General features: G+C 64.4%; 42 protein-coding genes and 1 other RNA gene (1 of these 43 running past the window's edge). 26 read left to right on the top strand and 17 right to left on the bottom strand.

All coding sequences use genetic code 11. The features are described 5' to 3' along the window. On the top strand, positions 1 to 64 hold the 3' end of the coding sequence (locus CRD59_RS05285) for a LysM peptidoglycan-binding domain-containing protein (RefSeq protein ID WP_236632742.1). 293 nt of this gene lie to the left of the window's left edge; the window shows 64 of its 357 coding nt (coding positions 294-357); its start codon lies beyond the left edge, outside the window; it ends in the stop codon at positions 62 to 64. Between the two features lie 59 nt (positions 65 to 123). Then, on the top strand, positions 124 to 591 hold the full coding sequence (gene nrdR / locus CRD59_RS05280) for a transcriptional regulator NrdR (protein WP_113853642.1): 468 nt from the start codon (positions 124 to 126) through the stop codon (positions 589 to 591). A 32-nt stretch (positions 592 to 623) separates the two neighbouring features. Here nrdR and CRD59_RS05275 read toward each other — a convergent pair whose 3' ends face one another. Next, the gene (locus CRD59_RS05275; protein ID WP_113853641.1) at positions 624 to 2,891 is read right to left on the bottom strand and encodes a HelD family protein; all 2,268 of its coding nucleotides are present in this window, start codon (positions 2,889 to 2,891) and stop codon (positions 624 to 626) included. 302 nt (positions 2,892 to 3,193) lie between these two features. Between CRD59_RS05275 and mraZ the strand changes: the two genes are divergently transcribed. From mraZ to CRD59_RS05215, 12 genes are all read left to right on the top strand, one after another. Next, complete coding sequence (gene mraZ, locus CRD59_RS05270; protein ID WP_113853667.1) at positions 3,194 to 3,709, top strand: division/cell wall cluster transcriptional repressor MraZ; 516 nt, start codon at positions 3,194 to 3,196, stop codon at positions 3,707 to 3,709. Next, on the top strand, positions 3,709 to 4,785 hold the full coding sequence (gene rsmH, locus CRD59_RS05265) for a 16S rRNA (cytosine(1402)-N(4))-methyltransferase RsmH (RefSeq protein ID WP_236632741.1): 1,077 nt from the start codon (positions 3,709 to 3,711) through the stop codon (positions 4,783 to 4,785). Before mraZ ends, rsmH begins: the two co-directional genes overlap by 1 nt. A 2-nt stretch (positions 4,786 to 4,787) precedes the next feature. Beyond that, positions 4,788 to 5,288, top strand: coding sequence for a hypothetical protein (locus CRD59_RS05260; protein WP_236632740.1), 501 nt, complete (start codon positions 4,788 to 4,790; stop codon positions 5,286 to 5,288). 77 nt (positions 5,289 to 5,365) lie between these two features. Further along, positions 5,366 to 7,138, top strand: coding sequence for a peptidoglycan D,D-transpeptidase FtsI family protein (locus tag CRD59_RS05255; RefSeq protein ID WP_236632739.1), 1,773 nt, complete (start codon positions 5,366 to 5,368; stop codon positions 7,136 to 7,138). Between the two features lie 76 nt (positions 7,139 to 7,214). Then, complete coding sequence (locus tag CRD59_RS05250) at positions 7,215 to 8,288, top strand: hypothetical protein (protein WP_113853639.1); 1,074 nt, start codon at positions 7,215 to 7,217, stop codon at positions 8,286 to 8,288. A gap of 135 nt (positions 8,289 to 8,423) precedes the next feature. Beyond that, entirely contained in the window at positions 8,424 to 9,938 is a 1,515-nt protein-coding gene (locus CRD59_RS05245) for a UDP-N-acetylmuramoyl-tripeptide--D-alanyl-D-alanine ligase (RefSeq protein WP_113853664.1), read from the top strand. Beyond that, positions 9,935 to 11,038 carry a phospho-N-acetylmuramoyl-pentapeptide-transferase gene (gene mraY / locus CRD59_RS05240; protein ID WP_113853638.1) on the top strand — a complete coding sequence of 368 codons (1,104 nt, stop codon included), beginning with the start codon at positions 9,935 to 9,937 and terminating at the stop codon, positions 11,036 to 11,038. Before CRD59_RS05245 ends, mraY begins: the two co-directional genes overlap by 4 nt. 59 nt (positions 11,039 to 11,097) lie before the next feature. After that, complete coding sequence (murD, locus tag CRD59_RS05235; protein ID WP_113853637.1) at positions 11,098 to 12,528, top strand: UDP-N-acetylmuramoyl-L-alanine--D-glutamate ligase; 1,431 nt, start codon at positions 11,098 to 11,100, stop codon at positions 12,526 to 12,528. Next, positions 12,515 to 13,933 carry an FtsW/RodA/SpoVE family cell cycle protein gene (locus CRD59_RS05230; RefSeq protein WP_113853663.1) on the top strand — a complete coding sequence of 473 codons (1,419 nt, stop codon included), beginning with the start codon at positions 12,515 to 12,517 and terminating at the stop codon, positions 13,931 to 13,933. The genes murD and CRD59_RS05230 overlap by 14 nt, the downstream gene beginning before the upstream one ends. An 81-nt stretch (positions 13,934 to 14,014) precedes the next feature. Continuing rightward, positions 14,015 to 15,199 carry an undecaprenyldiphospho-muramoylpentapeptide beta-N-acetylglucosaminyltransferase gene (gene murG, locus CRD59_RS05225; RefSeq protein ID WP_113853636.1) on the top strand — a complete coding sequence of 395 codons (1,185 nt, stop codon included), beginning with the start codon at positions 14,015 to 14,017 and terminating at the stop codon, positions 15,197 to 15,199. A 130-nt stretch (positions 15,200 to 15,329) separates the two neighbouring features. Beyond that, positions 15,330 to 16,952, top strand: a complete 1,623-nt coding sequence (gene murC / locus CRD59_RS05220) for a UDP-N-acetylmuramate--L-alanine ligase (protein WP_113853662.1) — start codon at positions 15,330 to 15,332, stop codon at positions 16,950 to 16,952. Next, positions 16,949 to 18,220 (top strand): cell division protein FtsQ/DivIB, encoded by a 1,272-nt coding sequence (locus tag CRD59_RS05215; RefSeq protein WP_236632737.1) that lies wholly within the window; start codon positions 16,949 to 16,951, stop codon positions 18,218 to 18,220. Before murC ends, CRD59_RS05215 begins: the two co-directional genes overlap by 4 nt. Before the next feature lie 58 nt (positions 18,221 to 18,278). Here CRD59_RS05215 and dtd read toward each other — a convergent pair whose 3' ends face one another. After that, positions 18,279 to 18,764 (bottom strand): D-aminoacyl-tRNA deacylase, encoded by a 486-nt coding sequence (gene dtd / locus CRD59_RS05210; protein ID WP_113853635.1) that lies wholly within the window; start codon positions 18,762 to 18,764, stop codon positions 18,279 to 18,281. 228 nt (positions 18,765 to 18,992) lie between these two features. Here dtd and ssrA point away from each other — a divergent pair. After that, positions 18,993 to 19,390: a transfer-messenger RNA gene (ssrA, locus tag CRD59_RS05205) on the top strand. 487 nt (positions 19,391 to 19,877) lie between these two features. Here the strand turns inward: ssrA and CRD59_RS05200 are convergent. Further along, positions 19,878 to 21,458, bottom strand: coding sequence for an oligopeptide:H+ symporter (locus CRD59_RS05200; protein WP_113853634.1), 1,581 nt, complete (start codon positions 21,456 to 21,458; stop codon positions 19,878 to 19,880). A 519-nt stretch (positions 21,459 to 21,977) separates the two neighbouring features. On the opposite strand from CRD59_RS05200, the gene CRD59_RS05195 reads away from it, so the two are divergent. Together CRD59_RS05195 and CRD59_RS05190 are read left to right on the top strand one after the other, a co-directional pair. Beyond that, entirely contained in the window at positions 21,978 to 24,284 is a 2,307-nt protein-coding gene (locus CRD59_RS05195) for a beta-L-arabinofuranosidase domain-containing protein (RefSeq protein ID WP_113853633.1), read from the top strand. A gap of 91 nt (positions 24,285 to 24,375) precedes the next feature. Beyond that, the gene (locus CRD59_RS05190) at positions 24,376 to 25,245 is read left to right on the top strand and encodes a helix-turn-helix transcriptional regulator (RefSeq protein ID WP_113853632.1); all 870 of its coding nucleotides are present in this window, start codon (positions 24,376 to 24,378) and stop codon (positions 25,243 to 25,245) included. A 79-nt stretch (positions 25,246 to 25,324) separates the two neighbouring features. Here the strand turns inward: CRD59_RS05190 and CRD59_RS05185 are convergent, their stop codons facing one another. Further along, a complete protein-coding gene (locus CRD59_RS05185; RefSeq protein ID WP_113853631.1) occupies positions 25,325 to 26,275 on the bottom strand; it encodes a LysR family transcriptional regulator in 951 nt (316 codons plus the stop codon). 284 nt (positions 26,276 to 26,559) lie between these two features. Continuing rightward, positions 26,560 to 28,182 carry an NAD-dependent malic enzyme gene (locus CRD59_RS05180; protein WP_113853630.1) on the bottom strand — a complete coding sequence of 541 codons (1,623 nt, stop codon included), beginning with the start codon at positions 28,180 to 28,182 and terminating at the stop codon, positions 26,560 to 26,562. A gap of 304 nt (positions 28,183 to 28,486) precedes the next feature. On the opposite strand from CRD59_RS05180, the gene CRD59_RS05175 reads away from it, so the two are divergent. The 3 genes from CRD59_RS05175 (at position 28,487) to xylA (ending at position 32,413) form a co-directional block, all read left to right on the top strand. Next, a complete protein-coding gene (locus tag CRD59_RS05175; RefSeq protein ID WP_113853629.1) occupies positions 28,487 to 29,959 on the top strand; it encodes a DASS family sodium-coupled anion symporter in 1,473 nt (490 codons plus the stop codon). Between the two features lie 161 nt (positions 29,960 to 30,120). Next, the gene (locus CRD59_RS05170; RefSeq protein ID WP_236632736.1) at positions 30,121 to 30,891 is read left to right on the top strand and encodes a copper homeostasis protein CutC; all 771 of its coding nucleotides are present in this window, start codon (positions 30,121 to 30,123) and stop codon (positions 30,889 to 30,891) included. Between the two features lie 175 nt (positions 30,892 to 31,066). Then, positions 31,067 to 32,413: a xylose isomerase gene (gene xylA / locus CRD59_RS05165; RefSeq protein WP_113853628.1), complete on the top strand. Its 1,347-nt coding sequence runs from the start codon at positions 31,067 to 31,069 to the stop codon at positions 32,411 to 32,413. A gap of 128 nt (positions 32,414 to 32,541) precedes the next feature. On the opposite strand, the gene CRD59_RS05160 is transcribed toward xylA, so the two are convergent. Next, on the bottom strand, positions 32,542 to 34,050 hold the full coding sequence (locus tag CRD59_RS05160) for a xylulokinase (RefSeq protein WP_113853627.1): 1,509 nt from the start codon (positions 34,048 to 34,050) through the stop codon (positions 32,542 to 32,544). Positions 34,051 to 34,257: 207 nt separating this feature from the next. Here CRD59_RS05160 and CRD59_RS05155 point away from each other — a divergent pair, with 207 nt between their 5' ends. Beyond that, complete coding sequence (locus tag CRD59_RS05155) at positions 34,258 to 35,514, top strand: ROK family transcriptional regulator (protein ID WP_113853659.1); 1,257 nt, start codon at positions 34,258 to 34,260, stop codon at positions 35,512 to 35,514. 102 nt (positions 35,515 to 35,616) lie between these two features. Here CRD59_RS05155 and CRD59_RS05150 read toward each other — a convergent pair whose 3' ends face one another. Both CRD59_RS05150 and CRD59_RS05145 read right to left on the bottom strand, forming a co-directional pair. Next, the gene (locus tag CRD59_RS05150) at positions 35,617 to 36,516 is read right to left on the bottom strand and encodes a carbohydrate kinase family protein (protein ID WP_113853626.1); all 900 of its coding nucleotides are present in this window, start codon (positions 36,514 to 36,516) and stop codon (positions 35,617 to 35,619) included. A 102-nt stretch (positions 36,517 to 36,618) separates the two neighbouring features. Next, on the bottom strand, positions 36,619 to 37,992 hold the full coding sequence (locus CRD59_RS05145) for an ROK family transcriptional regulator (RefSeq protein WP_113853625.1): 1,374 nt from the start codon (positions 37,990 to 37,992) through the stop codon (positions 36,619 to 36,621). Positions 37,993 to 38,195: 203 nt separating this feature from the next. On the opposite strand from CRD59_RS05145, the gene CRD59_RS05140 reads away from it, so the two are divergent. After that, positions 38,196 to 41,627, top strand: coding sequence for a glycoside hydrolase family 2 TIM barrel-domain containing protein (locus tag CRD59_RS05140; RefSeq protein ID WP_113853624.1), 3,432 nt, complete (start codon positions 38,196 to 38,198; stop codon positions 41,625 to 41,627). A 170-nt stretch (positions 41,628 to 41,797) separates the two neighbouring features. Here the strand turns inward: CRD59_RS05140 and CRD59_RS05135 are convergent, their stop codons facing one another. Continuing rightward, positions 41,798 to 42,340: an NUDIX hydrolase gene (locus CRD59_RS05135; protein WP_113853623.1), complete on the bottom strand. Its 543-nt coding sequence runs from the start codon at positions 42,338 to 42,340 to the stop codon at positions 41,798 to 41,800. A gap of 15 nt (positions 42,341 to 42,355) precedes the next feature. Then, on the bottom strand, positions 42,356 to 43,951 hold the full coding sequence (locus CRD59_RS05130; protein ID WP_113853622.1) for an aminopeptidase P family protein: 1,596 nt from the start codon (positions 43,949 to 43,951) through the stop codon (positions 42,356 to 42,358). Positions 43,952 to 44,173: 222 nt separating this feature from the next. Here CRD59_RS05130 and CRD59_RS05125 point away from each other — a divergent pair, with 222 nt between their 5' ends. After that, positions 44,174 to 45,595, top strand: coding sequence for a bifunctional folylpolyglutamate synthase/dihydrofolate synthase (locus CRD59_RS05125; RefSeq protein WP_113853621.1), 1,422 nt, complete (start codon positions 44,174 to 44,176; stop codon positions 45,593 to 45,595). Continuing rightward, on the top strand, positions 45,595 to 49,299 hold the full coding sequence (gene smc, locus CRD59_RS05120) for a chromosome segregation protein SMC (protein WP_113853620.1): 3,705 nt from the start codon (positions 45,595 to 45,597) through the stop codon (positions 49,297 to 49,299). Before CRD59_RS05125 ends, smc begins: the two co-directional genes overlap by 1 nt. 63 nt (positions 49,300 to 49,362) lie before the next feature. Here the strand turns inward: smc and CRD59_RS05115 are convergent, their stop codons facing one another. The 4 genes from CRD59_RS05115 to CRD59_RS05100 form a co-directional block, all read right to left on the bottom strand. Then, complete coding sequence (locus tag CRD59_RS05115) at positions 49,363 to 50,079, bottom strand: aspartate/glutamate racemase family protein (protein ID WP_113853619.1); 717 nt, start codon at positions 50,077 to 50,079, stop codon at positions 49,363 to 49,365. Beyond that, positions 50,076 to 51,317, bottom strand: a complete 1,242-nt coding sequence (locus CRD59_RS05110; protein WP_113853618.1) for a carboxylate--amine ligase — start codon at positions 51,315 to 51,317, stop codon at positions 50,076 to 50,078. The genes CRD59_RS05115 and CRD59_RS05110 overlap by 4 nt, the downstream gene beginning before the upstream one ends. Positions 51,318 to 51,322: 5 nt before the next feature. Then, positions 51,323 to 52,921: a UDP-N-acetylmuramoyl-L-alanyl-D-glutamate--2,6-diaminopimelate ligase gene (locus CRD59_RS05105; protein WP_113853617.1), complete on the bottom strand. Its 1,599-nt coding sequence runs from the start codon at positions 52,919 to 52,921 to the stop codon at positions 51,323 to 51,325. A gap of 118 nt (positions 52,922 to 53,039) precedes the next feature. Continuing rightward, positions 53,040 to 53,795: an exonuclease domain-containing protein gene (locus CRD59_RS05100; RefSeq protein WP_113853616.1), complete on the bottom strand. Its 756-nt coding sequence runs from the start codon at positions 53,793 to 53,795 to the stop codon at positions 53,040 to 53,042. Between the two features lie 77 nt (positions 53,796 to 53,872). Here CRD59_RS05100 and CRD59_RS05095 point away from each other — a divergent pair, with 77 nt between their 5' ends. Next, positions 53,873 to 54,559 carry a sigma-70 family RNA polymerase sigma factor gene (locus CRD59_RS05095; protein ID WP_407923116.1) on the top strand — a complete coding sequence of 229 codons (687 nt, stop codon included), beginning with the start codon at positions 53,873 to 53,875 and terminating at the stop codon, positions 54,557 to 54,559. A 76-nt stretch (positions 54,560 to 54,635) separates the two neighbouring features. Then, a complete protein-coding gene (locus CRD59_RS05090) occupies positions 54,636 to 54,962 on the top strand; it encodes a hypothetical protein (RefSeq protein WP_236632735.1) in 327 nt (108 codons plus the stop codon). 234 nt (positions 54,963 to 55,196) lie between these two features. Here the strand turns inward: CRD59_RS05090 and CRD59_RS08370 are convergent, their stop codons facing one another. From CRD59_RS08370 to ybaK, 3 genes are all read right to left on the bottom strand, one after another. Further along, a complete protein-coding gene (locus CRD59_RS08370; RefSeq protein ID WP_099327425.1) occupies positions 55,197 to 55,271 on the bottom strand; it encodes a 50S ribosomal protein bL37 in 75 nt (24 codons plus the stop codon). A gap of 99 nt (positions 55,272 to 55,370) precedes the next feature. Next, complete coding sequence (locus CRD59_RS05085) at positions 55,371 to 56,342, bottom strand: aldose 1-epimerase family protein (protein ID WP_236632734.1); 972 nt, start codon at positions 56,340 to 56,342, stop codon at positions 55,371 to 55,373. A 197-nt stretch (positions 56,343 to 56,539) separates the two neighbouring features. Further along, positions 56,540 to 57,049, bottom strand: coding sequence for a Cys-tRNA(Pro) deacylase (gene ybaK / locus CRD59_RS05080; protein ID WP_113853615.1), 510 nt, complete (start codon positions 57,047 to 57,049; stop codon positions 56,540 to 56,542). Between the last annotated feature and the right edge of the window lie 622 nt (positions 57,050 to 57,671).

Below are 57,671 nucleotides of genomic sequence, written 5' to 3'. Positions count from 1 at the left end.
TTTGAACGGGCTGACGTCACCGGTCCTGCAAACGGGTCAGCGCATCGTCGTGCCCAAGCGTTGATGGTGCCGCGACCCGTCGGGGCTTCTCTTTCGGCGGATTGCAGGCTAATATCAAGTGGTATGCACTGTCCCTTTTGCCAGAACCCAGACACCAAGGTCGTCGATACACGTATCAGCGACGACGGCTACGCCATACGTCGCAGGCGCGAATGCCCCAGGTGCTCCCGGCGATTCACCACAGTCGAGACGTCGTCCCTGATGGTGAAGAAACACTCCGGCAACAGTGAGCCCTTCAACAGGGACAAGGTCGTTTCTGGTGTGCGCAAGGCCTGCCAGGGTCGGCATATCGAAGAGGACGCCCTGAAGCTTCTGGGGCAACAGGTAGAGGAGGACCTGCGTTCCAGGGGCTTGGCGCAGGTTGATTCTGAGGAGGTCGGCAAAGCCATCCTGGGACCACTGCGAAAGCTTGACGAGGTGGCTTACCTGCGTTTCGCATCGGTCTATCAGAATTTCAATGGGCTGGAGGACTTCCAGAGGGCCATCGACGACCTGCGATCCGAGGATGCGGACGAACGACGATTCGCCTGACCGTGAACGGTCGCATTCGGCATACAGGTACGTCAGCCTAGGCCGGTCCCGGTCTCGACGATGACTAATCGCTGGGTGGGCCGAGTCATGGCCACGTACATGTCGGAAACCGCGACCAGGCGGGAGGGGGCTTCGTCGGCGATCCGTTCGGGGTCCACGAGGACCACCGCATCGTATTCCAAGCCTTTGGCTTCCTGGGCTGAGGTGATCGACAGCTGCTGGTCACGGGGGTCCTGTGCGGCCAGGCGATCGGCGGTTTTGTCGCCGACGGTCTCCCGGTAGACTTTCCTGACGGCGGCCATCAAGGCCGTGACCTGGTCGGCCGAGCTGATGACGGCGACGCGGCCGGCGCCATCAGAGCCTATGAACTCTTGGGCGAGGTCGGCGGCTGCACGCGAGGCCTCTTCAATCGCGGTGCCTGAATCCTGTGCCCTGATCCTGCGCACGGAGCCGGGTACGGTCCGAACGGCCCTGACGGTGGAGACATGCAGGCCTTCGGCACGCGCGTGGTCGGCAGCAAGCTCGGAGACCTCCCTGGGGTTTCGGTAGTCGATGGTCAGCTCATTCAGCTCCCAGCCGTCCTCGCCGAAGAGCCGGTCCATGGTGCGTTGCCAGGAACGGGTGCCTCCCAGGGCCGAAGTCTGTGCCACATCGCCGACAATGGTGAAGGATCGTGAAGGGCAGCGTCGGAGGAGCATACGCCAATCCATCGCCGTCAGCTCCTGGGCTTCGTCGACCACGATGTGCCCGAAGACCCACTCACGGTCCTCCGCGGCCTTTTGTGAGACCGCCTGGGCATCCAAACCGTTGATATTGTCCAGTAGCATTTGGGAGTTGACCAGTCCCGTCCCGATGCCGTTCTGTGCCAGTGTGTCCTGGGCAAAATGACGTTCCTGTGCCTGCGCAGCATCCCTGGCGGCCAACCGAGCCATCTGCCGGGGGTCCGGCCCCAGGAGCTCCATCGCCTCGTCCAGGAGGGGGATGTCGGAGATGGTCAGCGGCGAACCCTTGGGCCGGGTGAGGGTGTCGACCTCCTCTGGTCGCAGCCAGGGGGCCAGTCGGGCAAGAAGCGCGGGGTGGGACCATAGGTTCTCCAGGAGCCATGCCGGTTCCATGGGCAACCAGGCCAGATTGATGGCCTTGCGTACCTGGTCGTTGAGCCTGAGGAGGGAGCGCGCGCGGCCCAGCTCGTCGGCGCCGGGGGTGTAGTCCAGACTGTCCGTATACCGGTTTTCCAAAGACTGGAGCATGGAGCGCGCAAATGTCTCACGCGCCTTGTTGTGAGGCTGGTGGGTCCGTCGCGCATCGGCCAGGGCCTGCTCGACATCCACGGCCAGCATGGGAACGCTGACCCCCTCGACCGAGACCCTGGGGAGGTTCGCGGGCACCCGCTCCCTGCTATGCACGGCTCTGGCGATGACCGAGGCCATTCGCGGGTCGCCCTTGAGCTTGGCAACATGTGGGGTGTCGGTGGCCTTGGCCACAACGCCGGGAATGAGGTCGCCGATCGTGCGGCTCAGGACTCCGGTCTCTCCCAGGGAGGGAAGGACCTGGTCGATGTAGCGCAGAAAGGCCGGGGATGGCCCCACCACCAATACACCCGAGCGTTCCAGGACCGAGCGATGGGTGTAGAGCAGGTAGGCGGCCCGATGGAGGGCCACCGCCGTCTTGCCGGTGCCGGGGCCGCCCTGGACGACCACTGTATGGGCCATGTCGGAACGGATGATGCGGTCCTGCTCCGCCTGGATGGTGGCGACGATGTCCGTCATCCGACCGGTCCGTCGGCTGGAGAGGGTGGCCAGAAGGGCCCCCTCACCGGCCAGGGTACCTTGACTGGCCGCCTGCCCCACCTGGGGCGAATCCAGATCGAGGACTTCATCCTCGATGCCGGTGACGGTCCTGAAGCTAAGGCTGATGTGCCGGCGCATGACGATATCCCCGTGGGCGGAGGGGGTGGCTTCATAGAAGGGGCGTGCGGCCTCGGCGCGCCAATCGGTCAGGATCGGCTCGTGGGATTGGCTGGACAGGCCGATGCGTCCGATATATCGCCGTAGGCCGTCGCGATGGTCCAGGCGGCCGAATACCAACCGGTCCTCAACGGCCCTCAGCTGCGCCAGCCGGTCCTCATACATGGATGCGAAGGAGTCCCGCTCGGTGCGCTGGGTGGGGGAGCCGTGGGAACCGGCGGCACGCACGGCATCCAAACGGGCCCTGTTCCGGGTGCGCAGGTCGTCCAGGCGACCGTATGCGCGGTCGACCGCGTCTTGTTCTTCCTGCAATTGTGAGGAGTAGGTCGACATGTGTGTCCTGTCCGTTCCCGCGAGTGCCCAACGCCACTAAACCAGGCACTCCAGTCTACCGCCAGGCCTCTACCCGGGTCGCCCCCCCCCCCCCCGGCAGGGCGACGCGCCGGCGTCTTCTGCCACGATTGCGCAGAGAGCAGGCGAGCGGCCATGTTGGCGGCATAAGTGGTGGAGGAATCTCCATGGTGTGGTGAAGAATGGTGGGTAGTGGGGTAAAGTGGGGAATGTTGTTGTCGGGGGTGTTCCACATAAGGCGCGTGCGCAGCCATATCGGCATGATTTCCAAGGAGGTGGGAGCGATGACCGGACAGGAGGACCAAGGCCCATCCTCGCTCTCCCGGCCCGACAGCCCCGATGTGGTGGGCGCTTCAGCACCACCCCTGCTGCTGGGCACCTACACCCCGAAGATTGATGCCAAGGGCCGGATGGCCCTGCCAGCGAAATTCCGCTCCCGCCTTGGCGCAGGGCTGGTCATGGCCCGCGGTCAGGAGCGTTGCGTCTACCTGCTGCCGGCTGACGAGTTCCGCCGGATCGCCCTCCGGATTCAACGCACATCCATGGGCAACCGCGCCGCCCGCGAGTACCTCCGCGTTTTCCTGTCGGGGGCCGTCGACCAGGAGCCCGACAAGCAGGGCCGGGTCCTTGTGCCCACCATGCTGCGTGAGTACGCCCGACTCGGTCAATCGGTGGTGGTCATCGGTGTGGGCACCAGGGCCGAGATCTGGGATCAGGAAGCCTGGCAGGCCTATCTGTCCAGCAAGGAACAGGGCTATGCGGACATCGCGGATGATGTGCTGCCGGAGATGGACTTTTGATGACGGGGGACAAAAGGATGCAGGCGGTGTCAGGACTTGGCCCGATTGAGGGTATCCATGATCCGGTACTGCTGGACGAATGCGTGCAACTCGTCGCCCCCTCCCTCGGCCGGGAAGGCGCCTGGATGGTGGACTGCACCCTCGGTTTGGCCGGGCATGCCACCGCCTTCCTCAAGGCGGCTCCCAGCGCCCGTCTGATCGGCATCGACCGTGACGAAGAGGCTCTGGCCCTGGCTGTGGAGCGCATGGACCGGGAGGGACTGTCCAACCGCTTCAGGCCCGTTCACGCGCCCTTCGACCAATTGAATGACATCCTGGAGGACCAGGGCGTGGAGCAGGTGTCCGCGGTCTTCATGGATTTGGGGCTGTCCAGTCTGCAGATCGATGAGCGTTCACGGGGCTTCTCATACAGCCAGGACGCCCCGCTGGACATGCGGATGGATTCTGCCCAGAAACTGACCGCGGCCCGCATCCTGGCCGAATACGACGGTGAGGACCTGGCCCGCATCTTCGCCGAATACGGTGAGGAACGCTACGCCCGCAGGATCGCACGTGCGATCGTCGCCAGCCGGGTCGGTGAGCCTTTGACCACATCCGCCCAACTGGATCGCCTCGTCGATCAGGTCGTGCCCAAGTTCCATCGCGCGCCGGGCAACCCGGCCAAACGGGTTTTTCAGGCCCTCCGGATCGAGGTGAACGGCGAGCTGGACAAACTCGCCCGGACCCTGCCGCAGGCCGCGGCTCGGTTGGCTGTGGGTGGCCGCCTGGTCGTGGAATCGTACCATTCCCTGGAGGACCGCACGGTTAAGCGGTTCATGGCTTCCGGCCTGCAGGTGGATCTGCCTCCGGGGTTGCCGGTCGTGCCCGAGTCGGCCCGGCCCTTCTTCCGCGACCTGACACACGGCGCCCGCAAGGCCGATGCCGGACAGATGGCCGCCAACCCCCGTTCGGCCTCGGTCCGTTTGCGGGCAGTGGAGCTCGTGCGGCCCATTCCCCCAGAACGGGTACGGCAGTGGAGTCGACAGGCGCAGGAACCCATGTATACCGTCCGCAAGCATTCGTCAGGGAGGCGATGACCTTGGCTTCGTCAGCTCGTTCAGTACGCTCGAGGACCGCTCCAGGCAAGCGCCGCCCCGCTTCGCAGGCCGAGCAGCGCAGGGCCAGGCTGGCCTTGGTCGATGGGGGGCGCTCGGCCACCAACCGGAGCCTGGGTGGGCGTGCACGTCGCTTCGTCTCCTGGGCGGGCACGCGCTCAACCCCATTGATCCAGTTCGCTGTGGCCCTGGTCTTCCTGTCGGTCTGCCTGCTGGGTTCCCTCCTGTTGCGCACCCAGATGGTCCAGAATTCCTTTGAGGCCAGTTCGGTTCAGTCCTCGATCAGCAAGCTGACCCAGGATGTCCAGGACGACCAGGACAAGCTGGACCAGCTTCAGGCCTCACTGCCCGACAAGGCCCAGCAGATGGGAATGGTCCCCCAGCGTGGCACAAGCTCGATAGACCTGAATGGCTACCGGCCCAGCGAAAACATGCAACCCCAAAACCAGGGTCAGGCGCCGGGAGCACGGGCGGGGCAGCATTGAGTGCCCGATCCGACGGCGCCGGCGGACGCAGGAACGGTCAACGGCGGCACCAGGTAACAGGAGCGGGGACAAGCGGTGTGGACACCGTATCGTTCGCGCGCCGTTCAATTGTGATCGCGCTGGTTCTGGCCCTGGTGGCGGTCATCGCCCTGGGCAAGCTTGCCTGGATTCAATTGTTCGAGGGGCGACAGACCGCCGAAGCCGCCACCCGCAGCCGTACCGTGCCCCACACGCTCAAGGCCCAGCGCGGACGCATCCTGGATGCCAACGGTATGATTCTGGCCCAGAGTGTGGAACGGTACACCATCGTAGGCAGCCCCAAGGCCGCAGCCGACTTCATTCCGGTGGATTGCACCAAGCAGACCGAAGGCAACTGCCATGCGATCAAGGGCAAACCTGTCGGTGTCACGGGTCCGGCGGCCGTGGCCCGCATCCTGGCGCCGACCTTGGGGATGAACCCCATGGAGCTGGGCGCCAAATTGGATGGAAAAGGCAGTTACGTGGTCCTGAAAAAGGATGTGCCCCCCCAAGTCAAGCGCACGATTGACAAGCTGGGCCTGGCTGGTGTGATCTCCGCCGAGCTCAGCAACCAGCGCAGTTACCCCCATGGGGAGCTTATGGGGTCCCTCCTGGGAGGCGTGGACGCGGAAGGCAAGGGGGTGGCCGGTCTTGAATCCATGGAGGACAGGGTCCTGACCGGCAAGGATGGTTACGAGGTCTATCAGCAGGGCATGTACGGCCAGCAGATACCCGGCACGGAGTCCAGGTCCCAGCGGCCTGAGGACGGCAAGGATGTGCACCTGACCATAGATGGGGACGTGCAGTGGTACGTGCAGAAGGCGCTGTCGGACGGCAAGTCCAAGTACCAGGCAGGCTGGGCCATGGCCGTGGTCCAGGAGTCGACGACCGGGCGCATCATCGCCCTGGCCGACACCGAGAACAAGGCCGCAGGCTCTGCCGAAGCCAAGATGAACCCCCCACTGGTGGTCAGCCAGACCTTCGAACCGGGTTCGATCGGCAAGACCATCACCCTGTCCGGCATGCTCCAGGAGGGCACCCACCAGATGACCGACAAATTCACGGTTCCCGACCGGATCAAGGTGGACGGCCAGGAGTACCACGACGCGGTCGACCATGCTGCCGAGCATTGGACCATGGCCGGCATCCTGCAGAATTCCTCGAACGTGGGCATGGTCATGGCCGGGGAGAAATACCCTGACCAGAAGCGCTATGAATATTTGACGAAGTTCGGTATCGGACAGCCTTCCGGCCTGGGATTGCAGGGCGAATCCAAGGGCTTGCTGACCTCTCCGAACACTTGGGACCGGCGTACCCGCAACACGGTCCTGTTCGGTCAGGGCTATGCCACCAACGCCATCCAGTTGACCAACGCGATCGCCACGATCGCGAACAAGGGCGTACGCAATCAGCAGAGCCTGATCGCCTCGGTCTCCGACGAGGACGGCAAATCCGAGAGGGCCGCGACAGGTCAGTCCACCCGGGTTGTGGACGAGCAGGTGGCGGGGCAGGTCATGAACGGCATGGAATCCGTGGCCGACAAATTCAAGAACGTCGCCTCCGTTGATGGCTACCGGGTTGCTTCCAAGACAGGTACCGCCGAAGTGCCCGGCAAGGATGGCAGGCTCAGCTCCATCATCAGCGACTGGACGGGTATCATACCGGCGGACAATCCCCGATTCGTAATTACCGTCGTCATGAGGGATCCCCAGGGGACATTCGGCGGTCTGACAGCAGGCCCGGTATTCGCACAAATTGGTGAATTCCTTATGCAGAAATACGAGCTGCCGCCCTCATCCCCGCGCACTGATGCTATCCCTGTTCAATGGTGATGAGCATGAGCTGGAGTGGGCAGGCCGGGAGGTCGGCCATGGGTTGGCTGAGGCCTGCGGGCGGAGAGGCGGCGGTATGAGCGCGCTGAGCGAGTCGATCTCCCAGCGGATGACCTTGGGCTACCTGCGCACTCATTATGGCCTGCGCCTGATTCCCCCTTCCGCCGAAGGCGTGACCGTCACGTCCCTGAGCGAGGATCTGGCTTCGGTCAGGCCCGGTTCCCTGTACCTGGCACACGTGCGCGCAGGCGATGGGGACCCGGACTGGTCCAAGGCGCAGGATGCTTCGGCGGCTTCCGGGCCCGCCGGGGACGGGGCCGATGCCATCGACGATGACACCGAGTCCGGAGCCGAAAGGCCCGCCGGAGCCGGGCGGTCATATACCCGGACATTTGAAGCATCCGACCAGGATCTCGTCGCCCAAGCCGAGGCACGCGGTGCCTACGCTGTTCTTCTGCCGGAACAGGCGGGGGGACAGGATCCGGCCGAGTCCGACATCCCCTTGCTGGTCGGGAACCTCAAACCTGAGCAACTGGGTCGTATCCTATCCAATGCGGCCGGCGACCCCACGGCCTCGCTGGCCGTCTTCGTCCTTGTCGGGCATGACGTGGGCGAGTGGGCCCGAGAGCTGGCCCGCTTCCTCCATACATTGGGCAATCCAGTGGGGTTGATCGGTGCGAACGGCTCCAATTCCCTGGCCCGCCCGTTGGACATGGCCGCGCCGCTGAGTATGTTCGATGTGCAGCGGGCCCTCTCCATCTGCCTGGAGGACGGGTGTGCCGCGGTCGTGATCCAGGCCGACCCAGCCAGTCTGGAACCCCAGGCCCTTCAAGGCGTACAAGTCGACGTCCTGGCCTTTCCCGAAGCTTCCGGCTCTTCCGACCGTGGACCGTCCGCCCTGGCCCACTTCCATGAGATCCGCAAAGGGCGTGCCCTCGAGGCGGGTCGCCGATACGGGTTCTGCGTTGACGGGGGCACACAGGTGGCCCGGCGGGATGAGGAATCCGACGAGCTGGCCAGGATGACCTCGGCGGATGGGGATTCCAAGGCTGTGGACCGACTCTCGTTGAACATAGCGATGACCGTGGCGGCGGGCGTTAAACGAAGCCACATCCGCAGCGCTCTGGAGGCCTCCCGAGAGCTGTCCTAGGGCCGTTCGCGGCCTTCATGGCGTAGGAATTGAACGTGCAGTGAAGACAGGTTCGGGCAGATGGCGGCAGGAGTGCCGCCCGGCCCGGGCCGGAAGAGACGAGAGGTGACGATGGACGAGTCCGATCGGCCGGGCATGATGCCGATGACCGTGCAAGAAGCCGCCAATGCGGTCAAGGGCGAGCTCAAAGGGATCGGGGAAGACGGCAAGGACAGGCCGGTAACAGGAGTGGTGACCGATTCACGTCAGGCCGGCCCCGGGACAATCTTCGTGGCCATCGCCGGCGAGCGGGTGGACGGACATGATTTCCTGGGTCAGGTTGCCCGAGCCGGTGCCGTGGGTGCTCTGGTATCGCGACTGGTGCCCGCTGCCGGTGTGCCGCAGATCCTGGTCGATGACACCGTCAAGGCCCTGGGCCTCCTGGCCGCCCACAATCTGGAACGTCGCAGGGCCCTCCAGGCGCCTTTCACCCTGGTCGGCATCACCGGCTCCGTCGGCAAGACGACGACAAAGGACCTCCTGGCCGCCATGCTGCGGTTGCTTGGCCCCACCGTGGCCCCGGTCGGCTCCTTTAACAACGAGATCGGATTGCCTCTGACAGCCCTCAAGGTCGGGCCCGCAACCCGCTATCTGGTGGCTGAAATGGGTGCCAGTCAGGTCGGCGATATAACCTACCTGACTTCAATCGCCCCGCCGGACATCGCCGTCGTATTGAAGGTCGGGGTGGCGCATCTGGGCGTCTTCGGCTCGGTGGACCGCATAGCGCAGGCCAAGAGCGAGATCGTCCGAGGTCTGCGAGCGGGCGGTCTGGCGGTGCTGAACGCCGACGACGAGCGCGTGTCCGCCATGGCCCAGCTGGCACCGGATCGTGTCCTGCGCTTCGGTCTGGGGTCGGTCGAGCGCCAGAACGGGGCCGGTCTGGACATGAGCGCGTGCGCCATTGAGACCGATGCCGCCGACCATCCGTCCTTCCAGTTGCAGGCCCGGGGTGAGCGGCCAGTGGCCACCAGCCTGGCCCTGAGTGGGGTGCACAATGTGATGAACGCCCTTGCGGCCGCCACCGTCGCCCATGAACTGGGGCTGTCCAGCCAGGCGATCGGCCGGGTCCTGGCCTCCCAGGGTGAACAGAGCCCCCACAGGATGGCTGTCGGCCAAGTGGGGAAGGGGGCCGGCTCGTTTACTTTGATCGACGACTCCTTCAACGCCAACCCCGATTCCATGCGTGCAGGCCTGAAGGCACTGGCGGCGTGGGGCGCAGGGCCGGGGTCGGATTCCCATAACGGCCGGAGGCCCTATAGGATCGCGGTCCTTGGGGGCATGCTCGAGCTGGGGGATGACACCATGGACCTGCACCGGCAGGTCGGAGATCTGTGCGTCCGGCTGGGCCTGGATGCCCTGGTGGCGGTCGGTGGACACGGAGGGCGGCTGTCAGCCATGGCTGACGCTATGGTTGAGGGTGCCCGGGCCGGGCGGGATGGATCCGGCCTGCGGGTCTTCCTGGCCGGGGACACGGATGAGGCCGATCGGATCGTCCAGGGTCTGGCCGGCAGCCACCCCGGTGCCGTGGTCCTGCTTAAGGGCTCCCACCTGTCGGGCCTGGACGCCCTGGCTGGCCGTTGGTCCGAAGCAAGGTTTGGAGAGCAGCAGTGATTTCCCTGATCATAGGCATTGTCGTCTCCCTTGTCGTCACCTTCGTAGGCACGCCGTTACTTGTGCGTCTGCTCCATAGACGGCACTATGGGCAGTACATCCGACAGGACGGTCCCCAATCGCATCTGGTCAAACGCGGGACGCCCACCATGGGCGGACTGATTATCAACCTGGCGATTGTGCTGGGCTGGTGCGCCTCTGCCCTCTACCGTTACATCTCACGAGGCGACATGCCTTCCCTGTCCGCCATGCTGGTCCTGTTCGCCATGCTCTCGATGGGTCTGCTCGGCTTCGTGGACGACTTCGCCAAGGTACGCAAGAAGCAGAACCTGGGCCTGTCGGTCTCAGCAAAATTCATCGGCCAGTTCATCTTCGCGACGGTCTATGCGGTCCTGGCCCTCCTGCTGCCCACCAAGACGGGCTTCCACTCGGCCCAGGCCGGCGTATCCTTCGTGGAGCGTCCTGTCGTATCATTCGAATTCGCCGGGCGATCCGTGGCCATCATCCTCTTCGTCCTATGGGTCAACCTGCTCATGACCGCCTGGAGCAATGCCTTCAACCTGACGGATGGGCTGGATGGATTGGCCTCCGGTTCGTCCATGATCGCCTTCACCGGCTATGCCCTGATAGCCTTCTGGGAGTCCTACCACCTGAAGGGCGCCAATCATGCAGGTCACTCCTATGCGGTCTCCGACCCCCTGGACCTGACCATCATCGCCTGCTGTGCGGCCGTCGCCTGCTTCGGTTTCCTGTGGTACAACACCAACCCGGCCTCCATATTCATGGGAGACACCGGTTCGCTGGCCCTGGGCGGCCTCTTCTCCGCCCTGTCGATAGCCACCCACACCGAGCTGTTGGCCGTCATACTGGGTGGCCTGTTCGTTATGGAGACCGCATCCGATGTGATACAGGTGGGCTGCTTCAAGATGACGCACAGGCGGGTCTTCAAAATGGCACCCATCCACCACCACTTCGAGCTCCTGGGTTGGCAGGAATCCAAGGTCGTTGTCAGATTCTGGCTGATCGAGCTCATCTTCGTCCTTATGGCCCTGGTGCTCTTCTACGCCGATTGGCTGGCCCGTTCCGGCCTGCCGCTGTAAGACCCGCCAGGCGCAGTGGGTGATTGACGAGTCCAGTTATACGCAAGGAGATGTGTCAGATGGATGTCAACGGTAAGCGTGTCCTGGTGGCGGGGTTGGGCGTCTCCGGTCGCAGTGCGGTGCAAGCCCTCCAGGGGCATGCGAAGAGCGTGACGAGCGTGGATGAGCACTCGGCGGCCGCTGACCTGCACTCTTTCGATCAGGTGGACTGGAATCAGGTGGACCTGGTCATGGCCTCTCCGGTCTTCAACCCCAGAACACCCTTCATCCTGCATGCCCGGCAGGCCGGCATACCGGTGGTCAGCGAGGTTGAGCTGGCCTGGGCGCTGCGTGCGCGCGCGGCCCGCACAGGCCGGCCGGCACCCTGGATTGGCATCACCGGGACCAACGGCAAGACCTCCACCACTCAGATGACATCCGCCATGATGACCGCATCCGGGTTCGATGCGCCGGCCGTCGGCAACATCGGCAAGGCCGTCTCACAGGCCGTTCTGGATCCGGCCCACGACGTGCTGTGCGTGGAGTTGAGCTCCTTCCAGCTCCACTTCACCGATTCACTGTCCCTGGCTTGCGCGGCCATCACCAACCTGGCCGCCGACCACCTGGACTGGCATGGGGGCTTCGAAGCCTACGCCGCCGATAAAGCCAAGATCTACCATGGCGTCCAGCGGGCCCTGGTCTACAACGCGGACGATCGACAGGTATCGGCCATCGCCGACGCAGCTCGTCCCGTCACCGGCTGTTTGAAGGTTGGGTTCACCCTTGGAAGGCCCGCCCCCGGTCAGATCGGTGTACGTGACGGTTGGATCATCGACCTGAGTGGCGTGTCGGGCGGTCCCGTCGGGCAGGAGGAGCGCATAGCTCCCCTGAGCGACCTGGCCGGACTGAGCGAGCCGGACGGCAGCGTCTACCCCCATCTGTTGGCGGATGCCCTCTGCGCTTTCGCCCTTGCCTTGGGGGCCGGGGCTGACCGGGCTGACGCCGTCGGGGCCATGGCCGCATTCCGGCCCGGTGACCACCGGATCGAGACCGTGACCCAGCTTGGGACCGGATCGGATGCCATCCGATTCGTGGATGATTCAAAGGCCACCAACGCGCATGCCGCACGAGCTTCCCTGTCCAGCTACCGACCCGGATCCGTGATCTGGATCGCCGGGGGGCTGGCCAAAGGCACCCGTTTCGATGAGCTGGTCGCCTCCCAGGCCGATTGCCTGGCCGCAGTGGTCGTGATCGGCCAGGATCCCGAACCCATCATGGAGGCACTGTCCTCCCAAGCCCCACAGGTGCCGGTCACCCGGGTGGAGCCCAAGCCGGCGGATACGGTCATGGAACGGGCCGTGCGGGCTGCGGGGGAGTACGCCCAGCCCGGACAGGTGGTCCTCCTGGCTCCGGCCTGCGCTTCAATGGACCAGTTCAGGTCCTACGCCGATCGAGGTAAGGCCTTCGCCCGCCAGGCGGCCGTATGGGTGGATGGCCATGCGGCTGTCTGACCTGTGGGCAGGGCACTTGAAACGCCCCACCGTCACCGCCCAGGACCGCGGTAGGGTTCAGGGCCAGGGCAAGACGCGCCGGGAGGGCGAGCCGGTCCGTCGGCACGGCAGATCCGCAGCATCCTCGGACCATGTGCCCAGGGTGACCAAGACGGCTGAACCATCCAGGGCAGCTAAGGCCAAGGCATCCCAACGATCCACGGCATCCAGATCGTCAAAGGCCTCCCAGACCCCCGCCCGCCCAGCGGTCTCCTACCAGGGCATCAGGGCCCTGCTCAACCCACTGTGGTGTTACTACGGCTTCATCACAGCGGTCGTCGCCCTGGCCGTCTTCGGCCTGATGATGGTTTTCTCAAGCTCGGCCGTCGATATGGTGGCCCAGGGGCAGTCGCCCTGGACCCAGGCCATCCGACAGACCGGCTTCTGCATGGGCGGTTTTGCTGTCGCTGCTGTCGCCTTGCGCCTGCCAGCCGACAAGTACCGTTCCATCAGCTTCGGCATTCTGGGCTTCGGACTTTTCCTTCAGCTGCTCACCTTCACCCCCTTGGGACGCGCCGCAGGCGGCAATGCAGGCTGGATTTTCATCGGCGGCTTCTCCCTGCAGCCGGCCGAGGTCCTCAAGCTTGCCCTATGCGTCTGGATGCCCGGCTCCCTGCTGGACGCGGGTGAGCACAGCCGGCAGGGAGAGGGTCTCAAAGCCTACCGGAAGCCAGCCGCAGGCTTCGCAGTATCCTTCATCCTGATCATGATGGGCAAGGACCTGGGCACCGCCATGATCGTCGTCATCATCGGTCTGGTCGCCTTTTTCCTTTCCGGATTCCCACTCAAATGGTTCCTGAGCGCCGCTGTGGCCGGACTGGCGGGCATCATCGGCTTCTTCGTCCTGGGCCATGGCAACCGCATGCAGCGCATCATGGCAGCCTACGGCAAGTGCTCGTCCGACGACCTGCAGGGCGTATGCTACCAATCGGTCCACGGCCTGTACGCCATGGCCTCCGGTGGCCTGACCGGCGTTGGGCTGGGCAACTCGCGTGAGAAATGGAACTACCTACCCGAGGCCCACAACGATTTCATCTTCGCGGTGATCGGCGAGGAGATGGGCTTCATCGGCGCCGTCCTGGTCATCCTGGCCTTCGTGGTGGTGGGCTGGTGCATGCTGCGCGTTGCGCTGACCACGCCCGACAGCTACGCCCGCATGGTCTTGGTCTGCCTGGCATCCTGGATCGTCGGCCAGGCCCTCATCAACATCTGTGTGGTCCTGGGTCTTCTGCCGGTCATGGGCCTTCCTCTGCCGTTCGTATCCGCTGGCGGTACGGCCCTCGTCCTGTGTCTGGCGGCCGCTGGGGTAGCGGTGCCGATGATGCGGACCCACCCCGACATCAAGGCCGCCTCGGCACACATCTGACCGCGGTCCGTTCCTTCGCCTGCTTCGTTCGTCAGCCGTCGGGCTATGCTCGGAGCTGGAAACCTGATCTTGAGGAGCGTCATGAGTGTGAAGGCAGCGGTCCATGTGGTACTGGCCGGGGGCGGTACAGCAGGGCATGTGAACCCCCTGCTCGCGGTCGCCGCCGCCATCAAGGCGCAGCGTCCCTGTGCGCGGGTGTCGGTCATCGGCACTGCCGTGGGCTTGGAGGACCGACTGGTGCCCCAGGCCGGCCTGGCGCTGGACACAATCGACAAGCTTCCCTTTCCCCGTAGGCCCAACGCCCAGGCCCTGCGCTTCCCAAGCCGCTGGCGGCGGCAGGTGGCCCATACCAAGGAGATTCTCCAAGCCAGACAGGCCGACGTAGTCGTCGGTTTCGGCGGCTACGCGTCAGCCCCAGCCTACCGGGCAGCCCGTCGGTTGGGGCTGCCCCTGGCCCTGCACGAGCAGAACGCCAGGGCAGGCATGGCGAACAAACTGGGCGCCCGTTGGGCCGACTACATCGGCACCGCCTACGAGAACACCGGCCTCAAACCCCGGCACGGCGCCCGGGTTGAGCGGGTGGGTCTGCCCCTACGTCCCGCCATCGCCGACCTGTGCGCGCAGCAGGTGCGGTCCCGCGACCGGACCCGCCGACAGGCCGCGGAACAGCTTGGTCTGGACCCCGACCGTCCGGTACTGGTGGTCACCGGCGGCTCCCTGGGGGCGGCAAGCCTCAACAAGGCCGTAGCCAGGTCTGCCGAGGTCCTGCTGGATGTGGCCCAGGTGGTGCATCTGACAGGCAAGGGCAAGTCCGACGACGTGCAGGAAGTGGTCACCCGCCTAGTAGGTCAGGAAGCGGTCAACGACCTGGACCAGGCCCATGCCGGTCAGGGCGACTACCATATTGCTGCCTACCTGGAGCGCATCGATCTGGCCTTCGCCTGCGCCGACCTGGTCATCTGCCGTTCCGGCGCCGGCACGGTCAGCGAACTGACGGCCTTGGGCCTGCCGGCCGTCTACGTCCCCCTGCCTATCGGCAACGGGGAGCAGCGCTTCAACGCCCAGCCGGTCGTCCAGACCGGTGGGGGCATCATGATTGCCGACAGCGAACTGACGGAGGAGTGGGTGTCCGCCCAGGTCCCCGCCCTCATAGCCGACCGCGACCGGTTGGCCGCCATGGGAAGGGCCTCCTGGTCCTATGGCATCCGCGATGCGGCGCAGACCATGGCCAGCCGTGTCCTGGAACTGTCTGACGCTCGCGACTGAAGGTTCGAAGTCCAGGAAGCCTCGGCAGTGCCGGGAGCCGGGCGCGTCGCTTGTGTGCGTTCCTGGCGGAAGGCCAGGGAAGGGCTGACGAAAAACCGGGCAGGCGTGCATAATGGATGAAGTCATGATGATGAGGAGATGCGCTTTGTCCCAACAGTCCACCAGCCCCGCGCCGCTCGATCCCACAGCCCAGGCGTTCGGCCCTGGCGGCAGACCCCTGTCCAGTCTGGGTCGGACCCATTTCATCGGTGTGGGCGGTGCGGGCATGAGCGTCCTGGCCCTGATGCTCAAACAGGCGGGTGTGGATGTGACCGGATCCGACCGGCAGGCCTCGGCCAAGACCCACGAGCTGGAGGCCGCCGGCATCCCCGTCGCGATCGGGCAGGCCGCAGAGAACGTCAAGGGTGCGCGGACCGTCGTGTGGTCGTCCGCCATCAAGCCCGACAACCCCGAGATCGGAGCCGCCCGCGCCCAGGGCTCCCTCCTGGCCCACCGCTCGGACATCCTTGCCCTCCTCCTGGCCTCACGCATCGGTGTCACGGTGGCTGGTGCCCACGGCAAGACCACCACCAGCGCCATGCTGTCCCACATCCTCTCCACCGCCGGACGTGGGCCTCTGGCTGATCCCTCCTTCGCTGTGGGCGGCTCCATCCAGACCCCCGAGGGTGCGCGGGATGGCGGACACCTGGGCTCAGGCAAAGTCCTGGTCGCCGAGGCGGACGAGTCGGACGGCTCCTTCGAAAAGTACAGGCCCCGGATAGCGCTGATCACCAACGTGGAGGCCGACCACCTGGATCACTATGGCAGTGCCGGCGCCTTCCGTGCCGCCTTCGCCGAGCATGCCCGCCACGCCGGCGGATGGGTCGTGGTCTGCGGTGACGACGAGGGCGCCCGAGCCCTCCTGGCCAGGCTCCGTGGTGACTGCCCTGCCCGAGTTGTGGTATACACCACCGCAGGCGAGGACACCATTGACCGGGCCGGCTGGGACTCCTGGGCCCAGGTTGTCCGGATCGAATCCGAGTCCGAGAGCGCCGGCTCCGGGACTGAGCGCTTCACCCTGGACCTACCGGCAGAGCTGGTCGCCCAGGCGCATGTACAGGCAGGCGGGGATGCGGATCGCGTGAGTGCGATTCCCTTGAGCCTGCCGGTTGAACTGGAGGTCCCCGGCCTGCACAACGCCCGCAATGCCAGTGCCGCCATCATCGCAGCTGTCCTGCTGGGTATGGAACCGGCCGAGGCCGCCAGTGCGGCCGGATCCTTCCTGGGAGCCACCCGTCGCTTCGACCTCAAGGGCAAAGAGCGGGGCGTCACGGTGGTGGACGACTACGCCCACCATCCCACGGAAATCACTGCTCTGTTGGCCGCGGCCCGCCGTCGCTACCCGGACGCGGGCCTGCATGTGCTCTTCCAGCCCCACCTGTACTCGCGCACCAAGTTCTTCGCTGGACAATTCGCCTGGGCCTTGGCTGCGGCCGACGACGTGGTGGTCACCGGCATCTATCCGGCCCGCGAACGCCAGGAGGACTACCCGGGGATTGGGCCGGCCACCATCGTCGAGGCCTCGGACGCGCAGGCCGGCGCTCGAATTGAGGCCGTGCCGGACATGGAAACCGCGGCCCGCAAGCTGGTCGACCGGGCCCAGTCGGGCGATGTGATCCTGACTGTCGGTGCCGGCGACGTGACGCGCATGGGGCCGGTCATCCTGCGGGAACTGGCCACAGGAACGGCCGGTGGCGGGGTCAGCCGGGCATGAGCCGACGGATCGCCAGTTCAGGCTCCCCACCGGGCGAAGGTGACGAACAAGGCCGCGCCCGGCGCTCCCAGAACAACACAACCCATGGCCGCAAGACCCCGGGGGAGGCCGCCCGCACTCATCAGCGGCAGTCCAAAGAGCGTCGCCGCCGGGTCCTCGGCAACCAGGCAGGGGCAAGTGCCGGTACCGGAACGGGCACCGGGAAGAAGGCGGTGCGCAAGAAGAGCAGCACGGCCACAGGCAGAAACACCGGCATATCCTCAGGCAAGGCAGGAAAAATCGGCGGCAGGACGACCGGCAAGGGTCTGGCCCGCCGCAGCCGCCAACCTCGCGCTGTCGTCGGCTCCACCACCGGCAGTAGCCAAATGGCACTGTCCCACCGTTCCAGGCGCACCAGCGGCCGCAGCAGGTCGGGTTCAGGCGACTTCGTCGATGCCCGCTCACTCAAGTCCGATGATGCCATCCTGCGAACCATGGCAGGCCATGGGCAGGGACCGGGTGTCTTCGTCAAACCCAAGGTGGTGGACTTCAAAGCCCGCCTTCAGGAACGGAAACGGGCCAGTCTGCGTGTCCGCCTGATCCGCTGGGGCATCGGCCTGCTTAGCCTGGCCCTCGTCGTCGGACTCACCTGGCTCCTGTGCTTCTCGCCCGCCTTGGTCCTGCAGGCCGGGCGCATCCACGTCACCGGCGGCAACCAGTGGGTCTCGAACCAGGAGATCGCCGACATCGTGCGCAAGGAAGACGGCCGATCGCTCGTCCTCATCTCCACTGGCGGCATCGAATCCTCGATCAGCGCCCTGCCGGGCGTAACCTCCGCCAAAGCTTCCAAACGCTTCCCGCATGGCATGGATGTGGATTTCAAAGCCCAGGAACCGGCTGCGGTCCTGAAAGCCGCGAGCGGCAAAATCACCGCAGTGGATCGCGACGGACGCATACTCAATGCGGTCGGGGCCTCCTCCAAAGGCATACCGCAGATCGAAGTGAGCACCCTTGAACAGGGCATCTCGGATCAGGCGGTCAAGCAAGCCTTGAAGATCCTTGCGGCATTGCCTGAACCCATGCGCCGGGCGGTGACCAAGGTCTCCGCCAAGACGCAGGACTCCGTCACCACCGAACTCGATGGCGGCCAACGCATCATAGTCTGGGGGGACGCATCCGACCTGAAACTCAAAATGGCGGTCGTGGACAAAATCGTCAACGACCCAACAAAAATCGGTGACAAGCATCAGGTCGATGTGTCCGCGCCTTTGCGACCCATCATCAAATAGGGGGCAGTCAGAGGGCTCATCGCGCCCACTGCCTGCACCGGGCGGCAGGCCCTATCGGCTACTTGGCAGTCATCAGCTGGTCGGTGTCAAGGGCGATTGTGACCGGACCATCGTTGGTCAGGCTCACCCGCATATGCGACCTGAACCGCCCCGTCTTCACCTTCACCCCATGCCTTGCCAGAGCCTTATTGAACCGATCCCATACCGCCTTTGCATGCGCCGGATTTCCCGAACCAGCAAAACTGGGCCGATTGCCCTTCCTGATGTCAGCAAGGAGCGTGAACTGGGAAATCGAAACCACCTGTCCGCCCACATCCAGGACGGACCGGTTCATCTTGCCGGCCTCATCTTCGAAGATACGCATGTTCGCGACCTTACGGGCCGCATACTCCACTTGCGCATCCCCGTCGGAATCAGCCACGCCGACCAGCAGCACCAGTCCGGCATCAATTGTCCGGGGTTCGAAGGTCGGGTCCGGTCGGCCGGTTCCATCGTCGACCACGTCCACGTCGGCATGGGACACTTTTTGCATGATGATCCTCATGCAGACAGTTTACAGGATGAACCGCTGCCATTGTGGGGGCAGATCTTCAGCAGGGGGGCATATATCGAAGTCGGGCACGTATGCCGGAGAAACGCCCAACCAAGACAACCTGTCGCACCATATCGGCGCACTGAGCCGGGGGGGGGGGGCTCGCGGGAATAAACACGGGGCCCGGATTGTAGGATATAGTGAAAACCGGTGGCAACGCCGGTTTGATAATTGAAGATTGGGGCTGATCGGTTTCGACGGTGACCTGTTCGTCGCAGGGAAGCGTGCCGAGAACGCGGGGGTCCGCTCGTAAATGTCCTCCCGCAAACATCAAGTGCTAAATCTAACCGCACTGAGTTCGCCCTCGCTGCCTGAGCTTTAAGCCAGGATTAACCAGCGAGCTACGGCTCCGTTCACTCTCCTTCGTCTCCGGGGAGATGTTGAACGTCATTTAGGGGACTCGCTTGAGTCGCTGCGTCACAGGGCGACCCAGGGACTTTTGCTGTGACTATGCCCGCCGCCGGTTGTCTGCGACACAGGCGGGGGCAGATAAATAGCCACACGGCCAGCAGACTACGCACGTAGAAGACTGAGGGTGCGGTCACCGGACCGGGGTTCAATTCCCCGCAGCTCCACAACCAATCAAGCGCCATCCCGTAAGGGGTGGCGTTTTCGTTGCAGTACATAGGGTGTAGCGAAGAGGTGCGTTTGCCTCATGTCGGGTTGCTTGCTGCCGCTGGTTCGGGGTTCGACGGGGGGTGACCGATGGAATTGATTGTGTAAGGCATCAGACCATGTTCGTGACGTTCGTGATGTGCCCGAACCTGTTGAAAGCGAAAGGCTGTCATACACTTCAAGGTATTCGCAAGCGGAGGCTGGTCCGCTCGCGCTGTCTTTGGGCAGAGCGGGCCGTATGCGTGTTCTTCAGGTTAGCCTTCTTTGCCGGGACCGCTAAGTCGTGTGAGACGATGCCGGTCTGCACCCGGGTCCGCGCAAGTATTCGTTAATCGTCCTACCGGCTTGTGGGCGTGTCGGGCAAGTCCCCAGAATCGTCCGCGTATCCGGATGTGCAGCGGGCCCCCGAGGGAATCAGGGGCCCGCAAGCCATGGGGGTGCTGGGCGGTATCAGTCGGACATGACGGTGGACTCGATGCGCTTGCGGAACACCATGACCACGAGGGCGACCACGATTTCGAGAATGCCGACGATCCAGAAGAGCGGCATCTGCTGGCTGAGTGTCGTCAAGTGACCGTAGGCCACCAACATGATTGCAGTGCCGATTGCCGCGGAAATCGTGAACGCGGTCTGCAGCTGGGTCTCGTAGGACTTGGGGGCAATCGCGGCGATCATGGAATACGCGGCGACCCCGTAGGGGAACCCTCCCAGGTTCGCGACGACATAATAGACCAGCAGCCATATGACGGAATACTTAGTGGCGTCCGGATTAAGGATGACGGTCGGTATGACCAGCAGCAGATTCGAGATGCCGGTGAAGATGAAACCGAACCATATGCGGTCAGTGGACTTCCACCGCTTGCCGAACCTGGTGAGCCACAGCCAGCTGTAGAAGATGCCGGACAGGAGAGCTATGAGGCCGACGATGGTGTTGAAAGAGCCCGGTGCGATCTCGATGTTCCAGAATCTACGGTTGATCTTCTGGTCCAGGAACATTAGCAACGTTGTACCTTGTATGGAATAATCCACCCCTATCACAATCTGCATCGCCACGATGGGGATCAGCGCGTGCAGCCGGTGGTGTTCGACCTTGGTGATGGTCTTCGACCGCCAGATGAGGGCGAAGAATACGATCGCGACGACGAATGTGCATGAGCTGACGGTGCTGGCCAGGGCGGCGACGTCTGCCTTGTGGGTCATCAGCAAGGTGGCGATGTACACCGCGATGATTGCGAGAACCGCCAAAGCGATGAGGGAGTACTTCTTACGTTCCGCTTTGCTGAGGGGCCTGGAGGGTTTCGAACCGAGCGATCCGAAGAAGCGTCTGCCGGGTAGGGCGATGATAGCCGCATATAGCAATGCCGCTATCGCGCCGATGGCGAAGCCATAGTGGTAGTTGACCAGACCCAGCTGGGCCGATATGACGGGGGTGATGAAGCCAGCAATGTTGTTGGCGATGGAATGCAGGGCGAAGGCCCCGTCGCGGCGGGAGTCCTTTCGGTGGAACAGCATTCCGGTCAGTGAGGAATTCGAAGCTCCGACAATAGGGATGTTCATCAGGATCATGCCTACGAGGGCGAACACCCGGCCCTGGCCCAATGAAAATGCTGGCAGGGCAAGAAGTCCGCAGGAGAGCCCCTTGGTGATGTTGCCGATGATCAGGGCCTTGCGGGCGCCGAACACACGGTCCGCCAGCCAACTGCCGAGTATTTCGAACATGGAATTGACTGCGGACACGATTGCTATCAGTTGCGCGGCTTCACCCTGGGTGAAGCCCAGCCCCTTGGTCCAAGGCTTGTAGAGGTAGTAGATCATGACGGCCCCATAAGAGGCCCAGCAGATTGAGTTGAAGAAATTGCCCGCTGCCAGGGCGCCTATGCCCTTGGGGTACCCAAAGAACGAATGATCCTCGCGCAGCGTGTTCAACTCCTGCTTGTCCCGTTCGCGTTTCGCTGCAGTAGGATCATCCACGACGGGGCCAATGTCTCCTCCTTCCGACAGTTTCTGGTCGCTTTCTGGCGTTGTAGACATGATGAACTCCTTGTTCGTGCCTCATGGACTTGCGTTGTCCCTGCACTCTCAGCCGAGGCACTGCGGCGCTGAGCTGGACGAAACCACAGATTGTTCCATGAGGAACGGTAGGACATACCTCCTGTGCTTGAAGGTGTAGTCTTCGTGGAAAAAGTGGAGTATTTTTGTTACTTGGCCTCCCGGGAGCGATGTCCTGTTTAGGGGCGACTGGGCACTTTGCGCGGAAATCAACCCTGTCCCTACACCATGCTGGGGCCTTCCGTTTCGCATGTGGCAGTCTCAGGGAAGCCGAAGAATTCTCCACTGAATCACGCATCCGGCATACCTGCGACGATGCCGGATGAATCATAGACTGGTGAGACATCGGGTGGGTTCAATGGCTGCGCCACAGCGTCGTATCGTCGCCTGCAGTATTCGGTTGAGAGTCATCGAAGACGGACATGGCGGGGATGGATACGCGTCGGCCTTGCGAAATGCCACCATGGGAGTTGGTCTTCTGAGAGGAAGAGGTGCAGGACAGTGGAATGTGTTCGCGATGACCAGGAATGCGTCGAGCAGGCGGCCCGCCAGTTGTATATCGGCAACACGGGGACGGTCGAGTTCAACCTCAATCTGCCCACCGAAGGCACCGGTGGGACGAGCATCGGCTGGGAGAGCGGGGATGAACGCTGGATAGGGACCGACGGTACGGTCCACCAGCCCGATTACGGATACGGCGACAGGGTCGTGACGCTGACCGCGACCATCAGCAAGGGGCGGGCCCGGGCCCAGCGGACGTTCGAAGTGAACATCCTGCAGAAGCCCAATGAAATCAAGGTCAAACATGTTTATCCGATCACGCTCACCGTCCAGCGGGGCAGGGGCTACCATCTGCCCATGTTCACCGCCGTGCTCACCCGGGACGACGAGATGGTCTCGCAGCGGGTGAACTGGGACGAAGGTGTGGAGCAGCGGGCGACGGCACTGGGCGAGCAACGTTTCAGCGGCACCATTGACGGCAGCGCCATAGCGGTGGAAGCGAGCGTGACCGTGGTGGCGGACGACCCCGATGCGCCAGTGGATGCCGCGCCGAAGCTCAGGCCCATCGGTCTGGAGCATGTGCGCCTGAGTGGCCATGGGATACTGGCGGCCAACCAGCGACGGCGGATCGAGTTCCTGAAAACCCTGGACGACGACCAGCTCCTGGTGGAATTCCGCAAGGCCGCAGGACTGGACACCAAGGGGGCCGATCCCATGATCGGATGGGACGCGCCCGATTCGCTCCTGCGCGGCCACACCACCGGCCACGTCCTCTCAGCCTATGCGCTCGCCTACGGAGCTTCCGGTGACGGGGCCCTGCGTGACAAACTGACCTACCTGGTCCACGGTCTCGCCGAGGTCCAGCGGGCCTTCGGGGACAGCGGCAGGGCCAAGCCGGGCTTCCTGTCCGCCTATGATGAGGGGCAGTTCGACAAGCTGGAGCACTATGCGCCCTATCCGACCATCTGGGCACCCTACTACACCTTGCACAAGATCCTGGCCGGGCTCCTCGACGCCCACCGGTATGCGGGCAGCGGGGAGGCGCTTGCTGTTGCGTCGGACCTGGGGGACTGGGTCTACGAGCGCCTGCATGCCCTGCCGCACGAGCAGCTGCAGAACATGTGGAGCATGTACATAGCCGGCGAGTTCGGTGGTATGAACGAGTCTCTGGCCAAGCTGTACGCCGTCACCGGTAAACGCGAGCACCTGGCCGCCGCCCGCCTGTTCGACAACGACCGGCTGATGGTACCCATGCGACAGCAGGTGGATGCGCTGGGCGGCCTGCACGCCAATCAGCACATCCCGCAGGTGATTGGCTCGGTCGAGCTCTTCCGCCAGACCGGACTGCCCTACTATCTGGAGCAGGCCAGGTTCTTCATGGATTCCGTCATCGGCAGTCATATCTACGCCATGGGTGGCACCGGACAGGGCGAGATGTTCCAGCAGCCCGGCGTCATCGGCGCCCTCCTGAAGGACAATACGGCCGAATCCTGCGCCTCCTACAACATGCTCAAGCTGGCGAACGAGCTTTATGAATACGACCCCGATCCCGCCTATGCCGACTACAACGAGCTGACCACGCTCAACCACATAGCCGCCAGTACCGACCATGTGCCTCAGGGGGGAAGCCTGTACTTCTTCCCGACCCAGCCCGGTGGCCGCAAGGAGTTCGACGAGGAGAACAGCTGCTGTCACGGAACGGGCCTGGAGTCGCACTTCTACTACGCCAACGGCGCCTTTTACATTGACCAGACGACCCTGTACATCCAGCAGTATCTGTCCTGCATCTTGAACGATGAGCAGGATGGTGTCAACCTGAGCGTAGAGGCGGCCGACAGGCACCCCGAGCGCGTGGTCGTCCATCTCGGCGAGGTTTCGCGCCGCATGCTGGCCTTGCGCATCCCCGGCTGGAGCCATGGACAGGTGACCGTGGCGGTCAATGGCAAGCAGCTGCCGACCGGGCGGTTCAAGGTCTCCTCTTCGCATGTGGTCCTTGCTGTCGAGGACTGCGACCTTTCTTCCTGGGATGGCGCTTCTGTCGAGCTTGGATTCCAGACCGGCTTCCGCCTGTTGCCCACCCCTGACAAGCCCGCCCTGGCCGCCCTGGCTTGGGGGCCATACGTGCTGGCTGCGTTGAGCGGGAGCGGGGAGATTCAGCATCTTCAGCTGGATCGTGCCCGTTTGGAGCGGGAATTCACGCGCGAAAGGGAGGAGCTGATATTCACCCACCGGGCGACCGGCCTGCGGTTCAAGCCCCTGGCTCTCATCGACCATGAGCAGTACCATACTTATGTCGAAATTCAATGATCGGATGGTGACCCAATAGTGCGTCAGGGCGGGCGTTCGGTGCAACGGCACAGCCCGCCCGTCCCCGCCGGTGAGCACAGGAGGTGTGTCCATGCCGCGGGAGATCATAGCGGATCTGTCAGGCGGGGCGGCCGGTTTCGAATCCGCAGGCAGGTTCGTGGGCAGTCCGGGCTGGATCCATGGCAGACGCCGGGTCGACAGCTTCGAGCTGATTTTGGTGGAGGAGGGCACTCTGCCGCTTACGGTTAATGGCCAGTGCTATGAGCTGGGACCCAGAAACCTCATTCTCATCCCCGCGCAGGCACTCCATGAGGGCAGCAAACGATTGATGCGCCCACTGACTTTCTTCTGGGCTCACTTCTCGCTGCAGGACTGGTATCTGGGAATCAGGGCAGGGGAGGGGGGTTCTGATACTGTACCGGACAGTGCAATTCGTTTGCCGTTGGGGCCGATGTCGTTCAAGAGCGACCGGCTGGCCATCATGTCCAACCAGTTGCTTGACATCTACCAGCTGACTTATCCGAAGCCCAGCCTCTATGGGAACTACTTCATGACGTGCATGCTCTTTGAAATAGCCGGCAGCGCCAGCAGGTTGGGACGCGGGCGGACAGCGAACACTGAGTCCCGCAGGCTGCAACAGGTGCAGGATTGGATTCGTGTCAACGCATGCGACAAAATCAGTGTCAAATGGGTGGCGCGGCATTTCAATTATTCGCCCTCCTACCTTTCGACCATCTATAAGCGTGAGTTCGGCATCAGCGTCAGCGGCCAGATCGCCAAATGGCGCATCGAACGTGCCCAGGAGCTACTTCTGTCCACATCCGAGAAGGTCTGGCAGATCGCTGAGGCTTGCGGATACCGCGACCCCAAGTATTTCATGCGTGTGTTCAAAAGTCAGACAGGGCTGACCCCCAGCCGCTACCGGTCGAGCTTCTCCCGCCGTCACTACAACAATGCGTGATTCCGCCGTCCACCAGCACTCGGCGGGTCTGTGCCGGGGATGGGGCTGGTGGGACGAAGCGGACCATCCGGCAACAGGCTCAGGCGCGGACTGTGGCGAGCTGGGTATCGGCATAGGCGGTGAAGGCGCGCAGGTCGGCTTTGACATCCGGGCTGGAAGTGCGGCGCTGGTCGTGGAAGAGGTAAATGTTGAACTTGGGCGCCTGGGAGTCGGTGAAAGGCAGGAAGGTCAGACCATCCCCGTCCTCGATGCCGGCCGAGGTGATGAAGCTGAAGGCCACGCCCGCCTGGGTGATGGCTTTCAGCGTTTCCACGTCCGCTACCTCGATGATGCGGGAGGCTGGTATGTACCGGCGCAGGAGCGCGTCCGAGGCATCTGCGTGGATAAACTCGTGGTTGAGTGTGACGAAGCGGGTCGACTCGGGTAAGCGGATCAGATCGGCGACATGCAGCCCCTGCCCCGGGCCGTCACCCAGCTGCCTGATCGCGCTGGCGCTGCCGGCCAGACCGAAGGGGTAAGTGATGACACGGCGGATCTGGACCTCCGGAATCGCGAGCTCGTCCTGGACCGAGGCCACGGCGCCGTAATCCACCTGGTGTCTGCGCATCTGTTCCAGCAGACGGCCGGAGCCGACGGTGCATAGGGAAAGTGAGCCGGACAGGCCGGCCAAGGGAAGGCGGCTTTCATGCGAATCCCGGTTGAGCAGGGAGGAGATGATGGGCGGCAGGCCGATTCGCCTGGTCAACGTCCGCCCGGTGGTCGCCACTGCCGCCCCCAGGCTGTCGAGCTCGGCCAGGATCTGCTCCGCATGCCGCACCGCCACCAGGCCTGCAGGTGTCAGTTGCACGCCGCCGGCACCGAAGCGTTGACGGGCGACCAGGGGTTTGCCCAGCTGCCGTTCCAGACGCTTTATCGCCATGGAGACTGTGGGTTGCGAAAGGTGGGCCTGGTAGGCCGTCTCGGTGAAACTGTGGTTATGGGACAGGTCGACCAGCAATTTCAAGTCGCGTATATTCTCCACCTGCGTCATGCCCGCACCCGCTTCCTCTGATACCTGGCCGCCCCGATGCTCCCCGGTGGACCCGGGGTCGGCGGCAGTCGGTTCACTTCCCTGTGCGCAGCCGCCCGAATCAGGATGCCTTCCCTGTTTCCAGTGTACCGGTTCGGACCATGTGGAAACGGCCGGACGTCAGGGGGCTCGGACGGCCAGGGCCTGGTTTTCGCCCGCGGTGTACGGATAAGGCCCCGGTCCGCCACTGGGGTGGAACCGGGGCCGCAGCCACCGGATTGATGGCTATGTCCTAAGGGTTGGGCTCAATCCTCGAAGGACCAGCGCGCGTCGATTACGGCCCGGGCCACGTCCGTCACCGGCTCCCGGCTCAGGCCCTCGTCCATGGCCTGCTGGGCGACGGCTGTGGCCACCCGGCGGGATATCTCCTTCAAATCCTTGACCGCCGGCAGCACGGCCGCCCCGGGCCGCCCCGAGTCAATCATGTCGGAGATGGCGTAGGCGCCGGCCAGGAGCATGCGGCGGCTGATGTGCTTGGCCTTGGCCACGATGGCGCCGAAGCAGATACCCGGGTACATCAGGGCGTTGTTGCCCTGGCCGATGTAGTAGGTGGTGCCCTGGTATTCGACCGGGGCGGAGGGGGTGCCGGTGGTTACGAAGGCCTTCCCGCCGGTCCACTTGATCACGTCGGCCGCCTTGGCTTCGGCCAGCTCGGTTGGGTTGGAGATCGGGCAGATCAGCGGGCGCTCCACATGCGAGGCCATGGTCTTGACGGCCTCCTCAGTGAAGGCGCCGGGCTGTGTGGAGGTGCCCACCAGAACCGTGGGATGGAAGGCGTCGATGGCTTCGGTTAGGGAGGTGGTGTCCGCGACCGCGATGAACTCGCCGGGCCGGCGGGCGTACTTCCTCTGTCCCTCGGTCAGGTCGTCCTGGCCGGCGATGACCATGCCCTGGCGGTCGAAGAGCATGACCGAGCGGCGGGCGGCCTCCTCATCCATGCCGTTGGTTAGGATCAGGTCGTCCACGATCTGGTCGGCGATGCCCACGCCCGCAGTTCCCGCGCCGTAGATCAGGGTACGGGTGTCCTCGGGGGCCAGGCCGGAGATGCGCCGGGCCGCCAGCAGAGCCGCCAGCACTGTGACCCCGGTGCCTTGGATGTCGTCGTTGAGGGTCAGTATCCGCTCCTGGTAGCGCTTCAGGATGGGCGCCGCCTCGGGCCGGCCGAAGTCCTCCCAGTGGATAAGGGCGTTCGGATAGCGCTTCAGGGCCTCCTGCACGAAGGACTCGATGAAGTCGTCGTAGCGCTGGCCGCGCACGCGCTCGATGTGGTTGCCCACGTAGTCGGGGTTGTCCAGGAGCTCCTTGCGGTTGGTGCCCACATCCACCATCACCGGCAGTACGCGCGAAGGGTCGATGCCGGCGGCGGCCGTGTAGACCGCCAGCTTGCCGGTCAGGATCTCCGCGCCCTGGGCGCCCCAGTCGCCGATGCCCAGGATGCCCTCGGCGTCGGTGCAGACCACCAGGTCGATGTCGCGTCCCTGTGTGTACTGATCCATGGCGGCACCGATCCGGTCAGGCCGCTGAATCGAGATATAGGCCACGTCTGAACCGGAGTAGTGCTTGTCGTACTGCTGTATGGACTGTGCCACGGTCGGCGCGTAGACGATGGGCATGTACTCAGTCAGGTGCTTGTCCATGGACCGGTAGAAGAGCCTGCGGTCCGTGCGGCACACTCCCATCAGGTAGAGGCGCTTGGCCAGGTCGGTGGGCTCCTTGAGGAACCGCTCGTAGACGATCCGCTCCTGCTGATCCGGCGTCTGCACGCCCGCCGGCAGCAGGCCGTCCACATCAAGGCGTTCACGCTCCTCGGCGGAGAAGCGCAGCCCCTTGTTGGCGTAGGAGTCATTGAGGGTGTCGAAAGCCGTCATCGTTCACTCACCTTTGCTGTATGCGGCCGCGCCCCGTCGCGCGACTCGCTGGTAGGGCCCAGCCTAGAAACGCTCGCCGTGCGGCGCAAATGCGTCCGGCGAATATGGTCCGAACCTTGCGGATACAGGCTTTTTCGGCCTCGCCCCGGTGTCCGCCTGGGGGAGTGACTTATTGGATTGCCTAATTTGCGGGCCGTACCGAATCGGCGCTAGTTTGGGAGGACTTCGCACGGCGGGGCTCGACGACGAGCCGCCGGTGACGAACAACGGAATGTGACACGCGTGAATGTGAAGGAGCACTCCCATGTCGAGTACGGACAAGCAACCGGGCTCCGCCCAGGGACAGGCGGTGGACAAAGCCGCGTTCAACACCGGCCAGCTGGTGCGCTCGCTGGTGTGCGTGGGGGCGGGCCTGGTCATCTTCGTGATTCCCCCGCCCGATGGTCTGACGTCTCAGGCCATGCGCATGCTCGGCGTCTTTGTCGGCACCATTTTGGGCCTCATTCTGCAGCCCCTGCCCACTTCGTCGGTGGCCATCATCGGCATGACCGTAGGTATGTTCACCGGTGCGCTGAATGTCAAGAAGGCGGCCTTCGCGGGTCTGGGTTCACCTTCGATCTGGCTGATCGTCGCGGCTTTCTTCATCGCCCAGGGCTTCGTCTCCACCGGCCTTGGGCGGCGGATCGCGTTGATCTTCCTCTCCCTATTGGGCAAGTCCAGTCTGGGTATCTCCTACGGTCTGGCGGCGGCGGACCTGGTGCTCTCCCCGGCCACGCCCTCGAACACCGCGCGTCTGGGCGGCATCCTCTTCCCGATCATCACCTCGGTCTCGGACGTGCAGGAATCCACCCCCAAGTCGGATGAGTCCCGCAAGCGCATCGGCGCCTTCCTGGCCCTGACCGCCAATAATGTCAACGCCATTACATCGGCCATGTTCGCCACGGCCATGGCGGCCGGACCGGTGGTCTTCCAGCTGGCGCAGAAGTCGGGCGTCTCCATCAACTGGGGCATGTGGGCCCTGGCCTGCATCGTGCCCGGCCTGATCTGCCTGGTTGTCATCCCCGCCCTGATCTACAGGCTCTTCCCGCCCACGGTCAAGCATGTGCCTCGGGCCCAGGCCGATGCCAAGGCCGAACTCAGGGAGATGGGGCCTCTTGGCATGCATGAGTGGATCATGCTGGTCACCTTCATCGTCATGCTGATCCTATGGGCCACCGGCTCGATCTTCCATGTGGAGGCCACCGTGGTCGCCTTCCTCGGCGTCTCCGTGCTCCTATGCACCAAGATCATCACCTGGAACGACATGGCATCCAACAAGTCCGCCTGGTCCACGCTGATCTTCTTCGGCGTCCTGGTGGGCATGGCGCAGCCCCTGAACGACCTGGGTGTGACCGGTTGGGCCGGCAAGCTGATCGCCAACCTGGTCCACGGCATGCCCTGGATGCTGGTCCTGGCCATCCTGACCGTCTTCTACTTCTTCATCCATTACATGTTCGCCTCTGAGCTGGCCCAGGTGGCCGCCATCTACACGCTCTTCCTAGGCGTGGCGGTCGCCGCCGGCGTGCCCGCCACGGCAGCCGCCCTGATGCTGGGCGTGGCCTCGGGGCTGATCGGCGCCATGACCCACTACGCCTCCGGGCCCGCCGCCCTGATCTACGGCGCCGGCTATGTCAAGACCTCCGAGTTCCTGCGCATCGGCCTGATCTGCGGCCTGGTCACCATCGCCATCTTCCTGACCATCGGCATGGGCTGGTGGAAGGTAATCGGCATCTGGTAAACAGCGACTCACCGATGCAATCCCACCGGCGCAAGGGGAACGTTTCCTGCGCCGCCGGGGCTTTCTGCTGTCCGATGCCGGTTGGTGGCTGTGTCGCGTATCCGTGACGGACGGCGCTAGGCTGGTGATGATCAGAACGGCCCGGGTGAGGGGAGACTGACATGGCGGTGCGCGGCGGGGTGCGGTTGGAGATAGCGGTGCAGGACCTGGCAGGGGCGGCGATCGCCCGGCAGGCCGGCGCCGACCGGGTGGAGCTATGCGTGGCCCTGGGCGCCACCGGCGGACTGACTCCCAGCCTGGGCCTGGTGAAGCAGTGCGCCGGGGCCGGGCTGCCTCTGGGGGTGCAGGTGCTGGTGCGGCCCCGGGGCGGCGATTTCATCTACAACGAGGAGGAGCGCGTTCTGCAGCTGGAGGACGCTCGCCTGGCCATCCGCGCCGGTGCCGCCGGCATCGTGACCGGCGGCCTGGACCGCCAGGGCGGACTGGATGAGGGCTTCATGGCTCGTATGGCCCAGCTGGTACGGACCGAGTCGAGCGCGGAGGGCCGGCGGGTGGACTTGACCTGCCACCGGGCCTTCGACGTGGTGGGGGACCGGTCGGCCGCTCTGGAGACACTGATCGACCTGGGTTATGACCGGGTGCTTACCTCCGGCGGCGCCTCCGCCGTGCCCCGGGGTCTGGACCAGCTGGACGCACTCACCCGGCAGGCCGCCGGCCGCATCCAGATCATGGCCGGTGGAGGCCTCAAGCCGGCCGGCATCAAGGATGCCGTGGCCGCCGGGGTCGACGCCGTGCATATGTCCGCCCGCCGCATGGTCGCCTCTTCCGGCGGTCCGGGCGGGGGTGGTGACGAAGCCCAAGTCGAACGAACCGATCCTGGACAGGTCAGGGCAGCAGTCGCCGCTTTGGCTGCCGCGCTTGCGTTAGGGTAAGCGGGAGCGGGGCGCTGCGAGCCAGTCGGTCTCACAGACGGCGAGGTGCACCATATATAATTTAATGAATTGACAAAATAGGTTCAATCGTCTTATCATGGGGCTGTCGGAGGCGCCGAAGGCGTTCCCGTTGCAAGGCATCACATATATTATTTCATCGCAAAGGAGCATCCCCATGGGGCTATGGGACATTGACAAGATCGAATATGTGGGCCGTTCGGCCGGCATCCAGGAAGGCCTGGGCTTCCGCTACTACGACAAGGACAAGGTGGTGGCCGGCAAGCCCATGAAGGACTGGCTGCGCTTCGCTGTGGCCTGGTGGCACACCTTCAACCAGGGGCTCGTCGACCCCTTCGGCGATCCCACCGCCCAGCGGCCCTACTACAAGTACAGCGACCCCATGGACCAGGCGCTGGCCAAGGTTGATTACGCCTTCGAGCTCTTCGACAAGCTGGGCGTGGAGTTCTTCTGCTTCCATGACCGCGACCTGGCGCCTGAAGGGGACACCCTGCGCGAGAGCAATGCCAACCTGGACAAGGTGGTCGACAAGATCGAAGCGAACATGAAGGGCTCCGGGGTCAAGCTCCTGTGGAACACGTCCTCCCTGTTCACCAACCGCCGGTTCGAGGCGGGTGCCGGCACCTCGCCGTTCGCCGACATCTACGCCTACTCGGCCGGTCAGCTCAAGCACAGCCTGGAGATCGGCAAGCGTCTTGGTGCTGAGAACTATGTCTTCTGGGGTGGCCGTGAAGGCTATGAGAGCCTGTGGAACACGCAGATGAAGCGCGAGCAGGACCACATCGCCTCCCTCTTCCGCATGTGCGTGGACTACGCGCGCGAGATCGGCATGGACGCGCAGTTCCTGATCGAACCCAAGCCCAAGGAGCCCACCCTCCACCAGTACGACTACGACGCGGCGACCACGATCAACTTCCTGCGCACCTACGACCTGGATAAGGACTTCAAGCTCAACCTGGAGGGCAACCACGCGAACCTGGCCATGCACACCTACCAGCACGAGATTCGCGTGGCCCGCGAGGCCGGCTTCCTGGGCTCCCTGGACGCCAACCAGGGCGACAAACTGATCGGCTGGGACATGGACGAGTTCCCCTCCGACCTATACGAGACCACGTCGGTGATGTGGGAGGTCATCGCCGCTGGCGGCATCGGCCCCCACGGCGGGTTGAACTTCGACGCCAAGCCCCGCCGCACCTCCTTCACGCCGGAGGATCTGTTCCGCACGCACGTGGTCGGCATGGACGCTTTCGCCGCCGGCCTCCTTGTCGCCGCCAAGATGCACGAGGACAAGTACATCGAGAACCTCCAGGCCGCGCGTTACTCCTCCTTCGATTCCGGCATCGGCACGTCCGTCGAGGACGGCTCCGCCTCCCTGGCCTCCCTGGAGGACTACGCGATTGACAAGCCCCAGTCCGAGCTGGTCGCCGCCTGCAAGTCCGATCACCTGGAGTCGGTCAAGGCGACAATCAGCAACTACATGATCGAGGCGCTTGCCGAGGCCTGACACCAGGCCCTTTCCCGGTGGACGGCCGCGTTCTTGCCTCTCTGTCCGCCGGGGTTCCTTCAGCTGTCATCAGGTGTTTGAAGCCCCCTCGGCGGCAAGCCCGTTGCCGGGGGGCTTTGCGCATTTGCTCAGCCGCGCCAGCGGGCGTATTGGGCGTAGACGGCTGGGGTGGGGGAGGCGGTTAGGGTTGCTTCGATCTGCACCGGCCAGGCCGGGGGTTCGGGGGTGTCGGCCAGGGTCCAGGCGGCCTGGCGGGCGGCGCCGATGGCCACGTATTGGTCTATTCGTGGCAGCAGTACGTCCATGCCCCAAATGGCCGGGGCGTAGGCACGCACGGCTGTCGAGCGGGCGCCGCCGCCGACCAGGAGGATCCTGTCCACGCGTGCGCCCAGGTGTTTCAGGAGCTCCAGGCAGTCGCGCTGGGAACACAGCAGGCCCTCCACGAACGCCCGTGCCAGGTTCTCCTGCCGGGTGTTGGCCAGGGTCAGACCCTCCAAGCGGGCCCGGGCGTCTGGGCGGTCGGGGGTGCGCTCGCCGTCGAAATAGGGAATCAGGCTGATGCCGCCGGCACCGGGCTCGGCCTGGTCGGCCAGCTCGGCCAGACCGTCGTAGTCCACGCCCAGGGCGGCTCTGCCGGCGTCAAGGATGCGGGAGGCGTTGATGGTGCAGGCCAGGGGAAGCCAATGGCCGGTCGCATCGGCGAATCCAGTCACCGCCGCGGACATATCGTAGACCGGGGCGGGGGATACGGCCGCAGCCACGCCGGAGGTGCCCAGGGAAAGGGAGACGTCGCCTACGTCCATGGAGAGGCCCAGGGCGGTCATGGCGTTGTCTCCACCTCCGGGGGCGATGACACAACCGCCGGCGACATTCTTGCCGGCGATCGAGGGGTCGGCCCTGCCTCCGGCTTCATGCGGGCCGAGGACTCGGGGGAGAATGACCTGCTCCGCCAGGTCGGCCGGCAGGGCGAGTGCCAGGAGGTCGCGACGGTAGCTGTCGTTGGCGGGGTCGAAGTATCCGGTGCCCGAGGCGTCTGACCGGTCGGTGAACAGGGCATCAAGGCCTATGTCGGCCGGTGGTTCCGCCTGCGCTGGTCCGTGTCCCGCAATCCGCCAGGTCAGCCAGTCGTGGGGTAGGCAGACCGCCGCGATACGGCGCGTATGATCGGGTTCCTCCTGGGCCAGCCAAGCCAGTTTGGTGATGGTCAGGGAGGCGACGGGGGAGGATCCGACCGCCTTGACCCAGCGTCGACGGCCAAGCATGCAGGGATCGCTGTCCCGGTTGGACTCGGCCGGGTTGGTTTGCGCCTGCCCCAGCCGCCTGATCAGGTCTCGCGCCTGTGGGGCCGAACGGGTGTCGTTCCACAGGAGGGCGTCACGAACCACATGGCCGGTCTCATCCAAAGTCACCATGCCGTGCTGCTGGCCACCCACGGCGATGGCGGCTACGTCATCCAAGCCTCCGGCCTGTGCCGCCGCCTTGCGGAAGGCGATCCACCATGCCTCCGGGTCCACTTCGGTGCCGGTGGGATGCATGGCCTGGCCGAAACGCACCTGCTCGCCGGTCACTGCGTCGGTCACCCTCACCTTGCATGATTGGGTTGATGTATCCACACCGGCCACCAGTATTCGCCCCATGGCCGCCTCCTCGCCGCTCGAACAGTGGGGTCCATGCCCCGTGGCGACCAGTGTATTCCCTGCCCAGGATAATTGTTTAATGAGTGAATTAAATACTGGGCCTGCAGGCCTGCGCCGCGCAGCAGAATCGGCGGTCAGGAGAGGATGGTGTGAGACCATTGGGTTGGGGCGGGTGTGGGCCTGCGCCAGGAAGGGAAGAACGCAAGCATGGTATCTCTGCGCAGCATCAACCAGGAGGATTTGCGCGATCACAACCTCTCCGTCATTATCGGCACCATTCTGCGCGCACCCCGGCCCATGAGCCGGGCAGACCTGGCCAAAGCCACCGGATTGACCAAGGCCACCCTGTCCCTGCTTGGCGGGATGCTCTTGGACCAGGGTGTGGTCCGGGAGCTCGAACCGGACTCCTCCCAGCCGGCCTACGGGCGGCCGAGCAGGCCGTTGGCCATCGCCCCGGGCCGCTGGGCGGGCATCGGACTGCAGGTGAACACGGACGGCTATGGTTGCATGGCCCTCGATCTGTCGGGCAGGATCGTCGAGACCTCCTGGGTGGATGATGACATGCGCCGGGCTGACCCTCAGGACATCTTCGCCAAGCTCGATCGGATAACCCGGCCGGTGGAGGACAAACTGGAGAAGCACGGCTACCGGACCGTGGGGTCGGGCCTGGCCCTGCCTGGTCTGGTGACCGATGATCGCCTCCTGCTCATGGCCCGAAACCTGGGATGGGAGCGGCTCGACCTGAGTGGGTTTGAACTCGTGGACCGGCTGGACCCGGTGGCCGGCAACGAGGCCAAGATGGCTGCGCTGGCCCAGATACCGGGTTATGCCACCCAGCGGTCAGGCGGCCGGTCCGGAAACGACGCCGCTGCCCGGCCGTTGACGCCTACCGACTCTTTCATCTACATCTCGACCGACATCGGCATCGGTGGCGCTGTGGTGCGCAAGGGGGCCGTCGAGCCAGGTGACCATGGCTTCGCCGGCGAGCTCGGTCATGTGTCGGTGGATCTGAACGGGCCCACCTGCCGCTGTGGCCGGCGTGGCTGTCTGGAGACTTACGCGGGACGGCGGGCCCTGGTGGAGGCTGCGGGCATCGCCTCGGGCGACGAGGCGGTCAGCCCGCGTGCGGCGGCCGAACTCTACCGGCGCTGGCAGGAGGGGGACGCGAAAGCGGCCGATGCGATCGACCGAGCCTTGGACGCCTTGGTCTCGGTCATGACATCGGTCATCAACTATTCGGATGTGGATACGGTGATGCTGGGTGGTTTCTGGGCCAACTTCGGCGGAGACCTGGCCCAGCGGCTACAGGGCCGGCTCGCCGCCCAGGTGCTGGCCAGGGGAAGGATAGAGCCCCGTGTCCTGATGCCTGCCGTGGACCGCAGACCCGCGCTCAAGGGGGCCGCCGAAATGGGATTGCGCCGTTTCATCGACGATCCGCTGGCGTATTTCGAGGATGCGGGCTGACTCCTGGGCTCGTCCGCTCCCGGCGGGACGTCCCCACTGCCCCCCCCCCCTGACCGCCTGGTTGGTTGGCTTACCTGGCGGGGGAGGTGGGGTCTGTCCGGGTCACTCGCCCTGCTGGCCCAGGTAGTCCGGGATATGCTCGGGATAGGTGGGCCATGCGCCCGACTGGGTGCAGACGAAGGCCGCGGTGTTGACGGCGGCCCGGTGCGCCTGGGCGAGTGGCATGCCCTCCAGTCTGTGGATGGCGAACGTGCCGGAGAAGGCGTCACCGGCGCCGACTGTGTCGGCCACCTGGATGTGGGGTGTGCCCAGACGGGAGGAGGAGCCGTCCTTGAGGAAGATTGTGGAGTAGTCGCTTCCGGCCGTCAGGATGATGGTGTCCATACCGTAGCGGTCGAAGAACCACTGGCACAGCTCGGCGTCGGACTGGCCGGGGATGCGGAACATGTCGCGCAGGACCACCAGCTCCTCGTCGTTGAGCTTGAACATGGTCGTCATGCCCAGCAGCTCCTCGATCAGGTCCTTGGAGTAGTACGTGCCGCGCAGGTTGATGTCAAAGAATCGCATGGCGTCGGGCCGGGTGGCCCTCAGCAGGTCGCAGAAGGTCCCGCGTGACTGCTGGCTGCGCATGCCCAGGGTGCCGAAGCAGACGGCGTCGGACTTGGCCGCCAGTTCCTTCAGGTCATCGGTAAGCTCCATGTGGTCCCAGGCCACATCCTCCTTGAACACATAGCCGGGGATGCCCTGGTCATTCAGCCGGACCTCTACCGTGGAGGTGGGCCACTGGTTGTGCTGCAGGAAGGCGTCCACGCCCGCCTTGGCCACGGCGTCCTCCAGCTCGCGGCCAAGATCGTCGCGGCCTACGGCGCTGATTGCATAGCCCTTGGCACCGTTCTTGCTGGCGTGGTAGCTGAAGTTGACCGGCGCTCCGCCGGCCCGTTTGCCGGAGGGGAGCATGTCCCACAGGATCTCCCCCAGGCTCAGTACGATTGGCTGCTTCATCGCGGGCTTCCTTTCTTTCTTCTGTGCTGTGCCCACCCATCGGATTGAGGGGCTGGCTCCTGCTTCCTTGCCTGTTTGTTCATTACTGCACAATCTTTGAAATCACTGTCGGTCCTGCCTGTAGGGATGTAGTCTCATGGAGGGCGGTGCCGGCTGTTCGTGGCTTGCATCGGATCCGGGCCGGTGGTCGTGATGGTTGTGTCCGGCATGGGTTCCGGGTTCGGGGCCCATGCCCTCGCCCTGCCGTCGTCGTTTGAGCTCGGCGAAGAAGGTGGGTGAGTGGAGGAAGCGGTCAACAGCCACTGCCGCGGCACCCAGCAGGGTGGCATCAGCGGGCAGGCGGGACAATTCGATATGGGTGCCCTCCCTGAGTTCGGGGAGGGCGCGTTCGGCGACGATTCGCTGGACCGTGTCGAGCAATGGTCTGCCTGCGGCAGCAACGATGTCACCGATGACAATCCGGGATGGGTTGAACGCGTTGACGACTGATACACAGCCATAGCCAACATATGAGGCGATTCGCTCCACCAGCTCGCGGGCCGTTCCGTCGCCACGGGACGCCTGGAGGAAGAGGAAACGGCAGGCCTGGGCGTGGCTCAGCCCGGCGGCTTCGGGGAAATGCCCCCTATAGGGCGGTTCCTCCATGGCTTTGTGGATTGCGACTGCGGAACAGTAGCGTTCCAGACAACCCCGGTTGCCGCACTCGCAGCGGCGGCCGGCAGCGTCGATCGATACATGTCCGAGCTCGGTGGCGCCCCCGCGCTCGCCGTTGATCAACCGCCCGCCGTCGATGACCCCCAATCCAACGCCTTCGCCGACCAGATAGTAGGCCAGGTTGGTGGGTGATCCGCCGTCGGTTTCGGTGGGGGCGAAAAGGCTCTGGGCCAGGGCGCCCGCCCGTGCATCCTGTTCAATGAATGTGGGCACTGGGAAAGCCCTGCTGAATTCGTCGATGAAATTGACTCCCCGCCAGCCCTGCATGGAGGTGACCAATGCGATTCGCCCCTCGTCGCGCAGGTAGGGGCCGGGAACGGCCATGGCGACTGCCACGATCGCCGGATCAGACGCCAGCTCGGTGTCGACCAGGCTTGTGACCGCCCGCACGGTACCCGGTATGTTCCCCTCGCTCACGCGTGGCAGTTCGCCCTGCTTGAGCGGATCGCCCGCCAGGTCGAACACACCCCAGAGCACCTGGCTGCGGGCGAACTTGACTCCGATGACCTTATAGGCGTCGGTCCTGAGCCGCAAGCCGATGGAACGCCGGTGCAGGGCTCCCGGCAGGTCGCCGGTCTCCTCCACGATTCCGGCCTCGATCATGCGTCCCACCAGTTTGGAAATAGCAGCCGCCGTGAGGCCCAGTGCTTTGGCGATGCTGGCACGCGACAGTGTGCCATGCCGGTAGAGCTGCCCGGATATGCGGGCCTGGTTGAGTTCTGAGGTCGAGGAGGGTTGGCAGGCGCCGGTTCGGTGACCCATGTCTTCCTCCTTGCAGACCGTGCTGACGTTCATTCATCATATAACGACATTCATATAGTAACAAGGTTATCAAAAGGTTGCCACCGATCGCCCACCGGTTGCAGGGTCCGGTCTTACCGGTAGGTTGGTGGCCGATAAGGCAAGTTGCCTCAGGTGGCCCTAACGGGTTCACGACGGGTTCGACGACGAAACGGGGACAAGGCATGTTCATCGAGCGTTATTACGAGGATCCTTCCCTTCTGCACCTGGCCTGCCAGCCCCCCCATGCATACTTCATGCCTGATGCGGCTCCCGGCGACCGTCGTGGCGACCTGCGCGAGGGCTCCCCGCGCTTTCTCGGCCTCGACGGCGAGTGGTCATTCCGCTACTATCCGAGCAGCCATGAATTGGACGACGAGGTGGCACGCGCGGCCGCTGATGGCTCGAAGGCCTTCTTCCAGGCCGATTTCAATCCGCAAACGGATGCGGGTACGGCCTTGTACCGACCCACACCGGTGCCCTCGGTCTGGCAGTCCCAGGGCTATGACAGTGAGCAGTACTCCAACGTCGAATACCCCTTCCCCTTCGACCCCCCGCGCGTGCCGGAGGACGACCCGTGCGGCGTCTACCTGCGTGACTTCGACTACGAACCCGACCGATGCGCCCCCCGCGCTTTCCTCAACTTCGAGGGTGTGGACTCCTGCTGCTACATCTGGGTCAATGGTGCTTTCGCCGGCTACAGCCAGGTCGCCCATTCGACTTCCGAATTCGAGGTCACCGCCCTTCTCAGGCCGGGGCGCAACCGCTTGGCCGTGCTGGTCCTCAAATGGTGCGATGGTTCCTACCTGGAGGACCAGGACAAGTTCCGCATGAGCGGTATCTTCCGCTCCGTCTACATCCTGCGCCGGCCCCAGGTGGCCATCCGCGACTACTTCGTCCACACCGACCTGGCCGATGACCTGCGCTCCGCCAAGGTTCGAGTGGACTTGGATTTCCTGTCCTGGGGTCGGTCGCGGGAACTGGCGGGCGAGGGCGGCGACAGGAGCGGGGGCAGAGCTGGCACCGCAGTGCGGCCCTGCCTGGTGACCGGCTCCCTCTATGCGCCTGACGGCCAGCTGGTCGGCCGGGTCCAAGCCGGTTCGGCAGGCGCCGGCGCCGGCACGGGTGAAGACGGCCGCGCGCTTTTGGAGTTCTCGGTTCAGGATCCCCAGCTGTGGAATGCGGAGGAGCCCAGGCTCTACCGGCTGGAACTGAGTTCACGATCGGTTGACGGAGTCACGGATGCCACCGGAGGCTCACCCAGCGAAGTCATCACGGACTATGTGGGTATCCGGCGGATCAGCGTGGACGGCGGCGTGGTGAGCGTCAACGGCCGGCCCATCACCATCCATGGGGTCAACCGCCACGACTCCGACCCGGTCACCGGCTTCGCCATATCCCAGGAGCAGATGCTGCGGGACCTGCGGCTGATGAAAGAGCACAACGTCAACGCCATCCGCACCTCCCACTATCCGAACGCCCCCCACTTCTACGCCCTCTTCGACCAGCTGGGCTTCTTCGTGATCGCCGAGGCAGACGTGGAGGCCCACGGGATCGAGACCCTCTACAAGCCCCAGGGCGGCGACGAGCCCGACTGGTGGAACGGCCTGATCGGCGACGATCCGGCCTTCTCCGACGCGATCGTGGACCGGGTGAAGCGATCGGTCGAGCGGGACAAGAACCGCCCTTCCATCATCATCTGGTCCATGGGCAACGAGTCGGGCTACGGGTGCGGCTTCGAGGCCGCTCTGGCCTGGACCAAGCGGCGGGACCCCGACCGCCTGACCCACTACGAGTCCGCCATCCACGGCTCGCCACGCGAGGACCTGGACTACTCCAACCTGGACCTGCACTCGCGGATGTATCCCTCCATCGAGGAGATCGATGACTACTTCAAGACGGGCGGTGCCAAGACCCCGCGCCGCCACCAGGGCGTCTCCACGCACGGCGACGACGGACAGCGGGGGAGCAGGCCCTACTTCCTGTGCGAGTACGCGCACGCCATGGGCAACGGGCCGGGCGACCTGGAGGAGTACTTCCAGGCCTTCCAGCGTCACCCCGGGCTCCTGGGCGGCTGCGTCTGGGAGTGGTGCGACCACGCGATCGACGCCGGGCGCACCAGGGACGGGCGCAAGGTCTACCTGTACGGCGGCGACCACGGTGAGTACCCCCACGAGGGCAACTTCTGCATGGATGGCCTGGTCTACCCGGACCGCCGTCCGCACAGCGGCCTGAAGGAGTTCAAGAACGTCTTCCGTCCCGCCCGGGTCGCGGGCTTCGACCAGGCCGCGCGCACCCTGACCCTGCGCAGTTATATGGACTTCGTCGATCTTTCGGCTTATCTGAGTGTGGCCTGGACCATGTTGTGCGATGGCGAGCCCTTCCAGCGCGGTTACTTCGGCGATGGCGATGGCTGTGGCGAAGGCGGCGACTGGCGGGAGGACACCCTTCTGGACGCCATCGACTGCGGTCCCCTGCCTTCTATCCCCCCGCGCGGCCAGGGACAGCTGACCCTGCCTGCCGTTGACCTGCCCGAACGGGGCAAGGTCACCCTGCTCCTGACCTACCGGCTGAAAAGCGCCGACGCCCTCCTTCCCACCGGTTTCGACCTGGGGTTCGATCAGGTGGATCTGGCCGTGGAGGGTCGGACCAACCAGGTGGTCGCCACCCTGCTCGATCGCTGCCGGCCGACGGCCGTCGGCCAGCCCAACCGTCTGATCGACGCCGGTGGCAGCCGTCCGCTCGGTGGTGGGGATGCCCCCACGATCAGCGAGAGTTCGGCCTTGCTGGCCGTGGAAGGCACCGACTGGCGCACCGTCTTCGACAAGCGCACGGGCCTGCCCGCCTCCATGGATTACGCCTGCCGCCGCCTGCTCGACCGGCCCATGGAGGTCAACGTCTGGCGGGCGCCGACCGACAACGATGCCCTGGTCAAGGAGCAATGGCGCCGGGCCGGATACGACCGCGCCTACGCCCGGGCCCTGGGGATCGAAGCCATTGTCGATCAGCGCACCGGCGCGGTGAGCGTGAGTTCTCGGATGCTCCTGGTGGCCCCGGTGATTCAGCCGATCGCGCGGATCCAGGCCGACTGGACCCTCACGGCCCAGGGCGCGCTGAGTCTGACCATGCGGGTCCGGCGCGACCCCGCCTTCCCCTTCCTACCCCGCTTCGGCCTGCGTCTCTTCCTGCCGAAGCCCATGGGCAACGTCACTTACTGCGGCTACGGGCCGGGCGAGTCCTACGTAGACAAGCACCGGTCCGCTCGTTACGGCGTCTTCGCCTCCACGGCCCAGGGCTTGTTCGAACCCTACCTCAAGCCCCAGGAGGGCGGCTCCCACTGGTCCTGCGACTACGTGAACGTGGAGGGCCCGGACGTGGCCCTGACTGCCCTGTCCGAGCGGCCCTTCTCCTTCAACCTCTCCCCGTACACCCAGGAGGAGCTGACCGCCAAGGGTCACAACCACGAGCTCGAAGAGTCCGCATCCACTATCCTGTGCCTGGACTACGCCCAATCCGGCCTGGGTTCCGCCTCCTGCGGCCCCGTCCTGGCTGACCGCTACCGCATGGACGATACCGACTTCACCTACACCCTCCACTTACTGCCCCAGGCGAAATGAGACAATGCCAGTGCATGCCATGTCCGGTTCCAGGGCTTGTAAACCGGTACGTGGCCTGTCTTAATGGTGGGGAGGTGGCCCATGCCAGGGGCAGGGACAGCAGGGATGCGGAAAAGATGGCGGACGGGGCGGTCATCCTATCCCTATCCGCCGTATGGCCGTATCCACCGCTAGGCCTGGTTACCCGCCGCTCCGATCTGGCTACGTCCGCCGGCGAAGGAGGCGCTGCGGTCGCCATGGGCGGCGCGGGTGAGGAAGTCCTGGACCAGTGCCATGCGCTCGACCGTGGATGCCGCCAGGGGGGAGGGTAGTCGGTCGGGTTCGAACCAGCCGACCTGGAGGCTCTCCTCGTCACCCACGAAAGGTTCGATGTTGCCGGAGGGGTCGGGCTCGCACAGGAAGCAGTGGTCCATATACATCGTCCTGTCGCCGTTGGCGTAGGTGATGATCTCCTGGGAGGACTTGGCCGAGACCAGATCGGTGACCCGCGCGTCCACGCCCGTCTCCTCCTTGATCTCTCGTACCACGGTGTCGGCCGGCTCCTCGCCGGGTTCATTGATGCCATAGATCAGGGCCCACTCGCCGGTGTCGGAACGCCGACCCAGGAGGATACGGCCGTCCGGGCGTCGCACAAAAGCGGTGACTCCGGACAGCCAGAGCAGGTCGTGGCCGATCCTGGTCCGCAGGCGCAGGACGAAGTCAGGCGTGGGCATGGCGGCGGTGTCTGCTCACTCTGCCTGGGCCGAAGAACGGGCAGGGGCCTGGGCCGCCCGTTCGGCCATCCAGGCCTCCACCTCGTCCACGGTCTTCGGAATCTGCTTGGAGAGCCATTCGGGGCCGTCTTCGGTCATCAGGACGTCGTCCTCGATGCGCACGCCGATGCCGCGGAACTCCGGGGGCACCATCAGGTCATTGTCCTTGAAGTAGAGGCCGGGCTCGATCGTGAAGATCATGCCGGGCTCGATGGGCGCGCCCTGGTAGGACTCGTAGCGGGCCTCGGCGCAGTCGTGCACATCGAGGCCGAGGTGGTGGGCGCAGCCGCAGGCGTGCCAGCGCCGGTGCTGCTGGCCCTGGGGGGAAAGCGATTCCTCGACGGAGACCTTGAGGATGCCCCACTCATGCAGGCGGGTGGCCAACACGCGCATGACCGTGTGGTGGATGTCCGAGTAGGTGACGCCGGGCCGGGCCGCATCGAAGGCGGTCTGCTGGGCCTTCAGGACCGTCTCGTAGATCTTGCGCTGCAGGGGGCTGAAGTGTCCACCCACCGGGAAGGTGCGGGTGATGTCCGCGGTGTAGAGCGAACTGACCTCCACGCCGGCGTCGATCAGAAGGAGGTCGCCTTTGCGCACGGTGCCGTTGTTGCGCATCCAGTGGAGGATGGGCGCGTGCGAGCCGGAGGCGATGATCGAGCCGTAGCCCACATCGTTGCCTTCCTCACGGGCGTTGGCGTTGAAGGCGCCTTCCAGCATGCGTTCCGAACGCGGCTGGCCGACCACCTCGGGAAGGCGGGTCAGGATCTTGTCGAAGCCGTCCTTGGTTGCGGCGATGGCCTTGCGCATCTCGCCCACCTCGTAGGCGTCTTTGATCATGCGGGCCTCGGAGGCGAACTCCTCGAACTTGTTGTCGGCTGCCTCATTGCGGTCGGGGCCGCCCAGGCCGTTCTGCCTACGCACAGTCTCCACCTGTTCGGTGATCAGGCCGTCCGTATGACGCAGGACCCGCAGGCGTACGGCTCCGTCGTCGGGCCCTACGTCCTTGGCAATCGCGTCCTGGAAGCCGGTGACGTCGCGCGTGGGTAGTCCGGTCATCACCGAGAGCTCCTTCAGTCCGGCACGCGGACCCACCCAGTACTCGCCGTACTGGGATGAACGGTAGTAGTCCTTGGTGGACTGGTCGGCACGGGGGTGGGCGAAGAGCTCGGCCCGGTGCGTCTGTCCGGCCTTGGCCTCGGGGGAGTCCGGGTCCAAGGGGTCCAGGACCAGGATCGAGCCCGGTTCCAGGTCCTCGCCCAGGCCTGTGTAATAGGCGAAGGCCGAATCGGGGCGGAAGGCGTAGTCGTTGTCGTTGTTGCGGGTCTTGTAATCGCCTGCCGGGATGACCAGGCGCTCGCCTGGGAAGCGGGCACCCAGCTTGGCCAGGCGCTCGCCGATGTACTTGGAGGATTCCAGGGGCTGGACATCAGCCTCCTGCCGTCCCCAGCCTTCGGTCATGAACTCCTGGAATTTCGCCGAGTTAGGGCGCAGGGTGCGGTTGTTCACACGGTCTGCCATATCCTGTTCGTCGATGTCCACGTCCGACTTTCTGGGTGTCGTGCTGTCTGCCATGCCATGCCTCCTTGGTATGCTCCCGCCGGGGCCTGGTACACGGGTCCCGCTGAATCGGAGCTTGATAGGGCCCATCCTAGCCGCACCGGACGATGTCGTCCGTGCTGCGCTGGGGGCCGAGCCACGCGGGTGTGGACCTGGGGCCCGCCTAGAATGGAATCCGGTCCAAGAAGCGAGAACGCGGCGTTGGTCAAGGCGCCGGGCGGAGGCGGGAATTCTTTCATGTCATACGAGCACCCGAACAGCCAGGGCAAGGGCATCCGCGAGGTGGAGCGGGAGATCATGGCCCGACCCACCGAGCACAGCACCACCAACCTGAATCTGGATAGGATGCGTGCCATCCTGGATCTGATGGGGCATCCCGAAAATTCCTTCCGCATGGTCCATATCACCGGGACCAACGGCAAGGGCTCCACCGCGCGCATGACCGAGGCCATCGCCCGCGCATACGGACTGCGTACCGGCCTGTACACCTCGCCCCACCTGGAGCGAATCAACGAACGAATCGCCATCGACGGGCGGGAACTGTCCGACGACGAATTCGTGGATGTGTACGAGCAGGTACAGCCGCTGGTGCGGATCGTGGACGCCGAGTCCGTCCGGAAGGGCGAGCCGGCCATGAGTTTCTTCGAGGTCCTGACGGCCATGTCGGTCTGGGCCTTCGCCGACGCGCCGGTTGATCTGGCTGTGGTCGAGGTGGGCATGGGCGGCCAATGGGACGCGACCAATGCCCTGGACGCGGATGTGGCTGTCATCGGTCCGGTGGACATGGACCACATGCAATGGCTTGGGGATACGGTCGAGCAGATAGCGACCGAAAAGGCCGGCATCATCAAATCCGGTTCCACGGTGATCGTGGGTCCGCAGCCCCATGGCGAGGCTGTGCTGCCGATCATCGAGGAGACGGCTCGCAGGCGTGCGGCGGCAGGGGTGCTGCGCGACGGTGAGGAGTTGCAGGTGCTAGGTCGCCAGCCGGCCGTCGGGGGTCAGATCGCCAGCCTGCGCACCCCCAACGGGACCTATGAGGATGTGCCGATTGATAAGTTCGGCGTCCACCAGGCCCACAACGCCCTGGCAGCATTGGCGGCCGCCGAGGTGGCCATGCCGGTCTCCGGCGCCCTCGACGCCGACCTGCTGGCTGAAGCCCTCAGCCAGGTCAAGGTGCCCGGGCGGATCGAACAGGTTCGCAATTCACCCACAATCATCATCGATGGCGGACACAACGTGAATGCTGCCCAGTCCTTGCGGGCGGCCATCGAGGAGAACTACTCCTTCGAGCAGGTGGTCGGAGTCGTTGCCATGATGCATGACAAGCAGGTGGAGGAGTACCTGGGTGTGCTGGAGCCCCTGCTCAGCCAGATAGTGGTGACCGAGAACTCCTGGAGGGAGCGGGTCATGCCGGCTCGGGAGTTGGAGAGCATAGCCAAGCGGGTCTTCGGTCCCGACCGAGTAATCCGTCGGGACCTCCTTCCCGATGCCATCCAGACCGCTGTGAACATGGTGGACGAGCAGGACGAGCTGGGCGTCGGGTATGGACATGGTGTGCTGATCTGCGGGTCCTTCGTCACCGCCGGCGATGCGCGCGCTCTGCTCAAGGAACGTGTGGACCCGGACCTGAAGAAACCGAAGTCTGAGAGGGCCTGATGTACCTCAAGGAGCTCACCCTGAGGGGGTTCAAATCCTTCGCCACACCCACCACCCTTCGCTTCGAACCGGGCATCACCGCTGTGGTCGGCCCCAATGGCTCGGGCAAGTCCAACATCGTCGACGGTCTGGCTTGGGTGATGGGCGAGCAGGGGGCCAAGGCCCTTCGCGGCACTTCCATGGAGGACGTGATCTTTGCGGGGACCTCCGATCGTCCCCCGCTTGGCAGGGCTCAGGTGAGTCTCACCATCGACAACACCGACCGGACCCTGGACATCGACTACACCGAAGTCACCATCTCGCGCACCATCTTCCGAAGCGGCGGTTCCGAATACGCCATCAACGGATCGGCCTGCCGCCTGCTGGACATCCAGGAGCTCCTGTCCGACACCGGCCTGGGCCAGCAGATGCATGTGATCGTGGGGCAGGGCCGGCTTGATGCGATTCTGCATGCCGATCCCAGCGGCCACCGGGCCTTCATCGAAGAGGCGGCAGGGATTCTTAAGCACCGCAAACGCAAGGAACGTGCGCTGCGGAAGCTGTCCAACACCGAGACCAACCTCTCCCGGCTGGACGACCTGCTGGGGGAGATCCACCGGCAGCTGGGGCCCTTGGGGAGGCAGGCGCGTGTCTCCCGTCGGGCCGACGGTATCCAGGTGACTTTACGCGATGCCCAAGCAAGGATCTACGCCGAAGATGCGCTCAAGTCCAGGCAGAACCTGCAGAGGAGCCGGGAGGAGCTGGGTAAGCTGCGTGGCGAACTGACCGAACGGCAGCGGGCCCTGGCCGAGATCAAGATGCGGATCGAGCAGGTGGAGGCCGCAAGTCAGGAATCCAACCCGCGCATCAGCGCCATCAACCAGGTCTGGCATGACCTTACACAGCTGCAGGAACGTTACGACTCCCTGATCTCCCTGGCCGGTGAGCGGGCCCGCTCCCTGTCCGGGCAGATGGACGAAGCGATGTCCGGGCCCGACCCCGCGATGCTGGAGCGGCGGGCCGATGAGGTGGACGGGCAGGGCAGGGATCTGGAAGCCAAGCTTGATGAGGACCGGCTGGCTCTGGATCGATCCGTGGAGGCCAGGGCCAGCCAGGAGAAGCAGCTGGCAGCCGCCCGGCAGACCCTGATCGAATTGCAGCGCACAGCCCGCCAGCGTGACGTCCAGCTGACCGGTCTCAAGGAGCTGGTCGCCAAGGAGGAATCGGCCCTGCAACTGTCCCAGGGGCGGCTAGCGGATGCCCGGACACAGCGGGCGTCGGCCGCCGACCAACTGGAGCAGGCCAAGATACGGGAGCGCTCGCTGGCAGAGCAGGCCGAGGACGGGGAGTCGGAGGACGACCGGCAGGCCCAGGAGCAGGCCGAACAGGTCCGTGCCCAGGCCCGGCAGGCCCTCAATGATGCCCAGGAGGAGCAGCGTACGCTCAGCTCCCAGCGCATAGCCCTGCAGGCGAAGGCGGATGCCCTGACCGACACCCTGGCTTCGCGTTCGGCTTCCGAACGGTTGTCTGAGGACGGGGGGGTAGAGGTCCTGGGTCGGTTGGCCGACTTCATCCAGGTCGAGGAGGGCTGGGAGGAACCCATCGCCCACGCCCTGGCCGACTACTCCGGGGCCATCGTGCTGCCGGATGCGGATGGGGTGGAGCTGGCCCTGGAAAAAGCGCACGGGGGCCAGCTGGGCAAGGCCGTGCTGCTCACGCCGATTGACGGGGATGATGAGGCCAAAGTTACGGATTGGGACATTGCCGACGGCGTACGAAATGCGGCTTCGTTGGTTTCGGCGAGAGCCGACGCGCGGAAGGGTGAGCGGGCAGAGGGTGTCTTGGCCGCGGTGAGGCTGTTGCTGGCACGCACTGCCGCTGTGGAGGGCGCTGAGGATGCCCGGGCACTGTTTGAAAGCCAAGCGGGCGAGCCTGCGCGGAACAGGATCTGGGATGAAGCGCTCACCAGGGCCGGCGATGTCTTCACCGGGGTGGGGGCCATCGGCGGTTCGGGACCGGCCACCAGCGATCTGGCGTTGGTGGCCCGGCGTGATAAGGCCCTGTCCCAGGCCGGCAAGCTGGATGACAGGTTGGAAGGGGCCCAAGAGAGTGTGGATGCCGCAAAGAGCGCTCTGGCCCGGGCCGAGGCGGCGCTGGAAGAGGCCAAGGCCAAGCGGACCGAGTCCCGGCTCAAGGCCGAGCAGGGGCGAAAGGCCATGGAAGCTGCCCAGGCCCAGACAAGGGAGCTGGAAGGGCGTGTGCAGGAAGCCGCGCAACGTATTGAAACCCTGGAAGAGGACGTGGCCGCCCACCAGGCGAAGCTGGAGGATGTGCGAGGGGCGCTGAGCGAGGCAGAGAACTCAGGGGCCGAGCAGGTGAATGTCGATGAGCTCAATGAGCGGGCCCACCGTTTGGAAGAGGGTCTGGACCAGGCACGTGCGGCTGAGATGGAGACCCGGATCAGGTGGAAGGAGGCCCAGGGAAAGGCCGAATCCCTGTCCCGGCAGGCCAAGCTCCTGCGCGACCAGGCCCGGGAGGCAAGCCAGCGCAGGGAACGCATGGCCGAGGCCAACCGTCGCCGGCAGCGACGAATATCCCGCATGGGGTCCGTGGCCAGGGACGCCAAGGCCGTCCTGGGCCTACTGGACGCCAGTCTGGAGCGGACCGTTGCCGAACGCGACCGCTTGCAAGCACAGATCTCCACCCATGACGGTGAGCTCAAGGAGCTGCGGGTCCGGCGGGGGGACTTGGAACCTCAGGTGGAGCGCCTGCGGGCAAGGGAGCATGAGCTGGACGTGGTGCGCGAACGGCAGGCCACCCAGTCCGGCCAGTTGATGCAGAAAGTCTCCGACGATCTGGGTATGGACATGGACGAACTGATCCATGATTACGGGCCCGGACGTCCAGTGCCGGTGCTGGACGAGACAGGGGCTCCTGTGCCGGTCGGGGGCGCGGAAGCCGATGACGCTGCCGAATCCGATGCCGAGGGCAACGATGACGTTGAAAACGAGGGCCGGAGCAAGGCAGTGGTTTACCAAAGCGTCCCTTATGTGCGTGAAGAGCAGGAAAAGCGTCTGGCCAAGGCCCGGAGGGACCTGGCCGCCCTGGGGAAGGTGAACCCTCTGGCAACCGAGGAATACGAAGCCTTGAGGAAACGCAACCAGTACCTGAACGATCAACGCAGGGATGTGGTGCAGTCGCGGGACGATCTGATGGGTTTGGTCAAGGATCTGGACCGGACCATGGTGGACGTGTTCAAAGCGGCCTTCGACGATACAGCCGCCGCATTCGAGACGATGTTCGCGACGCTCTTCCCCGGCGGCACGGGGCGGCTGCGTCTGGAGGACCCGGGCGACCTGCTCACCACCGGTGTATTGGTGGAGGCCAGTCCCGCTGGCAAGAAGGTCAGGCAGCTTTCACTCCTGTCGGGCGGCGAAAGGTCACTGACGGCCCTTGCCCTGCTCTTCGCCATATTCACGGCCCGTCCCAGCCCCTTCTATGTGATGGACGAGGTGGAGGCGGCCTTGGACGATGTGAACCTGAGCCGCCTGCTGACCGCCTTCAACCAACTGCGTGAGCACGCCCAGCTGATTGTGATCACCCATCAGCAGCGCACCATGTCGATAGCAGACGCGCTCTATGGTGTGACCATGCGTGCCGACGGGGTCACCGCGGTAATCTCCCAGAAGCTGGCGCAAGGGCAGGAGACAGTGGCCGACGAGTGAGAGGGCAGAGCTATGCCGTGAATGGTCGCTCGGTCGCCGGGGGGCCGCCGATTGCGGTCAGAGCTACTTGCCCTGGTCGGCCTTCGCCCTGCGCACCACCAGGTCCACGGTCACAGCCTGCGCATCCACCAGTGGCAGCTCAGGCAGCGGAAAAGCCTCATTCAGGACGGAGAGTTCCGTGCAGCCGAGGAGGACCGCGTCGCAACCATAATCGGTGAGGAGTTCGTGGACCACGCCCTCATAGCGGACACGGTCGGCTCTGCCGCCCTTCACATCCTTGTAGATCAGCTCGTCCACACGTTCCTGCATAAGCGGTTCCGGCTCAACCAGCTCATAGCCGGCCTCCCTGGCCAGCTTACGATACAGACCGGATTCGCGCGTCCCCTCGGTTCCCATAAAGCCCAGACGGGGATGGGTGGCCGCCGGGTAGTGCCGGGCGGCCCATTCGATGGCCGTACGGGGCATGTGGATGATAGGCACGGTGGTGGTGGCCTGCAGGCGGTCGTAGAAGTAATGGGCCGTATTGCAGGCGATCACGATGAATGAGGCGCCCAGTTCGCTGGCCTGGCGCACGTCTTCGGCAAGGGCGGGAAAGGGGTCGGGCTGGCAGGGGTCCAGGATGAACGCCGTGCGGTCGGGTACGTCGGCGTCGTTGAAGACCAGATAGTTGAGGAAGTCCTGGTCCCGCTCGGCTTTGGTCGCCCTGTCCAGGGTGTGCACGAAGCTCTCTGTGGCCAGTGTGCCCATGCCGCCGAGCAGGGCGAAGAATCTTCTCATCACAGGTCACCTTTCCTTGTGAAGTATTGCTTGTAACGCTTCGTATAGATGTTGAACATATGCCGGATCATCAGCCAGCGCAAGGGGGTCATGTCGCGCCGGTATTCGAGCGTGGTGCCCCAATCGCCGCTGTCCAGCATTGCCAGGCCGCGCTCCTTGTCCGCGCCGGGCTCCACGTAGTCGCGGAAGATGGACCTGGGGATCTCCATCCACAGCTTTGAGCCGCGCGCATACCTGGTTCGACCGTCGAAGGGGGAGTCCTCGACCAGGTCCTCGACGAAGTAGCGGGCCAGGTTGGCGCCGTTGAGGGTCACGAAATAGCTGGAACGGCCTTGACGGAGGTTGATTTCGAAGAGTTTGTACTCGCCGTCCCTCTCGTCGTACTTCATGTCGAAGTTCGCCACGCCTTGGTAGCCGATGTCTTCCAGGAAGGCCTTGACCGGTTCGAACACGGCTTCGTTGTAGTCGGGGATGATGGCCGCATAGTTGCCCACCGCCTCAGGTGTCGGGTCCTCCAGCAGGGGGTGGCCCAGCATCATCATCCGAACCCGGTGGTGCTGGTCCACGTATGCGTTGAGCACCCGCATGCGTGAATCGTCGCCGGGGATGAAATCCTGTATGACCATCTGACCGGTGTATCCAGCCTTGTAGGAGCGTTTGATGAGCGTCTCAAGTTCGTCCGGGCCCTCGATGATGAAGGCTTTTTTGCGGCCGGGGAAGTCCACGCCCAGCCATTCGTCCGAATCGGCCGGTTTCATGGCCACCGGGTAGTCGAATGGGAGATGCCTATAGTCGCCGCGTGCCACCCCAGCCGCGTCCACCGTCCTGGTGACGGGATGGGGCAGGCCATGCTCCTCGCACAGCTCATAGAAGCTGGACTTGAGTGAGAGTCGCCGGTTGAGTTCCGTGCTCAACGTGTTGAAGACGTAGTAGGGTTTCAGCCGTTCACGGGCGCCGGCCAGCAGATTCGCGTAGGAGTCGCCGCATGGGATGAGTAGGAGTTTGGGTTTGGCCCGCCCGGGACGGAAGCCTCGGGCGAAGTCGATGAGGGTGCGGACGAAGGTCTCGGGCTCGCCGAAGCCTGGTGTCACCCGCACGTCGATAATCCGGCTGTATTTCGTGGGGGAGAGCTGGAAGTGGGCGAAGGCGATGGATCGGATCCCGTAGGCTTCGTGGAATGCGCGGGCCATACCGTAGGCGTTGATGTCGGAGCCAAGGATGATGGGTTGGAAGTCGTTCATGTCGTTCATTCGCCCGCTTTCCGGGCCACCGCCCGAGTATTGCCCGCATCGCCTGCCAGAAGCCGCCTGATCACCCGGTCGTCGCCCTCATACTGCTCATGTCTGCCGTTTCGCTTGATCCAACGTTCCTCGCCCTTGCCGATGACCGCAATGGCGTCCATGCGTTCGGGATGGGCCTTGGCCCGTTCGACGGCCTGTTCGATGGCCTGAGTCCGGTCCAGGACGATGGATGCTTCCAGGTCGGGGTTGGTGACATTATCCATCATTTGCCGGCAGATGTCGCCTGTCGATTCCTTGGCCGATTCGGTGTCCTCCTCAGTCAGGATCAGACGGTCCGCCCTGGTCTGCGCGGCTTCCACGATCTCCTTGCGTCTATCCACTGCCTTGCCCCCGGCAGAACCGGTCACCAGGGTCAGGAAGAGGGGTCTTCCGGCATACTTATGTTTGATGAAATCCAGTACGGCGGCTGTCGAGGCATAGTTGTGGGCGTAGTCGACATAGGCCACGATGCCAGGGGTTTCGAACCGTTCCATCCGACCTGAGATGCGCACCCGGCTCAGGGCTTCGAATTCCTTCCGCCCAATCGGCAGGCCAAGGGCGTCCACAATCGCCAGGGCAGCGGCCGCGTTCGCCCCGTTGAACAGGCCATCCATGGTCAGATGGAAGGAACCCGCCTCCCGGCCCGCCCGGAAGGCGGTGAAGGCGTTGGACTCGTCGGCTGAGCGACCCGGCTCGACCACCCAGCCGGCTTCGGTGCCCTTGGCCTGGACACCCTGACGCAGGGCGAAGTCCGAGACCGGGCATCCGGCCGCCTTGGCGTCCTGACGGATGAGGTCCGCGTAGGCGTGGTCGGCGCCCAGTACCAGCCTTCGGCTGTTGTAGGTGATTCGCCGCTTGCAGTACAGGTAGTCTTCGAAGGAGGGATGCTCTACGGGGCTGATGTGGTCAGGGGAGATGTTGAGGAAGCCGCCGACATCGAAAGTCAGCCCGTGGACCCGGCTCATCTTGTACGCCTGCGAGGAGACCTCCATGACCAGATAGCGCATCCCGGCATCCACGGCCTGCCGCATCATACGGAAGAGGTCCAGGGATTCGGGGGTCGTGAGCTCCGACTCCTTGTAGGTGTGGCCATCCAGGCAGTTGTCGACCGAGGACAGCAGGGCGGCTCGCCCATCCGAAGCCTGGTTGAGCATGGCGTGCACGTAATAGGCGGTGGTGGTCTTGCCCTTGGTGCCGGTGATACCCACTAGCCTGAGCCTGTCCTGGGGGCGGTCGTAGAACTCGGCGGCCAGCAGGCTCATGGCCTGCCGGGCATTCGTGACGATCAGTCCCGGAGCCCCGGTATTGGCGGAGAAATCCTCCTGGGCCAGGTAGGCGGCTAGTCCCGCCTGGTCCAGTCCGTCCATGTAGCTGGCCTGGAAGCGCCCCTTGCAGCACAGCAGGGTGCCGGGGCTCACCTGCCGACTGTCGTAGGTGATCGAACTGAAGTCGCGCCGTGCGTCAGGACCCTCCACCGTCAGCGTCCATCCCTTGGGACTCACCACTTCCCGCAGCAGATGGTGCTCCTCCAGGATCGATACCGCCGAACCCAAGCTGAGTGCCATGCTCCCCCTTATCCTCCCTGTGTCGAAATGCAGTCACAGTCTACAGCCAGGCCCCAGCCACCCGGGCGGTCCGGCGGAGGCCTTGACGCAATCTTGACCGGGTGGGGCGGGCCAGGTGTCAGAGCCAGCCGGTGTCCCGGAACCTACGGCCCTTGGACTTGGCCCAGCGCTGGTAGGACTCGTTCCAGTCCGCCTGGGCCCGACGCTGCCAATCCATCAGTTCGCCCAGCTTCAAATGGGCCACTTGGGGGTAGAGGGTGGCCATCGGTTTGACCAGGTCGACCGCGGCGATCGTGTCGGCGGTGGCGTTATGGAAGTTCCCGTGCGGCTCCACCCCGTAGTACTCGGTCGTGTAGGACAGGGATCGGCGTCCCGAGCGCTTCGAGATGGCCCGGTCGATGACCAGGGGGTCCACGACGAGCATTGATGAGGTGTCGAATGGGTCCAACTCATCAGCGCACCAGCGGGCGATGTCGCCGTTGAGCATGTGCACATCGAACGGGGCGTTGTAGGCCAGCAGCGGTATGTGCTTGGCCTGGGCTCGGGCGATCAGACGCCCGATCTGGGCGATGGCTTCCGGGGGTTCTGCTCCGTGCTCCGCCAGGTACTCGTTGGTGAAGCCATTGACCTTGCTGGCTCCTGCGGAGATCCGGCGATGGGGGTTGATCACCCATTCGGCCACCGCATCTCCCTCGTATCCCTTTGCAGGCTCACGCAGCACCAGGCAGGCGGATACTATCGCGTCCGTACCCGGACGGATTCCTGTCGTCTCGGTGTCCAGGCCCAGGAGCCAGGACTCGGCAAGTCCTGTCGTGTCCCCCTGGTCAGGCGCGGCGTTCAGGGCCTGTTCGAATTCGGAAAGATTGTCGGTCATACTGCTTATTCTCCTTGCCGGCTGGGACGAAACCCGCCAGGTGATCGCCGTGTCCATATCAATGGCACAATGGAGGTGTGGCTGATCGATCCGAGCTGGAAGAGCGCAAAAGGCGCTTCGAGCAGCTCGCCATGCCCGCTGTCGATGTGCTTTACCGGCAGGCGATGAGACTCACCAACAACCCAGAGGACGCGCAAGACCTGGTGCAGGACACTTTCGAGCGCGGTTTCAAGGCCTTTGACCGGTTCGAACCCGGTAGCAACTTCGAGGCCTGGATGACCACGATCGAACGCAACGCGTTCTTCAATCAGTACCATAAGGCCAAGCGCCGCCCCCAACGTGCGAATGATTCGACCGGCGAATACAACGACTGGGATATCTATTCTGCTTCCGAGCATAACCCGGAAGGCTTAAAGTCAGCTGAGCAGGAGTACCTGGAGGCTTTCGCGCCCGAGGAGATCATGGCTGCGCTCAACAAGCTGAGCCCGGAACGGCGGCGGGTCTTCATCGACGCGGCCATAGACGGCAAGTCATACCAGCAAGTGGCCGACGAGCAGGGCATCAAGATCGGAACGGTCATGAGCCGGCTTAACCGGGCCCGTACACAGCTTAAGCAGGAACTGAAAAAATACGCGGCCGAGCGTGGATATGGGCTGGAACCTACACGCAAACGCGGAGGACCCCGGGCGATTGGGCCGGCGGTAGCGGGCTCCGGCTCCGACTCACGGTCAGCAGGCGGCGGTGTCTCTGCCGGCACGCCTTGAGCGGAAAGCGACCGCAAGGCCTGCAATGTGATTATTATGAAAACATCGGAAAATGCACAGTGAGGAAGGGGCAGTGATGGGCGCACACATCAAGATGAGCCGGTTTGCCTCAAGCGACGGCCAGATGAGTGTGACCCATACCAGCCTGAGCATCACTGCATCCGCTGATATGCGTCCCGCAAACCCAGGTGACTGCTTCGATCCACAGACCTGTTGCGATGAGCAAGAACGTCGGCTGATCGAGGAGCTGCGCTCCTACCTGCGGCCGCAGTGTGCGCCTGCCTGCCTCATCGAGCGCTTGCAGCGCATGTTCGATGCCATAGACGCCGTCGACGATGCCATACAGTCTGGTGAATTGCCCGCAGGCGGCGCTCCCGCGGCGAACCATGGTGCCAGTGTCTGAAAGGGTTCCGATCCCTGCCGTGACGTACCGGCATGACGGCCTACCTGTGTGCGCCGGTTTCACCGCAGTGGATTTACATGGGCACTCGGCCTCTGGATCCTAGGCTCCTATGGATGGGTTCCGTCCGCACTTGCGACTCCAAAACCTGCGAACATACAACAACGCCCACAGGCCGGAGCTGTTGGCTTGACCCGTGGGACGTCTTCGTATCGTTCGCCCGTATAGCGAGCGGAATCAGGTGTTCGGCCTCTTGCCGTGGTTGGCGGCCTTCTTGCGGCGATCCCTGCGCTTGCGTCCGCGCATGCCCATGATGGACTCCTTTACTGCTGATCGAATAAGCCTTGAGACATTATCGCACAGACTCGCGACCGATGCGAGGCCGATCGCATTTCCGTGCCGTCCTTGCTGTCAGACCCTGTCTGCCCGGTACCCCACCTGCGTTTCGTATTCTTCGCCTGGTTCAAGGATGATCAGATCCTTGCCGGTGCGGAAAGCGTTGGCATAAGCGGTCATCGGTTCGACGGCGACGCCTGCCGGGCGGAAGGAGGCGTCGAAACCGGTGCCGGTGCACACCTGCCAGGCGTTGATGGTCCGATCGCCCCACAGGGTCATGCGGATGCCGTCGGGGCGTGTCAGAACGGCGGAGGAGCGGCCTTGGCTGTCGCGCTCGATCCCGGTCCAGGCATCGTCGAAGGCACGGCCCTTCAGGCTCGGACCGCCAGTCAGATCATAGTCGCCTTGGGCGGGTTCCTCGCCGGTGGGAATCAGTCGGTCGTCGACCGTGACGTGTGTGCGGCAGGGAATCAGGAGGGAGCACTCGCCGTTGTCGTCCTGGATCCGGTCGCCCGATCCTTCGCGGCCGTTCGCCAACCAGGGGTGGATGCCGAATGCCCAGGGGGCCCTCCGATCGCCCTGGTTCCTGGCACTCACCGTCATGGTCAGTCCATCCTCGTTCAGCGTGTAGGTCGCGCCAACAACCAGGTCGAAGGGATAGTAGGCCAAAGAAGGGGTGCGCCAGGACAGGGTCACACTCGTCTCGGTCAGGCGCTCCAGATGCCAGTAGTACCGGTAGCCATAACCGTGGATGGCGTTGTGTCGTTCGTGTTCGTCGATCGGTAGACGGTAGGTCTTGCCGTCGAAGGTGTATTCGCCGTCCTCCACGCGGTTGGGGAAGGGCACCAGGACGCATCCATTGGAGCAGGGGACCGGCTCATCCTCGCCGAAGGTGGCGATCAGGTCCTTGCCTTGGTAGCGCAGGGCGCGCAGAATGGCTCCCTGCTCCGTCACAACTGCCTGGTAATCCCCGCAGGAGATCGCGAACTGCTGACCGGTTCTCGGTGTGCCTGCGCTGGCCTCATTCATGCTGGCTGCTTCGCCCATGTTCCACGCTTCCCTATCGAGTGAACTTGTTATCGCTCACATTCTACCGTTGCATAGCTTGCGCCCTTCCGTTCCTTGTTGTCTGCCCGATGCGGAGTTATAGGAAACAGGTTCACTGGGCTGCATTCCGCCCGGCTTTCTCTCGCCTGGGACGTACCACGGCGGATGCACTGGGCGGTGGAACGCGGCTCCGGTACCTAAGCCTCCGCCAGCGGCGCTGTGCTGGCGCCTAGGATGTTGAGGAGGTCTGCGGGCGCGAGTGCCACGTCAAAGCCGCGTTTGCCGCCGGAGACCAGGATGCGTTCGAAGTGGAGGGCGCCGTCATCCAGCACGGTGCGGTGGGCGTTCCTTTGGCCGAAGGGGGAGATGCCGCCGACTACGTACCCTGACTCGCGCTGGGCCGTCCGGGTGTCGGCCAGGCGGGCCTTCTTGGCGCCGACGGCTGCGGCGAGGGCCTTCAGGTTCAGTCTGCCGGAAACCGGTACGACGGCGATCACGCGTTCGTCGCCTGTATCGGCCATCAACGTCTTGTACACCTGCCTGGGGTCGATGCCGAGCTTGGCCGCAGCCTCCCTGCCATAGCCGCCTTCCATATGGTCCGCCGAGTGCTCGTACTCATAGGTGGCGAACTCGATGCCGGCCGCTTCCAATTGGGCGATTGCCGGTGTGGAGGCTTCGGACACCTTCCTCTTCGCTCGCTTGCTCATACTTGTATAGTAATCGGCGTTTATGAGGCATGACAGTGGAGGCGGCAGACGGTCTTCAATGCTTGGCTGTTTTGTGTCCCTGTCCTCGGGTTGGGCGCTATGGGCTCCGGCACTGGCAGGTTTCCTCGGTCCCCTGATCGCCCCCCATGTCCACCGAGCTGTTGGTGCTCGTCCCCGTTTCCGCATTCCGGCCGCGGCCCGCTGCGCCTCTACCGGCCTCCGGCTGTACTGGCGGGCTTTCTCTGGTCCCTGTACATGTGGTGTTTCGCCTGTCCGGGGGGGGGGGGGGCTGGATGTCGGATGATGCATCAGGTGGCAGGGCCTGGCGTGCGGGGGGGGCTTGGCCGGGGGGCTGGCCTGTGACCTCTCTCTTCTTATACCCATCTCCGACCCCACGCCACCGAGGCCGACCTCGTATGCCGTCCCTTATTCTTATCCCAAATATATCCAACACCTCGTCAGCTGCTCCCGCTGTGCCCTCCACGGCCAACTCACACTCAGCTCACTCAGGTTCTATAACTCTTATACATATCACACATCTCTCTTGCCAGTGACGTTCAACATCCTCTCACCACTCACTAACCTGTCTAGTGTATGGACAGTCGCAACCACATCAGCTGTC

This window comes from Bifidobacterium xylocopae (genome assembly GCF_003315615.1).
GTDB classification, from domain to species: Bacteria; Actinomycetota; Actinomycetes; order Actinomycetales; family Bifidobacteriaceae; genus Bombiscardovia; species Bombiscardovia xylocopae.
This window is presented reverse-complemented; position numbering and strand designations above follow the sequence as displayed.

Bases quoted from the DNA above. Each gene is read 5' to 3' on its own strand.
- nrdR (WP_113853642.1), top strand. From the start codon at position 124: ATGCACTGTCCCTTTTGCCAGAACCCAGACACCAAGGTCGTCGATACA.
- CRD59_RS05145 (WP_113853625.1), bottom strand. From the start codon at position 37,992: ATGGGTCACCGAACCGGCGCCTGCCAACCCTCCTCGACCTCAGAACTC.
- CRD59_RS05200 (WP_113853634.1), bottom strand. From the start codon at position 21,458: ATGTCTACAACGCCAGAAAGCGACCAGAAACTGTCGGAAGGAGGAGAC.
- CRD59_RS05180 (WP_113853630.1), bottom strand. From the start codon at position 28,182: ATGACGGCTTTCGACACCCTCAATGACTCCTACGCCAACAAGGGGCTG.
- ybaK (WP_113853615.1), bottom strand. From the start codon at position 57,049: ATGAGCAAGCGAGCGAAGAGGAAGGTGTCCGAAGCCTCCACACCGGCA.
- CRD59_RS05215 (WP_236632737.1), top strand. From the start codon at position 16,949: ATGAGCCGACGGATCGCCAGTTCAGGCTCCCCACCGGGCGAAGGTGAC.
- murG (WP_113853636.1), top strand. From the start codon at position 14,015: ATGAGTGTGAAGGCAGCGGTCCATGTGGTACTGGCCGGGGGCGGTACA.
- mraZ (WP_113853667.1), top strand. From the start codon at position 3,194: ATGACCGGACAGGAGGACCAAGGCCCATCCTCGCTCTCCCGGCCCGAC.
- CRD59_RS05085 (WP_236632734.1), bottom strand. From the start codon at position 56,342: ATGGGCGAAGCAGCCAGCATGAATGAGGCCAGCGCAGGCACACCGAGA.
- CRD59_RS05130 (WP_113853622.1), bottom strand. From the start codon at position 43,951: ATGGCAGACAGCACGACACCCAGAAAGTCGGACGTGGACATCGACGAA.
- CRD59_RS05170 (WP_236632736.1), top strand. From the start codon at position 30,121: ATGGCGGTGCGCGGCGGGGTGCGGTTGGAGATAGCGGTGCAGGACCTG.
- dtd (WP_113853635.1), bottom strand. From the start codon at position 18,764: ATGAGGATCATCATGCAAAAAGTGTCCCATGCCGACGTGGACGTGGTC.
- CRD59_RS05105 (WP_113853617.1), bottom strand. From the start codon at position 52,921: ATGGCACTCAGCTTGGGTTCGGCGGTATCGATCCTGGAGGAGCACCAT.
- CRD59_RS05155 (WP_113853659.1), top strand. From the start codon at position 34,258: ATGGTATCTCTGCGCAGCATCAACCAGGAGGATTTGCGCGATCACAAC.
- CRD59_RS05135 (WP_113853623.1), bottom strand. From the start codon at position 42,340: ATGCCCACGCCTGACTTCGTCCTGCGCCTGCGGACCAGGATCGGCCAC.
- murD (WP_113853637.1), top strand. From the start codon at position 11,098: ATGGATGTCAACGGTAAGCGTGTCCTGGTGGCGGGGTTGGGCGTCTCC.
- CRD59_RS05100 (WP_113853616.1), bottom strand. From the start codon at position 53,795: ATGACCGACAATCTTTCCGAATTCGAACAGGCCCTGAACGCCGCGCCT.
- CRD59_RS05245 (WP_113853664.1), top strand. From the start codon at position 8,424: ATGATGCCGATGACCGTGCAAGAAGCCGCCAATGCGGTCAAGGGCGAG.
- CRD59_RS05230 (WP_113853663.1), top strand. From the start codon at position 12,515: ATGCGGCTGTCTGACCTGTGGGCAGGGCACTTGAAACGCCCCACCGTC.
- CRD59_RS05160 (WP_113853627.1), bottom strand. From the start codon at position 34,050: ATGGGGCGAATACTGGTGGCCGGTGTGGATACATCAACCCAATCATGC.
- smc (WP_113853620.1), top strand. From the start codon at position 45,595: ATGTACCTCAAGGAGCTCACCCTGAGGGGGTTCAAATCCTTCGCCACA.
- CRD59_RS05110 (WP_113853618.1), bottom strand. From the start codon at position 51,317: ATGAACGACTTCCAACCCATCATCCTTGGCTCCGACATCAACGCCTAC.
- CRD59_RS05175 (WP_113853629.1), top strand. From the start codon at position 28,487: ATGTCGAGTACGGACAAGCAACCGGGCTCCGCCCAGGGACAGGCGGTG.
- CRD59_RS05185 (WP_113853631.1), bottom strand. From the start codon at position 26,275: ATGACGCAGGTGGAGAATATACGCGACTTGAAATTGCTGGTCGACCTG.
- CRD59_RS05150 (WP_113853626.1), bottom strand. From the start codon at position 36,516: ATGAAGCAGCCAATCGTACTGAGCCTGGGGGAGATCCTGTGGGACATG.
- CRD59_RS05250 (WP_113853639.1), top strand. From the start codon at position 7,215: ATGAGCGCGCTGAGCGAGTCGATCTCCCAGCGGATGACCTTGGGCTAC.
- CRD59_RS05090 (WP_236632735.1), top strand. From the start codon at position 54,636: ATGGGCGCACACATCAAGATGAGCCGGTTTGCCTCAAGCGACGGCCAG.
- CRD59_RS05275 (WP_113853641.1), bottom strand. From the start codon at position 2,891: ATGTCGACCTACTCCTCACAATTGCAGGAAGAACAAGACGCGGTCGAC.
- CRD59_RS05140 (WP_113853624.1), top strand. From the start codon at position 38,196: ATGTTCATCGAGCGTTATTACGAGGATCCTTCCCTTCTGCACCTGGCC.
- rsmH (WP_236632741.1), top strand. From the start codon at position 3,709: ATGACGGGGGACAAAAGGATGCAGGCGGTGTCAGGACTTGGCCCGATT.
- murC (WP_113853662.1), top strand. From the start codon at position 15,330: ATGAGGAGATGCGCTTTGTCCCAACAGTCCACCAGCCCCGCGCCGCTC.
- CRD59_RS05125 (WP_113853621.1), top strand. From the start codon at position 44,174: ATGTCATACGAGCACCCGAACAGCCAGGGCAAGGGCATCCGCGAGGTG.
- xylA (WP_113853628.1), top strand. From the start codon at position 31,067: ATGGGGCTATGGGACATTGACAAGATCGAATATGTGGGCCGTTCGGCC.
- CRD59_RS05190 (WP_113853632.1), top strand. From the start codon at position 24,376: ATGCCGCGGGAGATCATAGCGGATCTGTCAGGCGGGGCGGCCGGTTTC.